Consider the following 57,671-nt stretch of genomic DNA (forward strand, 5'->3'; position numbering starts at 1 on the left):
TCGCTGATCACCCCGACGAGCGCCGCCGGGTCCGCCACAGCTACTTCACCCACAGACATCTCACGTGCGTAAGAAGTCAAGCCGCAACGGCCAGATCAGTAGATGAGGAGGTGAACGCGCGGTGTTCGTCGAAGACCTGCCGGGTCTGCAGGCAGTGGTAGAGCTGGCCGATCATGCGGTTGAGCAGATGCCGCTGGGCCTGGGCGTGCCAGTCCCCGTGTTCCCTGCGCCGGCGGTAGTGTGCGTCGGCTCCGGCCGAGGCCTTGAGCGAGGCGAAGGCCCAGAGGAAGCCCGCGTTGATGAGCCGGTTGTTCTTGATGAACCGGCGTCCGACGAAGCGTTTCTTGCCGGAGGCCCGGGTGATCGGGGCCGAGCCTGCGTAGGCCTTCAGGGCGCGGGCGTCGGCGAACCGGGTCCGGTCGTCGCCGATCTCGGCGAGCACGCGGGCCGCGAGCTGGACGCCCATGCCGGGGAAGCTGAGAAGGATCTCGGCGTCCGGGTGCTCGCGAAAGCTGGCCTCGACCGCCTCGGCGAGCTGGTCGGCCGCCTTGCAAGCACCGTCCAACTGGGCCAGCAGTGCTATGAGTTGGGATCCCATGGCGTCCTCGACCGCCGGGAGGTGACGGCCGTGCTCGGCGCGCAGGACGGTTCTGAGGCGGTCGGCCTCGGTGTCGATGCCGCGCTGGCGTCCGGCTCGCCTGAGGGCGGCCCGCAGCTGGGCCACGGTCAGCCGGGCCGCCTTCGCGGGTGTCGGCGCGGCGGTCAGGACAGCGCGGGCGTCCGGGCGGGCCAGGCCGTGCTGCTTGCCGAGGAAGGCCTCCAGCGCGGCTGGGTAGTACTCGCGCAGCAGCGAGCGGACCTGGTTGACCAGCTGCTGGCGGCTCCAGACCGCATCCTGCTGGGCCCGGGCCAGGACCGCGATGGCCTGGGCGAGTTCGCTGTCCGCGGGCAGCGGCCGGTGGGCGTGCATGTCGGTGCGCAGGATGTTCGCCAGGACGAGGGCGTCGCCGGGGTCGGACTTCTTGCGGCTGACGCCGTGGCGGTCCCGGTATCGGGCGGCGGCCAGTGGGTTGACCGCGAAGATGCGCCGTTTGCCGGTCCGCAGGGCGGCGACCAGCAGGCCGCGGCCGGTCTCGATGGCCACCGGTATCGGGTCGTCGGGGGTGTCGCCGTGCTCGGCGAGCAGATCGAGCAGCAGCCGGTAGCCGGCCGCGTTGTCGCCGATGCGGCGCTTGGCAAGCAAGGTGCCCGCTTCGTCGACCAAGGCGATGTCGTGGTGGGGTCGGCGCGGAGCGCGGTGCTGGGATTCCTCCCAGCCCGTTTCTCCGCGCCGCCCTCCCGAACCGGACGTGCGAGTTGGCCCCGCATCCGGCTCTCCACAAGCCCCGTTGGACAGGTGCTTTCCTCAGATCGTGCTGGGCCAGGGCGACGGAATGGTCGTCCCCCGAGGCCGGTATCGCGTGGTGACTACCGAGCCCGGGTTGAACAGGACGACGTCGCCGTCGTGCGGCCACCATCCGCCGTCGCAGTAGCGGCGGCGGAGTTCCTTCCACCCGGTGCCGAGGTGTTTGCGCCGGAGCCATCCGAAGACCTGACGCCAGACGATCATGCGCAGGTATTGGAAGGCCCGGGCGGACACCCCGGGGCGGAAGTAGGCGGTCCAGCCCCGCAGCACCTGGTTGAGCCAGTGCAGCAGGACTGCCAGCGGCAGGCTGACGTTCATCCGGCAGAGCGCCTTCGTCTTGGCCTTGATGGACCGAAGTGCCTTCTTGGCCGGGTAGTTGTAGACGTACTGCCGGTCGGTTCCTCGCTTCTGGTGGCGCTGGATGCGCCAGCCGAGGAAGTCGAGGCCCTCGTCGATGTGCGTGATCAGTGTCTTCTCTTCCGAGAGCCGCAGGCCGACGGTGGAGAGGACTTCCGCCACTTCTGGAAGCAGTGCCTCGGTGTGGGCTCGGGTGCCCGACACCAGAATGACGAAGTCGTCCGCATACCGGATCAACCGGTAGTTGGGCAGCCCCTTCTGGCGTCGTGTCCACCGTTGCTTCGTCGTGGACTGCGCCCCGCCGGGAGCCTTGACGAAGTGCTCGTCCAGGACCGAGAGGGCCACATTGCTCAGCAATGGCGAAAGAATTCCGCCTTGTGGGGTGCCGGTGACGGTCTCCTTGGAGGTGCCAGCCTCGGTGAGGATGCCCGCCTTCAAGAACGCCTTCACCAGCGCGAGCACGCGCTTGTCTCCGATCCGAGCCCGAACCCGGTCCATCAGGGTCGAGTGCGAGATCTCGTCGAAGCAGGCCGTGATGTCGCCCTCCAGCACCCATTCGTAGGTCTTGGATGCCAGAAAGCGTGTCTCGGCCATCGCGTCATGCGCCCGCCGGTTGGGGCGGAAGCCGTACGAGCACGGCGCAAAGTCCGCCTCGAAAATCGGCTCCAGCACCAGCTTCAAGGACGCCTGGACCACCCGATCGGCCACAGAAGGAATCCCAAGGCGCCGCCGCTTGCGCGGCGACCCCGGCTTGGGGATCATCCGTTCCCTGACCGGCACCGGACGGAAGCTGCGGGACTTCAACTGCTCCCGCAGCTCTGCGAGGAACTGTGCCTCGCCGATCCGTTCCCGGACGAAGGCGGCGGTCATCCCGTCGACTCCGGCCGAGCGTGCGCCCTTGTTCCCCGCAACCCGCTCCCAGGCCATGGCCAGGAACGCGGGATCGCAGACGAGGTTGTAAAGATCGTCGAACCGACGATGAGGATCGTCGTTCGCCCAACGGTGCAGCTTGGTCTGGATCTCCAGTACCCGTCGCTCGCCCCGGAACGAGCCGAGCGGCAGATCACTCGTATTCACCAGTGTCCTCCCGGTCTTCCAGCACTTCCACTACTGACTTGCTGGCTCCCTTGGCCATGCAGCCGGCTTTCCCGGCCTCGGACTACTACGGAGCCTCCGCCCCGCCCGGCGCCAACAGCAGACGACGCGCCTGTCCTTCCGCCGTGCTGGCTGCACGGGGCGAGGACGACACCGGACGGTTCCCACGTTCACTTGAGAGTCGATCGACGGGTGAGGCGCCCAGCTCTACCCCTGCGGCATCGCCACGGCTACGCCGCAGACATTCACCGTGGCCTCCTGGCCACTGATCACATGACGACCAGGAGTTACCCGCTCTCGCACAAGAAGCAGGTACACACCGCGACCAGCCCATATCCGCCAGATTTGAGCTGGTGGGCCGTTAAGGGGCGTCAGACACTGGTTCCTCTCGTACACCTTCCCGTCTCGCTGACCGGACCCGCGCCATCTGGCAGTACTGGCACGTCCCGACGTTGTCAGGGCTGCTCCCACCCTCCCCGGCGTCTCCCGGATCAGGCTGCCCTCAGCTTCACCCAGCCGCTGCGACGGCCAGGAGTCGAAGGTCTCTCACCCCCGCTCGACTTCAAGCGCCTCGTGGCGCACGTGGCTCTCGGCCCAGTCGATGCCGCAGAAGATCTTCAAGCCGTTCTCCTCGATGCTGGTATCTGTGCAGGTGACGAGCCTGTGCGGGCCACGCGGCGACCTAATCCCAGGACTCTTCGGTCCGCCATCTCACTAGCCGTTCGCGGCACCAGCGCGCCGCGCGGGCCCCGGTCTTCGCCAGAGCTCAAGGGCTCGCGGAGTTCGAGAGGGGTCACCGTGCGGCGGGCTCACACCACGACGGTCAACGTCCGGTACAGCCCGGCGGGTTTCGCGATGGCCCGAGGACACCGGACAGCCCCGCTCTGTCGGGAGGCATCAAGTGCCAGGAGACACCAAGGAGTCAGTCCGGTGCCCGCGTGACCACCGCGAAACCCGACCAACCAGCAGCACCGGTCTGTGGGGAGGCCTCCAGGGCCAAGACCATGCCAGGCGTCTGCCGGTCAGTCAGTCCGGAGCTCTCCTCGCGGAGCGATCCGGAACCACTTACACACGGATTAGGACCATGCAGCGTTTGAGGACATCACGCTCCATGACCAGCTCCTTGTTCTCCCTCTTCAGCTGCGCGACCTCCCGGCGCAGCCGGGCGACCTCCTCACTCTCCCCGGCCGTGACCCCGCCCGTTCTGCGGGCCCGGGACATCCAGCTGGCCAGCGTGGTCTCCTTGATCCCCAGGTCCTTCGCCACCTCGGCGAGAGTCCTGCCGGTTTCAGCAACGATCCGCACAGCCCCTTCACGGAACTCGGCATCGAACTTCCGTCTCGTGTTCGCCATGACTCCCAACTTCCCTTGCACTCACGGTCTCTACGCCACGAGGGGAAGGCCACCCGGGAGGACACCAGGACGGCGAAGTTTGGTACCGCGGCCGATGCCACGTTGGAAAGGGTCATCAACGCCATCAACCCGAGGATCAGGAGCCTGCGGTCCAGTGCGCCGACGAGTACCGGCACCACTGGTGCCGCGACCGCGGCGACCAGGCTGGGCACCGTCACCATAAGCCCAGCTGTTCCTTCGGAGACCGACAGTGCCGACCCCACGGAGGTGAGCAGGCCGATCGGCAGTTGCTCGGCGGTCACCAGCAGGAACGTTCCAAGGCCACTGCGCTGATCGCCAGCCAGTGATCCTCTTTTGGTGTCTGCGGGGCGCCAGCCAGGGCGGTGCACTGTTCTGCGGTCGTCACCGGTGTCTCCTCCATTTATTCGGGAGCGATCGCTCCACAAGTTCGGTAGACTCAGGGCATGGCACGCCCCAGACAGTTCGACGAGCAGGACGCGGTCGTCAGAGCGACCGAGCTGTTCTGGCGACGCGGTTATCACGCCACGTCGGTGCGTGATCTGGGTGACGAGCTCAAGCTCACGCCCAGCAGCATGTACCGGACGTTCACCGACAAGCACACGCTGTTCCTGCGCGCGCTCGACCACTACCGGGCCACGGAGTCCGCTCAGGCGGAGCGATTGCTCGGCACCGACAGCCGGCCGATCCGGCAAGTGCTGCGGGACTGGATGCTGTGGCTGGTCACCTGCCCGCCCGGCGGCGAGCCCGGCCGAGGCTGCTTCGTGGTCAACACCGCCACCGAACTCGGCACCAGCGACGACCAGGTCAGCCAGCGGACCGAGGCCGCCTTCGAGGTCACCCGGCAGGCACTGCGCTCGTTGCTGCTTCAGGGGCGGCGCAAGGGCGAACTGCCCGCCGACCTCGGCGTCGACGCCGCCGTGGAACTGCTGTTCACCACGGTCCTCGGGCTGCGGGTACGGGAACGCGCCAGCCACGACCCCGAACGTCTGGCCACCGCGATCGACGTCGCGATCCGTGTGTTGGGGCCCACGCCGACGACACCTTCCTGACCACCACGGCATTACCTCCACCGGACCACTGGCGACTGGTCAGAAGTGCAGACCACGGCCATGGGCTGTCGTCCCCGCAGACCCTGCGGGACGAGTTCGGCAAGCTCCCGACCAGCGAGGGGCGGACACCGCCCGACGTGCTCGTCGAGGTAATGCACGACTGGGTCGACAAGCGGCGCAGAGCGCCTGACGCCAAGAGAAGGCGACCCGTACCCACCAGATCGTGCAACCGCGCGCTCTCCCGTGCCCGTGCCCAGGGTCGATCCCGATGGACGACTGGAACGCCCCGCCGAGCGGCTGAGACTCCTCGCCGACCGCATCTCGGCCGGCCACAGCCCGGCGCTGGTCCTCGGGCCGGAAGTCGGGGCCGGGGGACGAGTCCTGGGACGCCTGGTGTCTTCTCCGGTACTGCGAAGGATTTGAGGGTCGGGTATGCGTGGTTGCGCATGACCACGTAGATGATCGGTGGTTGGTGCCGGGGCGCTGTCCGGATGCCCTGGACGGGGTACTGGGCCGAAGGCCGGGCCCGGCGAGGGTTCCCAGGCCGGAAAAGGCCCGAGCAGTGACGATCAGCACCCGTCGGCGGCGATCCCGGCGGCGCCGGTTGTTCCGCAGGCCCGGCATCACCTCCGCCAACGGGCTTGGTCCGGACCGGTCATGGGCCGCCCGGCCCGGCGAGCCAGGCGCTGATCTCTCCGGCGGTGGTACGGGCGTCCTCCCCGATGACGCTCCAGTGGTCGCCGGGGACATCGGCGGTCGTGCACGGAGCGGGCCAGGAGGGCTGCCGCCAGCCCCCGCCCGGGGACGGCGGCCGGGTGGCGCGAACCAGCAGGGTGGGAACCGGCAGGGGTTCCGGGGTCCAGCCGCGGGCCAGACGGCTGTAGGCGCCCAGGGCCGCCAGGGAGGTGTCGTCCACCGCGGCGTCGAACCGCTCGCCGAGTTCGAGGGCCGGGCGGGCGGGCATGGCCAGCAGCCACGGCAGGTCCTCGTCGCCCGGGGTGACGTGGTAGGTGTCGACGAGGACGAGACCGGCCGGCGGGGTCGCGGTGTCCGCCAGCCGGGCGGCCACGGAGTGGGCCGCACAGCCGCCCATCGAGTGGCCGACGAGGACGTAAGGGCGGTCGCCGAGGTGCTCCCGCACGGTGGCGGCGTGGAGTTCCGTGAGGGTGTCCCAGGTACGGGGGACGACTTCTCCCCGGTCGAGTGCCGGGTGCCGGAGCTCGAGGACGTCCCGTTCGCCGCGGAAGAAGGAGGCCAAGGTGGCGAAACAAGGGCGGCCGAGGCCGGGGGTGAAGGCCGGGAAGCACACCAGCGCGGGAGCGCCGTCCGTGCCCTCGGCCAGTCGGAGCGGGGCGAGCGAGTGGTGGGCAGCCTCGGCAGGGCCGAAGGAGGGCAGCGCGAGGGAGGCCGTGACAAGCAGGTGCATGGCCGAGACGACGTCGCCGGTCTCGCACACGCGCCGGTGGAGGGAGGCGAGCGTCCGGGGCGGGCGGGGCCCGGCCTGCTCCGGCCCCGGCTCTCCCGGCATTGCCTCGTACAGGTGGTCGGCGAGTTCCTGCGCGCTCGGCCGGTCGAGGACGACGGCCGCTCCCAGGGACAGGCCGGTACGAGCGCTGAGCCGGTTGCGCAGCAGGACCCCGGCCAGGGAATCGAGGCCCAGCTCGGTGAGGGGGCGGTCGGGTGGCACGGCGGAGGCGTCGGGGTGGGCGAGGACCTCGGCGATTTCCTGGCGGACCAGTTCCAGCAGCGCGGCGCGCCGGTCGGTGTCCGGCAGTGCGTCGAGCCGTTGCCGCCCGGACGCGGGCGCCGCGCTCCCGGAGTGCGCGGTCGGGCGGGCCGGAGGGAGCAGGGTACTCAGGAGCGGCGAGGTGCCGCCGGGAGGGGCGGTGGGCCGGGGCGGGGCGATCAGCAGCGGGGCGAGCACCGGGGCGTCCGTGCCCAGGGCGGCGTCGAACAGGGCCAGCGCGTGGTCGGGGGGCATCGCTCGTAGAACGCCGTCGTCCGCCGGGCCGGGGCGGTCCGGGCGGGCCGCCGCCATCCCGTCCGGTCCGCCCCAGGGTCCCCAGGCGAGGGAGAGAGCGGGCAGGCCCAGGGCGGCGCGATGCCGGGCGAGGGCGTCCAGGAAGGCATTGGCGGCGGCGTAGCTGGCCTGGCCCGGATTGCCCAGCAGTCCGGCCGCTGAGGAGAACAGGACGAAGTGCGACAGGGGCAGGCCCTCGGTCGCCTCGTGCAGGTTCCAGGCCGCGTCCGCCTTCGGCCGCAGTACGGCGTCCAGCCGTTCGGGCGTGAGGGCCTCCAGGATGCCGTCGTCGAGGACTCCGGCAGCGTGCACCACGGCGGTGAGGGTGGACGCGTACCGCGCGACCGTGTCCGTCAGCCGGGCACGGTCGGCGGCATCGCAGGCGAGCACGTCCGCACGGGCCCCGGAGCGTTCCAGCGCGGACCGCAGCCGGGTGGCCCCTGCCGCCCGCGGGCCGCGTCGGCTGAGCAGGACCAGGTGCCGGACCCCGTGCCGGGTGACCAGGTGCCGGGCGAGGAGCGCGCCGAGGCCCCCGGTGCCGCCGGTGATCAGCACGGTGCCGCCGTCCAGGACACCGCTGCGGGCAGGTTCCCGCGTCGCGGGCGTGAGTCGGGGGACGCGTACGGCGCCTTCGTGCAGGGCGAGTTGTGGCTCGCCGGTGGCGACGGCGGCGGGCAGCAGCAGGGGGGATGAGGGGTGGTCGTCGAGGTCGACCACGGTGAGCCGTCCGGGGTGCTCCGACTGCGCCGAGCGCACCAGGCCCCACACGGCGGCGGCCGGCAGGTCCGGGGCGCCGCGGAAGGCGCCGCGGGTCACCACGACCAGTCGCCCGCCATGGTCCGCCGGGCGGGACAGATGCTCCCGCAGCACCCGCAGGGCGCGTGCGGTGAGGGCGCGCGTGGCCTCGGCGGGGTTCTCCACCTCGGCCGCCGGTGGGGCGGTCAGGGAGACGACGGCCGGCCCGGGGTCCGTACCGGCCTCGGAGAGCGCTGTCCGGAGTCCCAGGTCGTCGGGTTGCGTCACGGTGAGCGCCGGTCCGTCGCCGTGGGCCGGAACGCCGACCCAGTGCGGGCAGTACAGGGCCCCGGCTCCGTCCTCGGGGAGGGGCGTCGGCAGCGGACGCGTGGTCACGGACCCCACTTCGGCCACCGGCGCGTTCGCAGGATCGGTGAGACGCACGCTGAACTCGTCCGCACCGGCGGTGCGGACGCAGACGCGCAGGGCCGTGGCGCCGACGGCGTGAACGGCCGTGTCGCACAAGGCGAAAGGGACGCGGGTGGGGCCGACGGAGCCTGCGGCGAGCAGGGGCACGTGCAACGCCGCGTCCAGCAGGGCGGGATGGATGACACAGCGTCGCGCTTCGGCGTGCAGCTCGGCAGGCAGTCGCACGTCGGCGAACAACTCCCCCGAACTCGGCTTCCGCCAGAGGGCCGTGACGCCCCGGAACGCCGTCCCATAGGTGTGTCCCGCCGCGGCCGGCCGCTCATAGGCACCGGTGAGGTCGACGGGCACGGCCCCCTCGGGCGGCCAGGCCATGCCGTCACCCCCGTGCCCCCGGGCCTCCGGTACGGGGCCGAGCCGCCCTGTCGCATGGTGGGTCCAGCCGCCGAGCGGGCCCGTCGCCCGGGGGCGGGAGTGGATGTCCACCGTGCGGCGGCCGGCGGCGTCCGGTTCGCCGAGCGCCACCTGCAGCTGTATCCGCCCGCCCGCGTCGGGCAGGACGAGCGGGGACGGCAGCACCAGATCCTCCAGTCCGCCGAGTCCGCATGCTTCGCCCGCGTGGAGCGCCGTCTCGACGAACACCGCCGCGGGGACGAGTGTGCGCCCGGCGACGACATGGTCGTGGAGCCACGGCTGGTCCGTACCGGACAGATTGCCGGTGCACAGCAGGCGCTGGGTACCGGGCAGCGTGACGGTCTCGGTCAGCAGTGGATGGCCGCGGTCGTCCGTGCGGGGTGCGGACGGGGCGGTGCTGCCGGGCAGCCAGTGGCGCAGGCGCTGGAACGGGTACGTCGGCAGGTCCACCCGCCGGGCGCCACGGCCCTCGTACACCCGGTGCCAGTCGACCGGGACTCCCTCCACATGCAGCCGGGCCACGGCGGACAGCAGCGCGACGGGTTCCGGAGCACCGCCCCGCGCGGTGGCCACGAACACGGGTGCGCGGCCGTCCTCTTGGGCGGGCCCGGCGGTGGCCGCCGCGGTGAGCTGCGCTCCTGGGCCCAACTCTGCGCAGACGGTGACACGTTCGTCGTGCGTCAGCCGGTGCACGACATCGGCGAAGCGCACGGTGGCACGGGCGTGCCGCGTCCAGTACTCGGCCGAGCGCAGGTCGTCCCCTTCGGCCATGCGACCGGTCAGGGCGGACATCACCGGGATGCGCGGCGCATGGGAGTTCAGGGCGGCGGCGGCTCGTTCGAAGGCGGCCAGGGCCGGTTCCATCAGCGGGGAGTGGAAGGCGTGGGCGACTCGCAGCCGGGTGACTCGCCGCCCGCGGGCGGCGAAGCGGTCCGCGACGGCGAGTACGGCTTCCTTCTCCCCGGAGACGACGACCGAGCGCCGGGCGTTCACGGCGGCGACGGCCGCGCGGTCCTCGATCGCGCGCAGTTCCGTGAGGGCCTCCTCTTCGGAGGCTTCCAGGGCCACCATGGCTCCGCCGCCGGGGAGTTGTTGCATGAGGCGTCCGCGTGCGGCGACGAGGGCGACGGCGTCCGGCTCCGTCAGGATGCCCGCGACATGGGCCGCGACGATCTCGCCCAGGGAGTGCCCGGCCAGAACGTCGGGCCGGATCCCCCAGGATTCCAGCAGCCGGAAGAGGGCCACTTCGAAGGCGAACAGACCCGCCTGGGCGAGGTCCGTCCGGTTGCGGACGGCCGCGGCGTCCGCGGTGTCCTCGGGAGCCCACAGCACCTCCTTCAGCGGAGGGAGGCCGTCGCCGAAGGCCGCGTCGAAACGGGCGCACAGGGCGTCGAAGGCCGTTGCGAAGGCCGGGAATACGCCGTGCAAGGCGCGTCCCATGCCGGGGTGTTGTGCCCCCTGGCCGGTGAAGAGCACGGCGAGACGGGCCGTGGGCGCGGCGGTGGTCCGGACCGCGGCGCCGGCCCGGGTCGTGGGGCCGTCCGCCGCCAGGCCGTCCAGGGCGTTCAGCAAAGCGGCACGGTCACCGGCGGGCACGGCGGCGCGGCAGGAGAGCGCGGCACGGGTGGTGGCCAGGGAGAAGGCGACGTCCAGCGGAGACAACTCCGGCTCCACGCACAGCAGTTCGGCGATCCGCCGGCCCTGGTCGCGGAGCGCGCCCGCGTCCGCGCCCGACAGGAGCAGCGGGGGCGGCGCGGGGTCCGCGGGGCGGTCAGGCCATCCGGCAGAGGTTTCGGGGGCGGCTTCTTCCAGGATGAGGTGGGCGTTGGTCCCGCCGATCCCGAATGCCGACACCCCGGCGCGGCGGGGCCGTCCGTCGGCCGTCGGCCATTCCCGGTCCTCCGTCAACGGCCGTACGCCGCCCGCGTCCCAGTCCACCTGTGGTGTGGGCCGCTCGCAGTGCAGGATGCGCGGCAGCCGCCCGTGGCGCATGGCCATGACGGTCTTGATGACACCGCCGACGCCCGCCGCGGCCTGGGTGTGCCCGGTGACGGACTTCAGCGCGCCCAGCCACAGCGGGCGGTCCGCCGGGCGGTCCTGCCCGTAGGCGGCCTGGAGCGCCCGGGCCTCGACGGGGTCGCCGAGCGCGGTGCCGGTGCCGTGTGTCTCCACGGTGTCGATGTCCGCCGGAGTCAGCCCGGCGTCGGCCAACGCCCGCCGGATGACGTCCTGTTGGGCCGGGCCGCTGGGGGCGGTGAGTCCGTTGGAGGCGCCGTCGGAGGCGACGGCCGAGCCGCGCAGCACTGCCAGCACGGGGTGGCCGTTGTGCCGGGCGTCGGACAGCCGCTCCAGCAGGACCAGGCCCGCGCCCTCGCCCCAGCCGGTGCCGTCCGCTGCCGCGGAGAAGGGCTTGCAGCGGCCGTCCGGCGCCAGGGCGCGCAGCCTGCTGAAGGCAACGAACGGCACCGGTGTGGCCATCACGGTGACTCCCCCGGCGACGGCCAGCGCGCACTCGCCGGAGCGCAGCGCCCGCGCCGCCCAGTGCAGGGCCACGAGCGAGGACGAGCAGGCGGTGTCCACGGTCACGGCGGGCCCGCGGAGCCCCAGGTGGTGGGCGAGGCGGCCGGACGTCACGCTGCCCGCCGACCCCAGTGCGAGGTGCGCCTCCAGCTCGTGGGGCCCGTGGTGCAGGAGGCGTCCGGCGTAGTCGTCGTGCATGACGCCGACGAACACCCCGGTGTCGCTGTCCCGCAGGGTGAGCGGGTCGATGCCGGCCCGCTCCCACAACTCCCAGGAGATCTCCAGCAGCAGCCGCTGCTGCGGGTCGGTGGCCAGGGCCTCGCGGGGGGACATGCCGAAGAAGGCCGCGTCGAAGTCCGTGGCCCCGCGCAGGAATCCACCCCGGCGGGTGACGGAGGCGCCGAGGCGGTCCGGGTCGGGGTCGTGGATACCGGCCGGGTCCCAGCCACGGTCGGCGGGGAAGCCGGACGTCGCGTCGGCTGCGTCCGCGACCAGGCGCCACAGCTCCTCGGGAGAGGTGACGTCGCGGCCGGCTCCCGGGTAGCGGCACGCCATGGCGACCACGGCCAGCGGCTCCCCGGCCGCCCCGGTGCGGGGCGTACGGGCTGCCGCCTTGGTGTCCGGATCGCCGAAGAGGGAGGTGCACAGGCTCCGGGCCACGGCGGCGGGGGTCGGCCGGTCGTACACCAGCGTCGTGGGCAGGGTCAGCCCGGTGACCGCGGTGAGCCGGTCGCGCAGCCGTACTCCCGCGAGGGAGGTGAACCCCAGCCCGGCGAAGGGCCGTTCCGGGTCCACATCCTGTCCCGGCATGTCACCGGCTTCGGCCACGGCTTCGAGGACCAGGCGCAGCACGGCTTCGTGGCGTGCGGACGCGGGCAACGGCCGCAGCCGTTCGAGGAGCCCAGAGGTGGCCGTAGCGCATAACGTGGCGGCCTTCTCTGCTGACTGCCCGGCCAGCGCCCGCCGTTGGACCTTGCCGGAGCGTGTACGGGGCAGCGCGGCCGTCTCGTGGAACTCGTGAGGCACCTTGACCGCCGACAGCCTCGCCCGGCACGCGGCGCGGAGGGTATCGGTGTCCACGCCCTGAGGGCGGGATACGACGAATGCCACGGGCACCTCGCCCAGCACGTCGTGCGGCCTGCCGACGACGGCCGCGTCCGCGACGCCGGGACAGCTCAGCAGTACGTGTTCGACCTCGCCGGGGTTGACGTTCTCACCGCCGCTGATGATCAGTTCCTCGACCCTGCCGGTGACGCGCAGACAGCCGTCGCGGGTGCGGCGGCCGAGGTCTCCGGTGCGGTACCAGCCGCCCTGTACGGCCCGGGCCGTCTCGTCGGGGCGGTGGTGATAGCCGGTCATCAGGTGGGGGCCGCGGACGCGGATCTCCCCTTCGCCTCCGTCGGCGATGTCCTCACCGGTCGTCGGGTCGGTCACCCGCACCTCGACACCGGGCACCGGCACGGGAGGCCTGCCCGGCGTGGCGCCGTCGAACGGGGTGACCGCGATCTTGCCGCAGGTCTCGGTGGAGCCGTAGCCGTCGAGCAGCGGAACGCCCAACTGCCGCTCGACCGCCGAGCGCAGCTCCGGCGGGCAGGGCGCGCCCGCGCTCACGCACCGACGCAGACCCGGCAGCGGCCGCCGGGAGGGGCGGGACAGTTCGTCGAGCAGCAGCCGGTACGTGGCGGGCACGCCGGCGAGGAGGGTGAACGGCCGGTCGGCCAGCGCGTGAGCCGGACGGGCACCGCGGTCCAGGAGGTACGCGCCGGCCCCCACCGTGACCACCCCCAGCAAGCACAACGAGTGGGCATAGGCGTGGGCCATCGGCAGCGGCCAGAGCAGACGGTCCTGCGGCCCCAGCCCCCACAGCGGGACGTAGGCCGCCGCCACCGACCACAATGCGGCGCGCTGAGTGGACACCACGCCCTTGCCCGGACCGGTCGCGCCCGAGGTGTAGAGGATCCAGGCCGGTTCGTCGAGACCGAGGTCGTCGCGCGGCAGGAGTCCGGGGTCGCTGCCCGCCAGTTCTTCAAAGGTGCCCGTGTCCACCGCCAGCGTCCGCGGACCCGGACCGGCACGTCCGACCGCCGGCAACAGAGCGGCTTCCGTGATGACCAGCACCGGTGCGCAATCACCGATCAGATGGGCCAGTTCGGTCTCCGTCGAGCCGGGGTCGAGCAACGCCCCCACGGCTCCCGCACGCAGCACGGCCAGCCAACTCTCCACCAGCTCCACCCGGTTGCCCGTGCAGAGCGCTACCCGGTCGCCGTGCCGTACGCCCATCCGCCGCAGATGACCCGCGAGCCGGGCGGTCCGCCGGGCCAGTTCCCCGTAGGTCAGGCTCCGCCGGGCGTCCTCGTAGGCGATGCGGCCCGGTCCGCGCGCGGCGTGTTCCTTCAACGCGTCGGGCAGGGGACGGATCAGTTCGTCGTGCACCCTGGTCGCATCTTCGCCCATGAGGCCCCCTCCGCCATGGCCGCACCGCGGTCGCCCCGGCCAACATACCCGGCCACTGGGCCGCCCACGGCGCGCCGGACCTGCTTATCGACGGCATCCGGGAGTTCTTCCGGGCACTGGGCGGTAAGTCCGGTGGCGTGGACGGCGGCCGCGGTCAGTGGCCACCGGCGGGGCGGGAGGGAATCATGGATTCCCTTTCGCCATCGAGTCCTGGCCGGCCGCCTCGCTCCTGGCCCAGAGGGAGCGGACATGGCCCAGGTGCCGGGCCGTGCATTTCTCCGCGCCCTTGGCGTCGCCCGCCAGCATCAGATCGAGGAGTTCCAGGTGTTCCTCGGCGGACGGGATCAGTTCGCCGCGCTGGTCGAGCGCGGTGAGTCCATAGAGGCGGGAGCGCTTGCGCAGGTCGCCGACTGTCTCCACCAGGCGTTCGTTTCCGGAGAGTGCCAGCAGGGAGAGGTGGAACTGGCGGTCGGATTCCAGATAGCCGATGAGGTCGTGTTCACGCGCCGCTTCGACGATCTTCTCGGCGACCGGGCGGAGGGTTTCCAGGTCCTCGTGGGTGGCGGTGCGGGTCACCCGGCCGACGGTGGGGATCTCGATCAGGGCGCGGATCTCGGTGTACTGGTCGAGGTCGCTTTCGTTGACCTCGGTGACCCGGAAGCCCTTGTTGCGGACGGGCTCGACCAGCCCTTCACGGGCCAGGTCGAGCATTGCCTCGCGCACCGGCGTGGCCGAGATCCCGAAGTCCTCGGCCAGCACCGGCGCCGAGTACACCTCGCCGGGTCGCAGCTCACCGGAGATCAACGCGGCCCTCAGGGCATGGGCGACCTGGTCGCGCAGCCTCTCCCGGGTGGCGTTGAGGTCGCGCTGCGTCAGGTGCCCCATGGCGATGGTGATCCCTTCATGCCGGAGTGAATCAGCCGGAGTGGATCACCAGAGTACAATGTCACGTTTTTTGGCGTCACGCCGTTCCGGCTGGTGACAGGGTGTAGGTGCGGCCGGCGGTGTAGAACTCCAGTGCCGCACGGCCCTGTTCGCGCGGACCGTGGCCGGATGCCTTGGCACCGCCGAACGGCAGGTGGAAGTCGACGCCGGTGGACGGGGCATTGATCCGGATCATTCCGGTGTCGAGTTGGTCAAGGCCGTACAGGGCCGCGTCCAGCTCCGTGGTGTGGACCGAGGTGACCAGGCCGTACGGGGCGGAGTTGGTGATCCGTACCGCCTGGTCCAGGTCGTCGGCGGGCAGCAGTGCGGCAACCGGGCCGAACACCTCCTCGGTCAGCAGCCGGTGGCCCGGGGGCACCTTCTCCACCAGGGTCGGTGCCGCATACCAGCCGGGACGGGCGGGCATGCCACCGCCGGCCAGCACCGAGAGTCCGCCCCAGGCCGCGCCGACCTCCTCCCGGGCGTGTTCGCTGATGAGCGGGCCGCAGACGGTGGCCGGGTCCGCCGGGTCGCCCACCGGGACGGCCCGCAGCGCCTCCGAGAGGGCTTCGCGCAGCGGGTCGACGGCGGCACCCACGGCGATGACCCGGCTGGTGGCGGTGCACTTCTGTCCGGCGTACCCGGCGATCGCGGCGGCGATATGGGCGGCGGCCCGGCCGATGTCGGCGTCGGGGAGGACGATCGCCGCGTTGAGCCCGCCCATTTCGGCCTGGGCCGGGATGCCTCGGGCCGTGGCGGTGCGTACCACCGCGTTGCCGGCGGCGGTGGAGCCGGTGAAGGAGACCACATCGGCGGCGGAGACCAGGGCCTCGCCTTCGACCGCGCCGCCGGGGAGCACAGTGAACACCCCGTCCGGCAATGCCTGTTGGGCCAGGGCGGCGAGTCGTTGGGCGCAGGCCGTGGCCTCGGGGGCGGGCTTGAGGACGACCGCGTTGCCGACCGCAAGCGCCGGTGCCGCCTTCCAGGCCGGGATGGCGAGGGGGAAGTTCCACGGGGTGACGAGCCCGGCGACGCCATGGGGGCGGCGCCGGGTGAACAGCAGCCCCGGCCCGGCCGCCGGCTCGTGGACGGCGCCGGTGGGTTCATAGGGTGCCTGGGCGTAGTAGCGCCAGATCGCGGCAGTACGGGCGACTTCGGCCCGTGCCTCGGTGAGCGGCTTGCCCACCTCGCGTACGGCCAGCGCGGCCAGTTCCTCCGCGGCGGCCTCGACGGCGGTGGCGATCGCGCCGAGCGCCGCCGAGCGGTTGGCCGCGCCCGTCGTCAGCCACTCGGGCTGGGCCGCCCGCGCCCGTGCGGCGGCGTCCCCGGCGGCACCGGCGCCGGGCGCCGGGATCCGCACCAGGACATCGGATGGATCCGCCGGATTGCGCGAGATGACGGTCATAGCAGGAAACCTCCGGGAAAGGGGTCGTCCGGGTCGAGGAAGTACTGGGCGGTGCCGGTGATCCAGGCGCGTCCGGTGATGGTCGGTACGACCGCGGGCAGTCCGCCGACCTGCGTGTCGGCGACCAGTCGTCCGGTGAAGCGGGTCCCGATGAAGGATTCGTTGACGAAGTCCCGGCCGAGGGGGAGTTCACCGCGGGCGTGGAGCTGGGCCATCCGGGCAGAGGTGCCGGTCCCGCATGGCGAGCGGTCGAACCAGCCGGGATGGATGGCCATGGCGTGCCGTGAGTGGTGTGCGTCGGAGCCGGGAGCCGCGAGATAGACGTGCTTGACTCCGGCGATCTCCGGCTGCTCCGGGTGGACGGGGCGGTCCGGTGAGGCGTTGACCGCATCCATGATGGCGAGCCCGGCAGCCAGCAGCTCGTCCTTGCGGGCCCGGTCGAACGACAACCCGAGCGCGCCGAGTTCGACGAAGGCATAGAAGTTGCCGCCGAAGGCCAGGTCAAAGGTCACCGTCCCGAGGCCCGGCACCCGGACCTTGCGGTCCAGGCCGACGCAGTACGCGGGCACATTGGTGAAGGTGACGGATTTCGCCGCGCCGCCCTCCACCCGTACGTCGACGGCGACCAGCCCGGCCGGGGTGTCCAGCCGCACCGTGGTGGCCGGCTCCCGCACCGCCACCATGCCCGTCTCCACCAGCACGGTGGCGACCCCGATGGTGCCATGGCCGCACATCGGCAGCAGCCCGGAGACCTCTATATAGAGGACGCCGTAGTCGGCGTCGGGGCGGGTCGGCGGCTGGAGGACGGCGCCGCTCATGGCCGCATGGCCCCGTGGCTCGTACATCAGCAGGGTACGGAGATGATCGAGGTGCTCGATGAAGTGCAGCCTGCGCTCGGCCATGGTGGCGCCGGGGACCACTCCGACGCCACCGGTGATCACCCGGGTGGGCATGCCCTCGGTGTGCGAGTCGACTGCGTGGAAGACATGGCGAGTACGCACCGGCGAGCTCCTAGCGGTGACCGTGGGCGATGGCCTGCTCGGTGGCCGCCCGCACCGCGGCCTCGGTCTCCCCGGTGAGCGGGAAGCGCGGCGGGCGGACGGGTCCGCCCCGGCGGCCCCCGATGTCCATGGAGAGTTTGATGGCCTGGACGAACTCCGTCTTGGAGTCCCAGCGCAGCAGCGAGTGCAGCGACTTGTAGAGCGGCAGGGCCACCTCCAGGTCACCGGCGACGGCCGCGTGGTACAGCTCGGCGCAGCTGGCCGGGAAGGCATTGGGATATCCGGCGACCCAGCCGACCGCACCGGCCATGGCCAGTTCCAGGAGTACGTCGTCGGCGCCGGTCAACAGGTCGAGTCCGGGCGCCAGTTCGGCCGTCTCATAGGCGCGTCGTACGTCGCCGCTGAACTCCTTCACCGCGATGATGCTGCCGTCCCGGTGCAGCCGGGCCAGCAGTGCGGGGCTCAGATCGACCTTGGTGTCGATGGGGTTGTTGTAGGCGACCACCGGCACACCGGCCCGGGCGGCCTCGGCGTAGTGGGCGCATACGGCCCGCTCGTCGGCGCGGAAGGCGTTCGGGGGGAGGAGCAGGACGGAGCCACAGCCGGCCTCGCCGGCCTGCTCGGCCCAGCGGCGGGCCTCGGCGCTGCCATAGGCGGCGACCCCGGGCATCACCCTGGCTCCGTCGCCCGCCGCCTCGACGGCGGTCCGGACGACCCGGGCGCGCTCCTCGTCGGTGAGGGTCTGGTACTCCCCCAGGGAGCCGTTGGGCACCACTCCGTCACAGCCGTTGTCGATCAGCCAGCGGACGTGCTCGGCGTAGGCGTCGTAGTCGACGGACAGGTCATCGCGCAGCGGGAGCGCGGTGGCGACCATGATGCCGCGCCAGGGGTGGGTGGTGTTCCAGGTGGTGGCGGTCATGCGGGTGAGCCTTTCGTGGTTGTGTCAGGCTTGAGCGAGCTGAGCGCCGAGAGGGGAACGGGCAGGGCGAACGGGCGGCGTTCCGCGGCCGGTTGCACGGCACCGCCACCCGCGGCGAGACAGGCCACCGCGGCGCCGCACATCCGCCCCTGGCACCAGCCCATCCCGGCCCTGGTGAACAGCTTGACGGTACGGGCGTCACGCGCCCCGAGCTCGTCGACCGCGCTATGGATACGGCCCGCGGTCACCTCCTCGCAGCGGCACACCTCGGTGTCCTCGGTGAGCCACCGGGACCAGCCGGGGCCCGGTGTGTGGGCGGCCACCATGACCTCGGCGAAGGCCCGCATCCGGTCCCGGCGGCGGCGCAACTCCGCTACCCGGCCGGGCCGTCCGGGGCGGCCCCGCACCCGGGCGGCGGCCGCGATCCCGGCCAGCTCGCCCTCGGTACGGGCCAGTTGGGCACCTCCGATGCCACCGGTCTCGCCCGCCGCCCACAGTCCGCGGGCCGAGGTCTCCTGGAGTCCGTCCAGGACCAGGGCCGTGGTGCCGTCGGGCAGCGGGCGGGTAGCGCAGCCCAGGGTGGTGGCCAGCTCGATCTGCGGGACCAGGCCATGGCTCACGGCCAGCGCATCGCACTCGATCACCCGGCCCGACCCCCGGATGGGCCGCCAGTCGCGGTCGAGGCGGGTGACGGTGACGGCCTCCACCCGGTCGCCGCCGTGCGCCTCGGTGACCGCGCTATGGGTGCACAGCCGCACCCGGTGCCGGAGCAGTGCGGAGCCATGGACCACCGCCTCGGCCAGTTTGCGCGGGTTGGTGGCGAGTGGCCGGGGGTGACGGGCGTACCGCAGATATCCGGAAGCTTCCACCACGGCCGGGACCTCGGCACCGGCGGCGGCCAGCGAGGCGGCCACCGCCGGCAGCAGCGGCCCGCTGCCCGCCACCACGATCCGTCTTCCGGGCAGCACCAGCTGGGACTTGAGCATCGCCTGTGCCCCGCCCGCGGCCACCACTCCGGGCAAGGTCCAGCCGGGAAAGGGCAGTTGGCGCTCGTAGGCGCCGGTCGCGAGCAGCACCGTCCGCGTGCGCAGGCGCACCGGCTCCGCGTCGCCGTCGGCGCCGGTGGTGGCATGCACCGTCCAAAGATCGTCATCGCCCTTGGCCACGGTCCATACATGATGTCCGGTGAGCCGAGTGATGTCGCTCGCCGCCAGGCGGGCGCGCAGGGCGGTGAAGGCGGACCAGTCGTGGTGCAGGGCCTCGGGCCGCCTGGCCCCCGCCTCGGGTGCCGGGTGCCGGTAGAACTGGCCGCCGGGCTGGGCGGAGCCGTCCAGCAGGGCGACCCGGAGGCCGAGTTCGGCCGCCACGACCGCGCCCGCCAGACCGGCGGGGCCCGCGCCGATCACCGCCAGGTCATAGCGCATGGCCGTGTCCCTCCTGGGTGGTGATGGCATCGCCGGGACGGGCGGGCAGCAGGCAGGCCCTGCGGTTGGGCTCGCCGTTGACGGTGGCCAGGCAGTCGTAGCACTGGCCGATGCCACAGAAGGCGCCCCGCGGGCGGCCGCCGATGCGGGTGGTGCGCCAGGCGAGGATCCCCGCGCCCCAGAGGGCGGCGGCGATGGACTGGCCTGGCCGGGCGGTGACCGGGCGGCCGTCCAGGGTGATCTCGAACGACGGCTCGGGCTGCGCCCCGACCAGTTCGGTGGGGGTACGGGCCACAGCGGGCCTCCTCTCAGGGTGCTCGGCGGTCTCAGGTGGCTCAGGTGACTCAGGGAGCTCGGAGGGTGAAGCGTCCGGGGTTGAACGGTCCGATGTCCAGAGGTGGTTCACCGCCGGTCAGGCAGCGGGCGATCAGCAGCCCGGTGGCCGGGGCGAGGCCGATTCCGGCGCCTTCGTGCCCGGCGGCGTGCAGCAGTCCGGGGGCGCGGGGGTCGGGGCCGATCGCGGGCAGGTGGTCCGGGAGGTAGGGGCGGAACCCGGCGTAGCCGCGCATCGCACGAACCCGTGCCAGGACCGGGAAGAGCGCCGTGGCCTGGGCCGCGAGGCGGCCCAGGGCCTGGGTCGACAAGGTCCGGTCGAAGCCGACCCGTTCCCGGCTGGCGCCGATCAGCACCGGCCCGGCCGGAGTGCCCTCGACCACCGCCGAGGTCTGCAAGGCGGCCGAATCGCTGGCCACATCGGCCACATAGTCCGCGGCGTACACCTTGTGCCGCACCACTCGCGGCAGCGGTTCGGTGACCAGGACAAAGCCCCGGCGGGGCAGCAGGGGCAGCTCCACACCCGCCAGCCGGGCGAGTTCACCGCCCCAGGTACCGCCGGCGTTGACGACACACGGCGCATGGATCGCACCGGCCGCCGTCCGTACCCCGCGCACCTCCCCGCCCGCTCCGGTGATCACGCCGGTGACCTCCTCCCCCAGTCTCAGACGCACCCGGCCGCCGCCCACGCGCAGCAGATGTGCCGCTGCCAGCGCGGGCATCACCTGGGCGTCCTGTGGATAGTGGAAGGCACCGGCCAGGCCGGGGGTCAGGTGGGGCTCAAGGTCGTGCAGCCGGTCCGCCGGGATCTCCTCGGCGGTGACGCCCGCCTTCTGCTGTCCTGCCGCGAGGGCGCGCAGGGCACGCATTCCGGGCTCGCCGGAGGCGACGACCAGGCCGCCCTTGGGCTCGTACTCGATCTGTGGCGGGAGCAGTTCGGCCAGCTCCCGCCACAATCCGGTGGACAGCAGGGCGAGTTCGAGTTCGGGGCCGGGCTCCTTGTCGGAGACCAGGAGGTTTCCCTCACCGGCGCCCGTGGTGCCGCCGGCGACGGGGCCGCGGTCGATCACGGTGACGGAGAGGCCGGCCAGGGCGGCGTAGTAGGCGCAGGCCGCGCCGACCACGCCCGCCCCGATGACGATGACATCCGGCGAGTTGCTCGTGGACACCTCAGTAACATTTCACATTGCACTGGATGCTGCCAAGAGCTTCACCGTTCCATCAGGGAACCCATCCACTCCTCGATCGCGTCCGGGGTGCGCGGCAGCGCCCCGGACATCAGCCGGGCCCCTTCCGCGGTGATCACCAGGTCGTCCTCGATGCGCACCCCGATGCCGCGCAGTTCGGGCGGCAGGGTCTCGTCGTCGCCCTGGAGGTAGAGCCCCGGCTCCACGGTCAGCACCTGCCCCTCCTCCAGCACCCCGTCCGGATACGCCGCGGCCCGCGCCCGGGCGCAGTCATGGACGTCCAGGCCGAGCATGTGCCCGCTGCTGCACAGGGTGTAGCGGCGGTGGAGGTCACCCTCCGCGCTCTTCAGCACGCCCCACTCGACGAGCCCCTCGGCGATCACCCGCATGCAGGCCCGGTGGAAGTCGCGGAAGCCGGCGCCCGGCTTCAGTGCGGCGATGCCCGCCTCCTGGGCGGCCAGCACCAGTTCATAGACCTGCCGCTGCACCGGCGAGAAGCGCCCGGAGAGCGGCAGGGTGCGGGTGATGTCGGCGGTGTAGAGGCTGTCGGTCTCCACGCCCGCGTCCAGCAGCAGCAACTCCCGGGCGTCCAGCGGCCCGTCATTGCGTATCCAGTGCAGTACGCAGGCGTGTGCACCGGAGGCCGCGATGGTCTCGTAGCCGGTGCCATTGCCCTCGGCGCGGGCCCGCAGGCCAAAGACGCCCTCGATCCAGCGCTCGCCGCGCGGATGGGCGAGGGCCCGCGGCAGGGCCCGTACGACATCCTCGAAGCCGCTTGCCGTATGGTCCACCGCGAGCTGGAGCTGGCCGACCTCCCAGGCATCCTTGACCAGCCGCAATTCGCTCAGCGCGGTGGCCAGTTCGGGGTCCTGGGCCGCATTGCGGCCCGGCGGGAGCCGGTCGTACGAGTCCAGGTGCACGCACCGGATTCCGGTCATCCGCTCCGCCTCCGCGAGGTCGGGGCGGCGGCCCACCCAGAACTCGCCATAGCGGCGGTCCCGGTAGAACTCCCCGCCCGAGCGCGGTGAGCGCGGACGGACATGGAGCACCGCCTGATGACCACAGGGCCCGTCCGGCTCCAGGACCAGGACATGCCCCGCCTGCTCCTCACCGGCCAGACCGGTCAGCCAGGTGTAGGCGCTGTGTGGACGGAAGCGGTGGTCGCAGTCGTTGGAGCGGACCCGCAACTCCCCGGCCGGGACGATCAGTCGCTCGCCCGGGAAGCGGGCCGACAGCCGGGTGCGGCGGCCGAGGGCCAGGTCGGCGACGGACAGCCGGATGTCCTGGGGCAGTGGGGTGGCCGCCCAGCCACTGACCATGGAGCGCTCAAGTTCGAGTGAAACGGGCAGATCGTGGCTGACTGTGCGCAGTTTTGCGGTCGTTGACTCATTCATGGAGCCCCTCCCTTGGACACAGGCGAGTAACGGAGTTGCCGGCACCTTGGCTGTGCAATTTCACATTACTATGTCACCGGTCACATTCCAGCCGCGCACGTTCCGGTGGTTCGCCGGCAGAGGACGCCTTGCCGTCAGCCCGTCCCGGGCCCGAAGCGACGCCGGTACGCCGACGGAGTGATGCCCGTCTCCCGACGCATCAACGCACGCAGATTGGCGCCGGTGCCGAGCCCGCTGCGCTGCGCGACGACTTCGAAGCGGGACTCACCTCGCTCGATCAACCGGCAGGCCAGGGCAAGTCGTTCCCCCGTGAGCCACGCCAACGGCGTCGTGCCCAGCTGTGCCTGGAAGCGGCGATGCAGCGTCGCCGGGCTGACCGCCGCGCGCGCCGCCAGGTCGGACACCGTGAGCGGTGCGTCCAACCGCTCCTGGGCCCAGGTCAGGACAGGAGCCAGCGACTCGTCCGGCGGGTCGGGCATGGGGCGCTCCACGAACTGCCGCTGCCCACCGTCCCGGTGTGCCGCGAAAACCAGCCGCCGGCTCACCGAGTTGGCGATCTCCGCACCGTAGTCGCGGCGCACCACATGCAGCCCGAGGTCGAGCGCGGCCGCGCTCCCCGCGGCGGTGAGGATGTCGCCGTCATCGACGAACAGCACGTCCGATTCGAGTCGGACAGCGGGGAAGCGGGCCCGGAAGGAGTCCGCCCACTGCCAGTGCGCGGTGGCCCGCCGCCCGTCCAGGACTCCGGCCTCGGCCAGGGTGAAGGCGCCGCTGCAGAAGCCGACCAGGCGGGCACCGCGCGCGTGCGCCCGCCGGATCGCATCGAGCACGGCCCGGCGGCGGGGCACCTCGACGTCGGGACGGTTGGGGACGATCAAGGTGTCCGCCGCGTCGGCCGCTTCCAGACCGGCGACTCCCGTGAGCGTGAAGAATCCGTCCCGCATCAGGGTGTGGGGCTCGGGTGAGCAGAGCCTGAAGTCGTAGAGATCACGGCCGAGCTCGGGCCTGCGCAGGCCGAAGATCTCGGTCGCACAGCCGAGCTCGAAGGGGTTCGAGTTCTCGTCCACGATCACGACGACCCGGGGTACGCCCGGCCCATGAGCCGCGTGCGAGGATTCTTTGGCCATATGCAATTCCTAGCACTCACGCCGGCCGCACGAGAACCGCCGGACAGTGCTCAGGGCCGTACAGTCCTCAGGTACCCGGCCGTTCCTGGTACCACGTGGCCAGCGAGGCCAGCACCGCCTGCAGGACACCTTGCTCCACCGCCTGCCCGATCGTGCCGTCGCACAGCCGCTCCCCCCGAACGATGGCCGTCGCCAGGCGCACCCCGTCGGCGGGGGAAAGCCCCGCGGCACCCGTCGGCATCGCAGGCAGCGGCTGCTGCATCCACGGGTACGCCGGTGTGATCGCCCCGATCTCGACCAGTGCCCGGCGGGCCTGCTCCACCCGCGTCCCGTAGACCGGATAGCCACCCACCACTTCACCGTCGGCCCGCCGTTCCAGCCGTCTCCAGCCGAAGTCGTCCTCGGCATGTGGCAGGTCCGCGAACTCCTGCGCCACCGCCAGCAGCCGGGCCCATCCCCCGGCCCGCTCGGCGGCACTCTCCAACTGCGCCAGGAGCATGGCGTCACCGGGGCTGTCGGTCTCGCTCATCGCAGAACTGTAACCCCGGCATTCGCGCGCTCGCGAATGGCCCGGACGGCCGCTGCACAGCCGGCCGGGCCCGGTCCGCGACGCCACGGCCCACCAGCAGCAAACACGGTGGCCGGCGCCGCTGTCCTCAGCGTCGCGGCAGCAGTGCCCCCGCGCCCAGCGCCGCGGCCGCCAGCAGGCAGGCGGCGAGCAGCAGGCTCTCCCGCATCCCCGCCGCGAAGTCCCCGGCGAGGAGCGCGCCGAAGACGGCGACGCTGAGCGCTCCGCCCGTCTGACGGCCGGTGTTGAGCAGCGCCGCCGCCGTGCCGGCCCGCTCGGCGGCGACACTGTCGAGCACCAGGGAGGTCAGCGCCGGCACGGCGAGGGAGCCGCCGACGCCCAGCGGAACCATCAGCAGGGCGGTCACCCACGCGAGCGTGCCGGTGTCGACGGCGAGCAGCCCGCCGCAGCCCAGCGCGCCGATCAGCAGCCCCACGACGACCACCGTCCGCGGGCCGAAGCGGGAAACCGCGCGCGGCGAGAGGTAGTTGACGCCGGCAGTGATCGCCGCCATCGGCACAAACATCAGCCCGGCGGAGAGCGCCGACTGCCCCCGCTGCTCCTGGAAGAACAGGCTCAGCACGAACACCCCGCCGTAGAAGGCGGCGTTGAGGGCGAAACCCGCGAGGACCGGCACGGTGACCCCGCGCCGCCGGAACAGCTCCAGCGGCAGCATCGGCGTGCGCCGCCGTGCCTCGACGGCCACGAAACCGGCCCCGGACAACACCGCGGCCCCGGCCGCGGCCAGTACGGTGCCGGTGAACCCGTTGTGCCCGCCCTCGATCACGGCGAAGGTCAGCGAGGCCAGCGCCAGTACCGCCGTCAGCTGCCCCGGCAGGTCGAACGCGACCGGGTGGCGCGGGGAGCGCGCCGCCCGCAGCAGGGCCATAAAACCGACGAGCCCGGCAGGCGCGTTGAGGAAGAACACGGCGCGCCAGCTCCACACCGTGGTGAGCAGCCCGCCCAGGACGGGCCCCGCGGCGATGGCCACCGCGCCGCCGACCGTCCACAGGGCGACGGCCCGCGCCCGCCCGCCCGAGTCGGGGAACGCCTGCCGGATCAGCGCCAGCGAGGCGGGCATCATCACCGCCGCCGCGCTTCCCTGCACCACGCGCGCCGCCGTCAGCGCCCCGAGCGTCGGAGCCGCCCCGCAGGCCAGCGAGGCGAGGGTGAAGACACCGAGCCCCCAGGCGTAGGCGCGCCGCGCGCCCACTGCGTCCGAGAGCGCACCGGCGGAGAGCATCAGCGCCGCGAACATCAGGGTGTAGCTGTCGACGACCCACTGGAGCCCGGACATCGAGCCGCCGAGTTCTCCCCGCAGGGCGGGCAGCGCCACATTGAGCCCGGAGACGTCGACTGTGATCATGAAGAAGCCGAGGACGGCGGCGGTCAGCGCCGCGACGGCGGAGCCCGGCCGCCCCGGCTCGCCCCGGGTGCCTGCCCTCGCCCCGACTCCCGTGCCTGCCGCGGACTGCGTCGCGCTCATCGTTGCACTGCTCCTCACTGTGCCGTCCCCGTCGGATACGGAAGACAGCCTGCTCGGCGGGTGCGGGCCCCGGCAGACCGGGCCGTGCGGGGGAGCGCGGTGCCTGGCCCTGGTACGGCCTCCCTGGCCGGACGGCCCTTTGCGACAATGGCCGGATGAGTGAAGGTACGGAACTGGGCCGCTTTCTCCGCGCCCGCCGCGGGCAGGTCCGCCCGCAGGACGTGGGCCTGCCCGTCGGCACCGGCATCCGCCGCACCCCGGGACTGCGCCGCGAGGAGCTGGCGACGCTGGCCGGGGTCAGCGTCGACTACTACACGCGATTGGAACGCGGCCGCGAGACCCGGCCCTCGCCCGCCGTCGTCGCCGCCCTCGGCGAGGTGCTCCAGCTCTCCGCCGACGCGTTGCGCCGGCTGCACGAGCTGGTGGCGCTCGCCGCGGGCCAGGCGTCGGCGCCGTGCCCGGGCCCGGCGCGTGCGGTGCGGGAGTCGGTCCGCATCCTGCTGGAGACGCTGCGCCCCGCGCCGGCGTATGTGGTCAGCCGCACCAACGACCTGCTGGCCGCCAACCGGCCCGGCCTGCGCCTGTTCCCCGGCATCACGGACTGGCCGCGGGAGCGCCGCAACATCACCCGCTATATGTTCCTGCACCCCATGGGCCGCAGGCTGTACCACGACTGGGAGAAGGTGGCAGCGCACAGCGCGGCCCACCTGCGCGCGATGGCGGGCGCCGACCCGGACATGCCGGAGCTGGCCCAGCTCGTCGGTGAACTCGTGGTGAAGAGCCCGGAGTTCGCCCGGCTGTGGGAGCGGTACGACGTGCACGCGCGCAGCGGCGGCCAGAAGCACTTCCGGCACCCGGAGGTCGGCTCGATGTGCCTCACCTTCGAGGTGATGGCGATCTACCGCACGGACGGCCAGCGCCTCGTCACCTACCAGGCGCCGCCCGGCACCCCGGACCACGACGCGATGCTGCTGCTGGACATGGCCAGCCCCGAGGAGGCGGCGCTCCCCGAGAGGGCCGGGCGGTAGCGACCGGCAACTACCCGCGTCCTGGACTCCGATCAGCAGCTCCCAACCCGTCACCCACACGGATGAATCCAGCGCGACCGTCAACTGACTGTCGGGACATACCGCTTCCATGGATCCGTCGATGAGAGGCTGCGCGCACCAGGGGGAGATGTGGACCGCCGCACATTTCACAGTCGGCTGCTCGCCCTGGGCGGCCTGACCGTGGCCGGGGCGCTGGCCGGGCCGCCGGAGGGAGCGGCGGCCGGTCCGGGGAGCAAGGGGGTGCCGGGTCGGTGGTCGGTGGTGGAGTACGAGCTGCCGTTCGCCGAAGAGACGCATGAGATCGTCAAAATGCCGGGCAGGCCGATGGCGTTGGTGTCCCAGATGTCCGACAGCCGTCTGGTGAAGCTGCGGCTTGACCCGCGTACCGAGCGGGTGACGGGCATCAAGGCGTTTCCTCTCGGGCCGTCGGGCGCGCTGTTGCACGGGCTGGCGGTCTCGGCGCGGCATCCCGGGAGGATCTGGGCCACGCACGAGGGCGGGAACCGGTTGCTTCTGGTGGATCCGGGGGCGGATGCGCTCGATGCCGCGCCACGCGTGGAGCGGGAGATCGGCATTCCCGGCGGCGGCCGAGGGCCGCACTACGTCCATGAGTACGGCGACGTGCTGTGGGTGACGTTGAAGGAGAGCAACCAGGTGCTGGCCCTGGACCCTGAGCGTCCGGCCCGCCACCGGCTCTTCGAGGCGAGGTCCCAGCCCATTTTCGCCGGCCGGCACCCGGTCAGCGGGGACTTCTACGTCAGCCAGGACAGCGCGAGCTCGTTGCTGCGGATCGACCCGCGAAGCGGGCGTACGTCGCAGATCCCGGTCCCGGCCGAGCGAGGCAGGACACCGGTGGGGCTGATCAGCGGGCCTGGTGGCATCTGGGTGGTGCTGCTCGGCACGGCGGAGGCGGGAACCGGCACATTCGGCCGGATCGACGAGAGCGGGCGGATCGACTGGCACCGGCTGCGCAGTCCGCAGGGGCGTTCGGCGGGGCTGCTGCACCTGGCCTTCGATCCGCCGGGCACCGGGCGCGGGCCCGGTCTGTGGCTGCTGGGATCGTCGATCGTCTCCGGCACAGCGCAGGACCTCGTGGTCCGGGTGCGGTTCGACTCGTCCTGGAAGCAGGTCGTCGGGGAGGGGTACGCGGCACTGCCGACGCAGCGTTGCAAGGCGCATCGTCTGCTGCCGTTGCAGCGCAGTGTCCTTGCGACCGAGCTGACGACCGCCAGGGTGGCACAGCTGACCGTTCCCGGGGACCGCCGCTGAGCCGCGAAACCGAGGCCCTGCGGCGCCGGCCCGGACCAGGACCGGGTTCGGTCCGATGAGCCGTGCATGAGCCGTGCATGACCCATCGGACACGCCTCGGGCATCGTGGTCCTGGTCGAACCCGGTCCGGCTGATGCGGCGGTTCGTTCGCGGCGCCAACGGCGCCTAGGCTGCGGTCCGTTCCTCGAGACGGCTGCCCTGCGCCATGACGACGGCCATGATGTCGCTGGGGACATCCAGCTCGATGCGGTGCCATCGCCCGCGCGGCACGATGACCGCGGTGCCGGCCGCCAGCTTGATCTCCTCCTCGTCTTCTCCCGGCTGCTCCGGACGGAAGTAGAGGCGTATCCCGCCGGTGAGGCAGGACACGACTTCTTCCGCGTCGGGGTGGACTTCCCAATAGTCGGCGTGAACGTCGGCGTTGGTCTCCACATGGAAGGTCATCAACTGCCAGCCGTCCCGCCCGGCGTCGAACACCGGCTGTTCGGCCTGCGCCTGGCCGTCTTGGTGAAAGCGGACAAAGGACTCGAAGAGATCGATCGGGGTGACAGTCATGCCGAGACGTCCTTCCTGCGGTGATCTTTCATCTGATGGGCTGTGGCATGGAGGGTGGCCGGTCCGGCCGGCCGCGGCCGCGTCACTCGGCCAGGGCGCGGCGCAAAACTGCGCCGAGTTCGGCGAGTTGCCGCTGGGACACCTCGGCGGACAGGATCGCCTGCGACCCGTGGAACGTGCCCGGCCACTGGTGCAGCTCGACCGGTACGCCCGCCTGCAGCAGGCGCACCGCGTAGTCGATGTCCTCGTCGCGGTTGGGGCAGAACTCCGCGGTGGCCACGTAGGCGGGTGGCAGGCCGGCCAGATCGGTGGCCCGCGCCGGGGCGGCGTACGGCGAGGCGGGCGTGAAGCCCAGGTAGTGCCGCCATAGTTGGGTGACCTTGTCGCGGTTCATCCAGGGCGTGTTGGTGAACTGCTGCGCCGACCACGCCGTCTGCCGGTCGTCGAGCCCGGGCTGGTTGAGGAGTTGGAAGCGGATCGGCGGCCCCTGCTGGTCACGCGCCCGCAGCGCCAGTGCGGCCGCGAGCCCCCCGCCGGCGCTGTGGCCGCCGACCGCGATCCGTCCCGGGTCGATGCCGAGCTCGAGTGCGCGCTCGGCCGTCCAGGTCAGTACGGCGTAGACGTCGTCCAGTGCGGCCGGGAACGGGTTCTCAGGAGCCAGGCGGTAGTTCACCGAGATCACCACCGCGCCGGAGCCGTCGGCGAGCCGGGCGGCCCACGGGTGTTCGGTGTCCAGGTTGCCCATGACGAATCCGCCGCCGTGCAGCCAGACGATGGCGCCCTGTGCCCGGTGCGGGCGGTAGATCCGCACCGCCACCTCCGGGTCGGCGGGCACGGTGCGGTCCTCCATCTCCAGTTTGGTGATGTCCGGTGCCGGTACCGCGGCGGCCAGTTTGGCGAAGTTCTTGCGCTCGGTGAGCGGGTCGGCCAGGTCGGCCGGGGGGAACAAGGCGATGAATGCCTCGAGTTCGGGATCCATGCGACCATCCTCACAGTCGCCACCCCCGGAGTTCGCCCGCCGACCGTCGGGCATCCAGCCCGGATCTCGCGCCGATCGGCGCCTATCCTTCTGCCATGGAGGCACTGGCCCTGCGCCTGTCGGGACTCGATCCGTACGTCGACGGCGCGATCCGCATCATCGCGTTCTACGACACCCTGATGCGCCGGCGGGTGGACCTTCCGGCGCTCGCCCGGGCGTCGGCGGGCCTGGCCGAGTGCGTGGCCGGGATCCGGCTCCACGGCACGGGGCGGGCGATCCGCTTCTCGCCCGACGGCAGGGAAGCATCCGTCCCGCCGCACCTCGCGTCCCCCACGGCGCCGATCGCGCTCGACGAGGAGGAGATCGGCACGGTGTGGCTGGAACGCCCCGGCTCGCCCAACCCGCTCGACGAAGTGCTCCTCGACCGGCTCGCCATCGCCGTCGCGGCGGTCGTCGAGAGGTATGGGCCGGCCCGTACCACCATGGCCGACCCCGCCCTCGTCGAACTGGTGATCAGTACCGACGGCGACGAGGCGGCCAGGGCCCGGGCGCTACGGCTCCTGGGTTTCGCCGCGGATCTGCCGGTCCGCGTCGTCGCCGTACGGTCGCGGCTTCCGCTCGACCGGGTCGGCGGCCTGGTCTGCCCGGCGCGCCCGGTGAAGGCGGCGCCGCTCGCCGACGTGGGCGTCATCCTGGCCACCACGGTGGACGCGGACCGGATTCCGGCAGGTGTACGTGCAGGCATCGGCGCCGCCGGAGACCCCGGCCGGTCCTGGTGGGAGGCCCGCACCGCGCTCCGCTTCAGCACCCCGCGCCAACCGGTCGTCCACTATGCCGGTCTGGGGGCGTTGGCGCTGCTCGCGCAGGTGCCCGAGGGCGCCGCGCGGGAGAACGCCGACGTGACCGCGATCGCCCGGCTGGCCGAAAGCCCGGAGGATCTGGAGACGCTGGACGCCTATTGCGCCGCCGGCTCGCTGCGCCGGGCCGCGGACCTGCTCCACCTGCATCACAGCAGCGTCTCGCGCCGGCTCGACCAGATCGGGAAGACCCTGGGCATCGAACTCACCGAGCCCACCGGGCTGATACGGGCCAGACTCGCCCTCATCACCTGGCGGTTACTCGGCTGACGGGTGACCGCCCGGCCGGGGCCCGGTGGAGTCGGTACCGGAGGCCCCCGGGGTCACACCGCGCGGCCCAGCCAGGCCGCCAGCCGGCCGTACGCGTCCGCACCCTCCGGAGCGGGTCGTACCGGCGCGGTCGGCCGCGGCTCTTCCGCGCGGACCGAGTCGCCTCCGTGACCGTCAGCGGAGCGGCCGTGCACCGCCGGGCAAGCGTCGAACTGGCGGACGTGTGGGCGGTGCTGCGCCGCGAGGTCGAACAGCGGCCGACGGACGTCCTCGTGACGGCACGGGTGCGCCGTTCCCGCCTCGACATGCTGCTGCGGCTGCGGGGCCGCCGACCGGAGGTGACCCGGCGACCGTCGAGTTCGCGTTCCCCGCGCCCAGCGCGGCACGAGCGCTGCTGGGGTACGGCCGGGACGTGGAGGCCATCGCCCCGGACGAGATCCGCGAGGACCTGGCCCGGGTGGCGGCGGAGGCGGCGGCACTGTACGGCGACGCCCGTCGGTGCGCGCATGGGCATGCTTTCGCGGATGGCGGTATCACGCGGCAGTCTCCCGCCACGTGATACCGCGCGCTCGTCACCTCATACGAGCCTGATGGCGATCGCCCAGGCCACGATCGATGCCGCATCAGGTGTGTCGTGGTCCTTGGAAGAGGCGGTCACATACTGCTGGGTGTCGTTGACGACCGGCTGCAGATTCCACAGCAAGTTGCCATCGGCGTGGTAGAAGACCCGCGCACCGATACCGGTCAGCGACCACCCGTCGTCCACCTGCGCCGTGGCGGTGGGGTGTTGTGCCGCGGCGCCCGACCCGGAGAAGGCGTGGGAGAGCACGGTGCCGACCGGCAGCGACTTCGGAATACCCATCACATAGCTGGTGATCCTGGCGAAATCATCGACCATGTGATCCTTTGAACGCACCGTCCAGGTGGAACCGGAGGAAGAGGACGACGCCATGGCGGGGTACGAGGCGGTGGCGATGTTGCCCTTCCCCGTCCAATCCACCTTGAACCCGCCACCGATCATCACGCACCGGTCGGAATTGATACTGGCGCTGGCCTGGGGGTAATGTGCCGGAGCACCGCTGGGCCGGGAACTGCTGCACGAGTTGACCCAGGCGCGCAACTGCTCCCTGTCCACACCCTCTATCTTCAGGCCGATCGCGTAGCCGTTGAGCTCGTGCGCCTGGCGGCTGCCGTTGTGGTCCTTCGAGGACACAATCCACGACGAGAGGTCGTTGCTCGGATAGGAAGCGGTCAGGTACGCGCCGTAGGGGTACTCCGCTCCCGTCGCGCCCCCGCCGACCGCGATCATCGAGGGGTCGGTGACCTGGACCCGGTGATCGGTCCAGATCTCCTGTGCCGGCTGGGCGAGTTCACTGAAGACCGCCACGGTGATGCGGCCGCTCGCGTCGTGATACCTCGCCACTTCGGTGGGGCGCCCCTGCGCGGATCTCTCCGGAAGGGGCCGATGATCGACCGCCGCTGCCGAGCCGCCCAGCTGAACCCCGAACATGGCCAGCAGGACCCCGAACAACGCGAGTACGAGCTTGGGTCTCCTCGATCTGCGCATGATCTCCTCCTCTGCACGGATACCTGACTGTGGCCCGGCCGCGAATCCTCCGGAAATCCCCAAAGTTGGCGGGGTGGAAGTCGGCCATGGTTGTGGTATGGGCGGCGGAAGACGGGCCGGCCTTCTCTTCTGCCCCTCCGCGCTGCAGAGGCCGACGCGGGCTGGTAACAGGTCACCGTGGTCCGCTCAGTGAACCGGCCCTTTCCGCTTGCCGGTGCCCTCGACATCCTCGGAATCCGGGGACTTTCCAGGAGAGCGAACCCTCGTCGGCGCCGGCCGCGCCCATAAATGATTGTTTCCAGAAGATGGCGGACAGGGGTGAGGACGCTGTTGCGCGGAGATGCATCCCTGGTGGCCCGTTGCCTGGAGGCGGCGACGGGGGAACGGTTCGTCCGGGACGAATTGGCCGAGCTCGTCTCGCGGGCGGTCGGTCCCTGGGTGGCGCATGACGGGCTGCGCCTGTTCGGGATGAACCCGGCCACCGGGACGGTCTCGTTCGGATTCCTGCACGAGTTCAGCCCCGATCTTGTCCGGGAACAGTTGCTTGAGTCCTATCTGGGTGCGGACTCCTTCAGTCCGGTCGACATCGCCCGGCTGCCCGACCTTGTAGGGCTGATCGGTGGTGACAACCGCTCCTTGCCAGGGCAGCGACGCGCCCTGGAGACCTTGACGGCACACGGTGCCGGGTCCGAGCTGCGGTTACTGCTGCGTGACGGCCGGGGCTTATGGGGTCTTCTGGCTCTGCTGCGGGAGGAGGGCGGCAGAGCATTCGGCCCCGATGACGCCGATCGGCTTGCCTGTATCGCCTCACCGCTGGTCACCTTGTTGCGGCGATATGCCGCCGGCGATGACGACCACGGCCGGCCGTACCTGCCGGCCGGGGTCGTCATCGTCGGTGCCGACCACGAGGTGCGTTCCCTCACTCCAGAAGCGCAGGCATGGCTGCGGGAGATCGATCCCGCCCGGGGCCGGGCGCCGCATTGGATGCCGAGCGTGTCAATGCGTGAGATCACCCTCGCCGCGCGTCGCCACCTGATGGACCCGAGTGCTCCACGCCCGGTCGCCTGCAGCCCCACCGCGTTCCTCGGCCGCCGGGTAGCCGTGCACGCCCAGCCCCTCGACGCGGACGGCAACGGCGATATCGCCGTGATCCTCCAGGAAGCCACCGGAGACCTGCTGCTGCCTACGTACTCGGCCTGGCACGGCCTCACCGACCGCGAACGCCAAATCGTCGAGCGTCTGCACTCCGGTGCGGCACCCAAACAGATCGCGCGCGGCCTGAACGTGTCGCTGCACACCGTCAACACCCACGTGAAGGCGATATTCCGCAAGACCGGCGTCAGCAGTCGCGACGAATTGCTCGCCGCACTCGGCTCCTGAACGCGCTCCCACAGGGCGTGAAGGGCAGCTGTGGCCGCGCTTAAGAAATCCTCGATGGACCAGGCGGCCGGCGTAGGGAAGGCTTCCTACTCCGAGACGGGAAGCCAGGGGCTCCCGGGACGTCACAGCACTCTGATGCGCGGGAGCCTTACGTTGAAGGCATTGGTCAAGCAGAAGGCGGAGCCCGGTCTGTGGCTCACCGATATTCCGGAACCGGCCATCGGCCCGGGAGACGTCCTGATCAAGGTGCTGCGCACCGGCATCTGTGGGACGGACCTCCACATCCGGGCGTGGGACGGCTGGGCTCGGCAAGCCATCACCACCCCGCTGACCGTCGGTCACGAGTTCGTCGGTGAGGTCGCGCAGACCGGCCGCGACGTCGCCGACATCAAGGAAGGCGACCTGGTCAGCGGCGAGGGCCATCTGGTGTGCGGGAAGTGCCGCAACTGCCTGGCCGGCCGCCGTCACCTCTGTCGCGCCACGGTCGGCCTCGGCGTCGGCCGGGACGGCGCGTTCGCCGAGTATGTGGCGCTGCCCGCCACCAATGTGTGGGTGCACCGGGTGCCCGTCGACCTCGATGTCGCCGCCGTCTTCGACCCGTTCGGCAACGCCGTGCACACCGCGCTGTCCTTTCCGCTGGTCGGCGAGGACGTGCTGATCACCGGCGCCGGACCGATCGGGATCATGGCCGCGGCCGTCGCACGGCACGCCGGCGCCCGCCATGTGGTGATCACCGATGTCAGTGAGGCGCGTCTTGAGCTGGCCCGGAAGGTGGGTGTCAGCCTCACCCTCAACGTCGCCGAGACCTCGATCGCGGAGGGCCAGCGCCGGATGGGCCTGCGCGAGGGCTTCGATGTCGGCCTGGAGATGTCCGGTCGGCCCGAGGCGATGCGCGACATGATCGCCAATATGACGCACGGCGGCCGGATCGCGATGCTCGGCCTGCCCACTCAGGAGTTCCCCGTCGACTGGGCCCGGATCGTCACCTCGATGATCACGGTCAAGGGCATCTACGGCCGGGAGATGTTCGAGACCTGGTATGCGATGTCCGTGCTGCTGGAGGGTGGTCTCGACCTCGCTCCGGTGATCACCGGCCGGTACCCGTACCGGGACTTCGAGGCCGCCTTCGAGGACGCCGCGAGCGGCCTCGGCGGCAAGGTCATCCTCGACTGGACCTGCTGAGCCCCGCACCCGCCCGCCCCTCCCCCGCTTTTGGAGACGCCCCTCATGTTCGACTCCCTACGTGACGAGCTGCGCAGCACCCTCGATGAGATCCGCGCCGCGGGACTGCACAAGCCCGAGCGTGTGATCGGCACCCCGCAGTCCGCCACCGTCGCGGTCACCGCGGGCGGCCGTCCCGGCGAGGTCCTCAACTTCTGCGCCAACAACTACCTGGGCCTCGCCGACCACCCCGAGGTCGTCGCCGCCGCCCACGACGCGCTCGACCGCTGGGGCTACGGGCTCGCCTCGGTCCGCTTCATCTGCGGTACGCAGGAGGTCCACAAGGAACTGGAGCGGCGGATCTCCGGCTTCCTCGGCCAGGAGGACACCATCCTCTACTCCTCCTGCTTCGACGCCAACGGAGGCGTCTTCGAGACGCTGCTCGGCCCGGACGACGCGGTCATCTCCGACGCCCTCAACCACGCCTCCATCATCGACGGCATCCGGCTCTCCAAGGCCCGCCGCTTCCGGTACGCCAACCGCGACATGGCGGACCTGGAGCGGCAGCTGAAGGAGGCGGAAGGGGCCGGCCGCAAGCTCATCGTCACCGACGGAGTCTTCTCCATGGATGGCTACCTCGCCCCGCTGCGCGAGATCTGCGACCTGGCCGACCGCCATGGCGCCATGGTGATGGTCGACGACTCGCATGCCGTCGGCTTCGTCGGCCCCGGCGGCCGCGGCACCCCCGAACTGCACGGCGTGATGGACCGCGTCGACATCATCACCGGCACCCTCGGCAAGGCCCTCGGCGGCGCCTCCGGCGGCTACGTCGCCGCCCGCGCCGAAATCGTCGCCCTGCTGCGCCAGCGCTCGCGCCCCTATCTCTTTTCCAATTCGCTCGCCCCGGTGATCGCGGCCGCCTCGCTGAAGGTGCTCGACCTGCTGGAGTCGGCGGGAGACCTGCGCGAGCGCCTCAACGCCAACACCGCGCTGTTCCGCTCCCGGATGACCGAGGAGGGCTTCGCCGTGCTTCCCGGCGACCACGCCATCGCGCCGGTGATGATCGGTGATGCGGCGGAGGCGGCGCGCATGGCAGAACTGCTGCTGGAGCGCGGCGTGTACGTCATCGGTTTCTCCTACCCGGTGGTCCCGCAGGGCCAGGCCCGGATCCGCGTACAGCTGTCGGCGGCGCACTCCACCGGGGACGTCAACCGCGCGGTGGACGCGTTCATCGATGCGAGGGCCGTCATGCGAGACTGAGGCCATGATCGAAGCGCGGCGGCTGCACATCCTGCGCGCGGTGGCGGATCACCGCACCGTCACTGCCGCGGCCGCCGCGCTCCACCTCACGCCTTCGGCGGTCTCCCAGCAACTGGCCGCCCTGGAACAGGAGACCGGCCACCGCCTGGTGGAGCGCAGCACCCGCGGTGTACGGCTGACCGCCGCCGGCGAGATCCTGCTCACCCACGCCAACACCGTACTGGCCCAGTTGGAACGGGCCGAGTCGGAGCTGGCCGCGTACGGCGCGGGTGAGGCAGGCACGGTGACCGTCGCGGCCTTCGCGACCGGTATTGCGCTCGTCGTCTCACCCGCGATCACGGCGCTGGCCGCGTCCTCGCCCGGCATTCGGGTCCGCGTCCGGGACGCCGAGGGCGACGCCAGCCTGCTGATGGTCCTCGACCGGCAGGTGGATGTGGCGGTGGCCGTCGAGTACCGGGGCGCCCCGGGCGAGGACGACCCGCGGCTGACCCGGGTTCCCCTCTATGCCGAGCCGTTCGATGCCGTGCTCCCCTTCGGCCATCGGCTCGCCGGCGCACCGCGCGTGGCGGTGGCCGACCTCGCCGAGGACACCTGGATCGGCCCCTACCCCGGCAACCCCTGCCACGACGTGGTGGTGTTGGCCTGCGAGTACGCCGGCTTCGAGCCGCGCCTGGAGCACTCCTCCGACGACTTCCGCGCTGTGGTCGCCCTCGCCTCGGCAGCGGCGGGAGTGGCGCTCGTCCCCCGCTCGGCGCTGCGTGACATGGACCTCACGGGCGTGGTGGTCCGCCCGGTCGACGAGACGGCACCCACTCGCCGGGTCTTCGCGGCGGTGCGCCGCGGCGCCGAGGCCCACCCGCTGCTCCACCCGGTGCTGTCCGCTCTCGAGGCGGCGGCCGCCCCGCAGGAGTGAGGCCCGGTGCGGGGCCGTCGCAGCGGCGGCTCAGGGGGCGGCGGGCACGTCCCTGGCCTGGCGGTAGGCCGAAGACGTCCGACAGCAGCTCACCGGCGGCACAGCTCTGAAGAGGCGTTCACCGCATCGTTCTTCGGTAACGACCGGCGAGTTGAGATATCCGCGATTGCCGCGAGGGCCGCGAACTGCAGTCGGGCCGTCGGATGCCATCAGGCGGCCCCTGTCAGATGATCCATGGGTCGCGCCTCTCCCAGAAAGGGAGTTCCTCGTCCGGTCGCCTGCACAGGCAGGTCGGGTATTCCGCACATGGGTTGGCGCCATGGCACGGCGCGTGCCCGCAGGCCCCGCATCCCAGTACGTCCGGTTCGTGCTCGGCCTCTCCCTTCGGCCGGAACTGCGCGCAGTCACAGGCGGGTTCACCGGCCGAGGCTCCCAGGCACCGCCTGAGGGACATCGCGTGGAGTCCGCGCGGGTGGCCGCACCCTGCGCAGCGCCGTGCCGCCATCCCCGCCATCCGGTCAGCCGACCGGCGCGGGACGGATCATGCGGCGGGTACGGCTGTGGCGCGGCCACGCGCAGGAGGACCGAGACGGCTGGCGCATACATGCCAGGATGCCCGAACCGGCAGCGTCATGGCGAGGGTTCGACGACCCGATCCGGCACCACCATGTCCCCGTTCGCCGGCGCTCGCCCGGCGGAGGGGGCTCCGACTCGGCCGGGGGTGCCGAGGATCGCTTCCAGGAGGCCGGGGAAGCGGTCCTCCATCTCTTCGCGGCGGACTCGGACCACCCGCTTGCGGCCGTCCACGACCGTCCTCGTCAGGCCCGCCTCGCGCAGGACCCGGTAGTGGTGGGAGATGGTCGGGTTGCTCAGGCCCAGGTCCACCCGTTCCACCAGGACCGCGCAGTCGATCGGATCGACGGCCCGGTAGAGCGCGCTCATCAGCGTGCGTCTTCCCGGATCGGCGAGCGCGCTCAGGATGACCGTGAGATCGAACGAGTCGGCGGACGGCTCGGGCAGTGTGCGCGGCACCCGTTGGCTCCTCTCCATTCTTTGATCGTTGTCGAATCATAGACTAACCTCCGCCGTATGACGATTCCACAATCATCGAATTCACTGCCCACCTGGCGGTTCGCCATCCTGGCCATGGGCACGTTTGTGCTCGGGGTCGACGGATTCGTATTGCCCGGGCTGCTCCCAGAGATCTCCTCGGACCTGTCGGTGAGCACGACCACCGCAGGTCAGCTCACCACCGCCTTCGCCATCGCATACGCGATCGGGTCGCCGGTCATCGCGACAGTGACCGGTCGGCTGGATCGGCGCGTCGTCATCGGCGCGGGCATGATCGCCTTCCTCATCGGGATGGTGCTGCAGGCCGCGGGCCCGGTCTATGAGGTCGTGTTGGTGGGCCGGGTCGTCTCGGCGCTGGGCGCGGCGGCGTTCCAGGCCAACGCCTTCGCCGTGGCCGGGGTGCTGGCCCCGCCCGAACAGCGGTCGCGGGCCTTCGCGATGATCGGCGCGGGGTCGGGCCTCGCCTCGGTTCTCGGCGTGCCCTTCGGGCTGCTGATCGGCCAGCTCTGGGGCTGGCGCGGCACCCTGTGGACGATCGTCGTGCTGGCCGCGGTGGCCGCGGTCCTCGCGGGCATCGGAGTGCCCTCGATGACACTGCCCGCGACGACGATGCGCACCAGGTTCGCGGTGCTGGTGAACCCGCGCATGCTCGTGCTGCTCGCGGTGAGCGCCCTGGTGCTCGCGCCGATGTTCCTGATCACCTCCTACTCCGCGGCCGTTGTCGGGGTGAGCACACCGGGCAGCGACAACGCGATCCTGGTGGCGCTGCTGATCTACGGCGCGGGCTTCTTCCTGGGCAACCGGCTGATCGGGAAGTTCGCGGACCGGTACAGCTCGCTGACCGTGCTCACCGCGGGGCTGGGTGTCGTCATCGTCGCGTCGGCCCTGCTGGCCGCGGTCCAGCACTGGTTCGTGCCCACCCTGGCGGCACTGTTCATCCTCGGCCTGATGGGGTCCTCGCTGTTCATCCCCCAGCAGAACCGGGTGTTCGTCGCGGGCGGCGATGTGGCCGCCATCGCGCTGAGTCTCAACGGGTCGATGAACTACCTCGGCACGGCGATCGGCGCCGGCCTCGGCGGTGCCGTGCTGTCCCTGGCGGGTGTGCTCCGGCTCGCCCCGGCCGCCGCCGTTCTCGCCGCCGTGGTGGCGGGCATCGCCCTGCTCACCGCGCCCGAGCGCACGGCGAAGAGGGCACCCGCCGAGACCGAACAGGCCGAGCTCACCACGAACAGCGCCTGACCGGAGGCTGCCGGGCCGCAGCGCGATCCAGCGCCGGGCGTCTGCTGCCCGAAGCTGTGGCGGGTTCGGCACGCGGACCAGTCACAGGCTCCGGGCGTCATCAGCCTCGGCGCCCGGCGTCAGCAGGCGCCGAGACATCTGGTGGTGAAGGCCGGGCGGCCGTTCACCGTGGCGGTGAAGTCTCCGCTGGTGACGCCCTGGCCGTGCTCGTCGTTCCGGGCATCGGTGATCGTCCCGTAGAGCCGGACGTCGTCATCGCCGGGTGTTCTGGCCCTGCAGTCAACGGCGGCCCAGCCCGTGTGCTCGACCGTGGGGTCGGCCCGGCAGGTGAGTTTCCCCTGGAGTCTGATTCCCATGCGGCCGAGGGTGACATCTCCGACGCCTTCGCCGGCGAGGTTCTGCATGAGTCCATTGACCCTGCTGGCGGTGGTCGAACACGCCCCGGAAAGAACCGTGACAAGAGCGGTTCCGGCGATGATTCCGGCGAGACGGCAACGAGGTCGCATGTACTGCCCTTCCTGGTGACCGGCGGTGAACCCTTTTGGCCTTTCGGCTATTTGAGACCGAGGTCGTAGAGAAGCTGATAGCGGACCGGGACATGCGGAAGTACCCAGTGGAAGCCGACCTCGAAGAAAACCGACAGGACATTGGCGGCGACCACCACGAAGAACAGGGCGAGAACAGCCGTCGTGAGCGGCCCGCGGGCCACCCGGGGCGGCGGGGTCAGCTCGACCGCCAGCAGCATGTTGACACCGGCCCACAGGATGACGACGGCGAAACTGACGAAGGCCCAGGTATAGGCGTGCAGGCCCAGCACGGCCGTGCCATAGCCCGGGTCGAGCGCGGCACCCCGGTTGGTGACCTGCCGCAGCGACATCAGCATCCCGACCACCGCGCCGATCAGCGTGAAACCGTATCCCCGGGCGAAGTTGGTGACTGACATCTCGCCGTGCAAGGCCCGGCTGATGATGTAGACCGGTCCCAGACAGGTGAGCATCATCGCCATCCGCTGGAGTATGCACAGCACACACGGGAGCTCCGACATTCCGAACTGGAGGCCGAACGCACTGAGCAGGACGACGCTGTAGGCCAGGACAACCAGGTTCGCACCCCAGTAGCCGACCAATGCCAGATCCCGCTCCACCGAACGCACGGGACGGCTCACAGTGAAACCTCCGTCACGCCTGGCGTAAAGACCTCGTGGATCATCCACCAGCCCACGACGAGCACCAGGGAAAGCCCCCAGAAATACCAGATATGCGGGTCACTCGGCTTCCGTACAAAAAAAATCCAGGTCACCAGAAGCAGCGCGATGATCAAGGTATCCATGACACCTCCACCGTTTGAACACCACCGGTCCGCCCGACCAGGGATTGTGCCAGAAGGGCATCATCTGGGACCGCTTAGATATTCGGCGGGTCGGCGGGCGTCCCCTCACGCCGGTGGGTGTCGGCGCTGCTCGCTTCGGAATCCGCGATGCCGTCGCGGCTCCGGATCGTTGCAGCCGCCCGGCGCAGTTCGGTGAGCACCGTCCGTACGGCCCTTCGTGCGGCGCGTTCGGGGCGATGGAGCACATCGATGTGCCGGCGGGCGTGTACGCCGCTGAGGGGTCTGAGGACCAGTGCCGGATGTGCGCGTGTGGTCCAGCGAGGCATCAGGGCCAGGCCTCCCCCGGCGGCGACCACCTCGGCGACCACCGTGAACTCATTGATGCGATGGGCGATTTCGAGCCGTCGGTTCGCGGCGGTCGCAATGGCGTCGATCGTGGCCATCAGCGGGAAGCCGTCGTGCACGGTGATCCATGGCTGATCGGCGACGTCCCGCGGGGTGAGGTGTCGTTTGGCGGCCAAGGGGTGGTTGGCCGGCATGGCGATGTCGAGCGGTTCACGCAGCAGCGTGGTGGCGGTGACGGCGCGCGGCCACGGAGGCGCCTGGCCCAGATGGTGGGCGAGCACCAGGTCGTAGTCGCGGGTCAGCCGCGGGAAGTGGTCTTGTGCCACGTCCTCGTCGGCGAGCGAGAGCTGCGGGCCTCCGAGGCCGGACCGGCCGCGCAGCAGAAGCGGGAAGAATGCCGAGGCCGCGCTGTGGAAGGCCGACACCGACACGCTTCCGTCCGGCCGGTCGACGAAGTCGTCGATGGCGTGCCGCGCCCGGGCCAGCGCGCTCTCCACCTCGATCGCCACGTCGGCCAGGGCCTGACCGGCCTCGGTGAGCACCAGCCGCCGTCCGTCGCGTTCGGTGAGCGGGACGGGGCTCGAGCGCTGCAGCAGCCGTAGTTGCTGTGAGATCGCCGAGGGAGTCATCAGCAGTGCCTCGGCGACGGCGGTGACGCTTCCCAGCTCACCGAGCTCCCGCAGGATCCGCAACTGGCGTTCGTTCACCCTCGTAATGTAGCAAAACTTAAGGGTCACTGAAGAGGCTCACACTTGGCTTCATGGTGACGGTGATGCAGGGTGGGTGCGTGTTCCAAGCCCGCCGCACCGACGCGATACTTCTCCTGGTCGCCATCGTCTGGGGCTCCAGTTACCTGGCCGCCAAGTCGGCCACCCAGATCCTCCCGGTCCTGGTCGTGCTGTTCGCGCGCTATGCGCTCTCCGCGATCGCCTGCCTCGCCCTGGTCGGCGCCCGCCGCCGGTCCGGGCGCGTCACCCGGGACGAGGTGCGTGCCGGGGCGGTGCTGGGGGTCACCCAGGCGGCTGTCCTGGTCCTGGAGACGTACGGTGTCGCGCACACCGGCGCGGCCAACGCCGGATTGATCATCAGTCTCACCATCGTGCTCACCCCGCTGCTGGACCGCACGGCCGGACACGGTGGGCTGCCCCCGCGCTTCTTCGCCGCCACGGGCCTGTGCCTGCTGGCCGTCGGGCTGCTGATGTCCGGCAGCGGCTTCCACGCTCCCCGGGCGGGTGACCTGCTGATGCTCGCCGCCGCGCTGGTACGCGCGGCACACGTCGCGCTGGTGGGACGGCTCACCAAGCGCCGCGCCGTGCGGCCACTGCAGCTCACGGCCGTCCAGACGGTGGCCGGATCCGTGCTGTTCGCGGTGCCCGCCGCGAGCGTCCTGCCGACGGCGGGCCGGATCGATGCCACGGTCTGGGCCCAACTCGTCTATCTCGCCCTGTTCTGCAGCGTGTTCGCCTTCCTCGCCCAGACCTGGGCGGTGCAGCACAGCTCCGCCAGCCGGGCCAGTCTGCTGCTGGGCACCGAACCGGTCTGGGCCGTCGCGGCCGGCATCGGCTTCGGGGGTGAACGGTTCACCGTCCTCACCGCCCTCGGTGCGGCGCTCATGGTCGCCGGAACGTACTGGGGACAGGCCATCGAACGCACCCACCGCACCATCGAACACGTCGGACACACCGAACACAAGGAGACCCATGCCGGACCACAGCACCTACCAGCGTCTGATCGGCCTGCTCGAGAGCACCGAAACCCCGTACAAACTCCTTGACCATGAGCCGGAGGGCGCCACCGAGAAGGTCAGCGCGCTCCGCGGACACCCGGCGTCGGAGGCCGCGAAGTGCCTCATCCTGATCGTCAAGGTCGACCGGCGGGTCACTCGCCATGTGCTCGCGGTCGTTCCCGGAGACCGGCGGGTGGACCTCGACGCGATCCGCGCGCTGTTCGGCGCCCGCTATGTCGGATTCTGCGACGCGGCCACGGCTGAGCGATTGGCCCATGCCGTACCCGGCACCGTCCTGCCCTTCAGCTTTGACCCCGGACTCGAAGTCATCGCGGACCCGGACGTCGTCACACAGCCGTGCCTCTACTTCAACGCCGCCCGCCTGGACCGCTCGCTGGCCATCTCCGGCGCCGACTACGCCAGGATCGCCCGGCCCCGAGTCGAACCCATCGCCAAGGGGCACCGCCCGGATGCGGCGCCCGGGCCCGCTGCTTCTTCCGCATGCCCTTGAGCATGTCCGCGACGGCGGCCTGGAGGCCCGCCGAGTGCCGGGAATCGGTCTTGGGCGTCTGGGCGGCGTTGCCGCCCTCGACCTTCAACCAGGGCTTTCCGCCGACGGGTTGTCGGCCGTCTTGGGGCCGGTTGCCGTTGCTGACCGGCTCCCGCCATGACGGGCGTCACATGCTGGGCTGCGCGGATCTTGGGCCGCCCTGTGTCCACGATGGGGTCATGCAGATAGGTATCGCCCTGCCCCAGTACGGAAGCCATGCCCGCGCCGAGTCGATCGCCGGGTTCGCCCGGGACGCCGAGGCCGCCGGATTTGACTCATTGTGGGTCGGGGACCGTTCGCTGACCCCCGTCTCCCCCAGTGACATCTATCCGGGGCACACTCCCGAGAATCCGTATCCGCCCGAGTACAGGACCTTCCTCGACCCCCTCACCGTGCTGACCGTCGCCGCCACGGCGACAAGCCGTGCGCGGCTCGGCACCAGCACCCTCAACGCCCCTTGGTATCCGCCCCTGTTGCTCGCCCGGACACTCACCTCGCTCGACCGGGTCAGCCACGGCCGACTGGACGTCGGACTCGGCGTCGGCTGGCTGCGCGACGAATACACCGCGGTCAACGCCGATTTCAGCAGACGGGGTGCTCACCTGGACGAGATCCTCGACATCCTCCAGGGCATCTGGACCGAGGAGACCTTCGGGCACGAGGGGCCGCACTGGACCATTCCGCGCGCCCATGTCGGTCTGCGCCCCGTCCAGCGGCCCCGGCCGCCCGTCTGCCTGGGCGGTTTCACCCGGGCCGCGATGCGCCGCATCGGCCGGCGCGCCGACGGCTGGGTCGGGGTCACTCTGCCGCCCGAGGCCCATGCCGGGCTGTGGGGCATGGCCCGGCGGGCCGCCGAGGAAGCCGGCCGTGATCCGGACGTCCTCCGGCAGCACATCCGCCACAACCCGCGGCCGGACGCCTCCGGCGAGGACATCGCCGCGGTCCTGTCCGGCGTGCGGGACTCCGGCGCGGACAGCTGCTTCATCGACCTGCAGCAGTCGGTACGGGAGCCGGATGAAGCGCTGGACCTCGGGATCAAGGTGCTCGACCGGGTCCGCGCGGGCTGAGCCCACCGCCCGGTACCCGTACGGCCGTCCCAGGACTGGCAGCCGTATTCCGGCCCGAGGATGCTTGAGCGTGTTGCACGAGGCCAAGGAGCGGGAGCGGGTACGTGAGGGCACCGGGCGCAGGGCGCACCGCCGTGAAGCGCTGGTGCCTGCGCCGCCTTCAGCTGCTGCCCGTCCTCCTGCTCGCCGGAGGCGCCCTCCTCGACTACCTCACCTCTCCGCATTTCAGTGCCGAGGCCTTCTACACCGCCGCTCCGATGACGGCCGCCGCACTGCTGTCGCTGCGCGCGACGGTCCTGGCGGGCGTCGGCGCCTGTGCGGCCGATTTCGCGCTGCTCGCTCACTTCGGCTTCGTGGGGGATACCGGTGGGTGGAGCGAGCTGGCGGCGGTGGCGACCGTCTCGGCCTTTGCCGTCGTCGTCAACCGCCTCATGTACTACAGCGATGTACGGCTGCGGTCGGCGCGCAGAGTCGCCCTCGCCGTGCAGCGCGCCGTGCTGCCGCAGCCGCCCGCCTCGATCGGGTCGTTGCGGATCGCCGTGCGCTACCAGTCGGCCGTGGCGGACGCGCAGATCGGCGGTGATCTCTATGGCGTGCAGGACACTCCGTACGGTGTGCGGTGCCTGGTCGGCGACGTACGGGGCAAGGGGATGGAGGCGGTCAAGGCGGTGGATGTGACGCTGGGGGCGTTCCGGGAGGCCGCCGAGGAAGAACCCACCCTGGGCCGGATCGCGGCCAGGCTGGAGCGGGCGCTGTTGCGGGAGGCGGCCCGGTGGGCGGGCCCCGAGCAGGCCGAAGGGTTCGTCACCGGAGTGCTCGCCGAGATCTCGCCCGCCGGCGACGAGCTGCGGCTGGTCAACCGCGGCCACCCGGCGCCGCTGCTGCTGCACGGCGGTGAAGTGCACAGCGCGGAGCCCTCCGAGCCGGCCCTCCCGCTGGCCCTGGCGGAGCCGGGCTCCGGTGAGGACCGGGCCGACACCGTGCCCTTCCCTCCGGGAGCGACTCTCCTTCTGTACACCGACGGCCTCACCGAGGCCCGCGACCGTGCCGGGGCCTTCTACGACCCCGAACCCAGGCTGGCCGGGCGTGACTTCCGCGGACCGGATGCGCTGCTGGACGCTCTGCTCACCGATGTGGAACACCACACCGGCGGCTGCATCACCGATGACATGGCGCTGCTCGCGGTCACCCGGGCCGACGGCCGATGAGCGCCATTTGAGTGATCACCACCGAGATCCAAGCTGTTAAGGTAAGCCTTACCTGCTTTGAAGCCTGATCCAGACATCCGGTGGGGGTCTCCGTGACGACCGCAGTTGCCGCTCCCGAGGTGGTCCGTATTCCCGAGGCCGCGGCCTATGCGGACCTCCTCCAGGACACCTACGCCCCGCTGACCGAGGCGATCCGCCCCCTGGTCCGTCTGGAAGCGGGCTCGGTGAGCCCGCGCCCGGGCGGTGAGCAGATCACCGGGCGCCGCCTGGTCCGCGATCCGGCGCTCCGGGAATGGCTCGTCGAACTGTCCGGCAAACGAATACGGGACGCCCATGGGGTGACGCCCCGGCGTGATGTGGCGGCCCTGGACGTGCTGCACGAGTATGCGTTCCTCGCCACGGTGGCCATGAGCGGGCCCTGGCTTCTCACCGGGCGGGTGCCCAGAGTCGCCCTGGACGGGCTGGGCCAGGACGAGGTTTCCGGCGCGCTCACCGTGTCCCCCTCGGGCATCGCCTGCCTGCCGGGCGATCCGGCCTCGGGCCTTCCCGGGGTGCATGTGGTGGCCGACGCGGAAGAGCTGCGCGGGGAGCTGCGGAGTGCGGTGGCCGACCACCTCGGACCGGTCCTGGACGTCTTCCGGCCGCTGCTGCGCCGGGGTGAGCGGGTCATGTGGGGTCTGGCCACGGACGAACTCACCGAGGGCATCTGGTACCTGGGCCGGGTCACCGGCCAGGAACGCCGGGCGGCCGCGGCGGCGGACGCCCTGCTGCCGGGCGGGACCGCGCCGTTCGCGGGTGCGGCCGGCTTCCGGGCCTGCGAGGGCCCGGGCCCGGGTGCGGCCGGTGGGCCCACCCGCACCCGGATCAACTGCTGCCTGTGGTACACGCTCACTCCGCAGAAACTGTGCGCGACCTGTCCGCGTCGTGCGGCGTAGGCCCGCGGCCGTAGCGGCAAGCACACGGAAGGGCCCGGGAGTTCCCGGGCCCTTCTCGTCGGCTCACCCCGGCTCGGTGTCCGGCAGCGGTGATTCAGGCACGCGCGGCGTCGACCCCGTAGGTCTTGGCGACGTCGTCCAGAACGGAGTTGGCGCCGTAGAGGCCGACGGCGAGCATCCAGGTGACGTCGTCGACCTCATGGACCTTGCCCTTGAGCTGCTTCCAGAGCGGGTTCGCCCGGAACTTCTCCTGGCTCTTCCGCGAGGCCCCCTTGGGGTCGGGGAACGCGGTGGTGAAGATGTCGTCGGCGTCGACCTTCTTGATCTGTTCCTCGGAGACATCGGCGTTGAAGCCGGTGCCCCGGGCGTCCTTGGGCTTGTCGAAGCCGAGGTCCTTCACGATGACACCGACGTAGGTGTCCTCCTTGTACAGGCGCGTCGGTCCGTCCACGAACCGGACGACGGACACGGAGGGGTTGGCGCCCTTCTTCTTGCGGACGCTGTCACCCACCGTCTTGGCGCGCTTGTCATAAGCGGCGATCTTCTGGTCGGCCAGCTTCTCCTTGCCGAGCGCCCTGCCGACCAGCTTGAGGTTGTCCTTCCAGGTCGCACCCGTGTCCTCGGTGAACACGGTGGGCGCTATGCCGGACAGCTGCTTGTACAGCTTCTCGTGGCGGACCTTGGCGGAGAGGATCAAGTCGGGCTTCAGGGCGATGATTTTCTCCAGGCTGGGCTCGTCCAGCATGCCGACCGGAGTCGCCTTGGCTCCGTACGTGGCCGCGTCCGCGCCGAAGTACGCGGGCAGCTTCTCGTCCGGGGCGGAGAATGTGGTGTATCCCACGACATTGGTCTGCAGCGCCAATGTGGCGTCCACAAAGGTCATGTCGAGAGCCACCACACGCTGGGGAGCCTTCTTGATCTCCGTCTTTCCCATGGCGTGCTCGACCGTGCGCGGGAAGGCGGCGCCGACGGCTGACGAAGCATCACTGCCCTTGCCATCCGTATCCTTGTCCGAGCTGCCGCCGCAAGCGGCAGTGGCGAGCAGTCCTGCGGTCACAGCGACAGCTCCTACGGAGCGGCAAAAACGGCTGAGCCAACGGGCTCTCATCAGCGGGGTCCCTTCTCGGTCCACATAGTGCGTAATAAGGATAGGCTAGCCTAAGTGGCCAGAATTCGCTGTGGAGGGGTCCGTGACCGAAACGCTACCTGCACCACCCCGCGAGGGGGGAATCCGGCAGGTTGTGGCGCAAAGAGCCAGAACTCGGTGGATATGGCTGGGAGTTCTGGTGGGCCTCCTGGCCCTGGCCGTGCTGCTGAGCATCGCACTGGGCGCCGAGCCCCTGACTCCCGCACAGGTCTGGCACGGACTGTGGAGCCCCGCGGGCAGGGAAGGGGACGTCATCGTCCGCTCGCTGCGCCTGCCGCGCACCGCCACGGCGCTCGTCGCCGGTCTTGCGCTGGGTGCCGCCGGGGCCCTGATGCAGGGTCATACCCGCAACCCCATTGCCGACCCGGTGGTCCTCGGGATCAGCGCCGGCGCGGGCATGGGCGTCGTGGCCTCGCTCTTCCTCCTCGGCGTCAGCAGTCTCTACGGCTATGTCTGGTTCGGTTTCCTCGGCGCCGCAATCGCCGGCACCCTCGTCTACACGGTGGGGGCGCTGGCCCGGGGCGGTGCCACCCCGGTGACCCTCGCGCTGGCCGGTGCCGCGGCGCACGCGCTGTTCACGGCGCTCACGGCGGGCATGGTGCTCTTTGACCGTCAGGCCCTGGAGACCTACCGTTTCTGGACCGTCGGCTCGGTCAGCGGCAGACCCGCCGACCTCACCCTCCAGGCACTGCCGTTCATCGCGGCCGGACTGCTGCTGGCCGCGCTCAACACCCCCGGCCTGAACGCCCTTTCCCTCGGCGAGGACGTGGCGCGGATGCTGGGCGTGCGGATCGGACTGACCCGGGCGACCGGCATGGCCGCGATCACGCTGCTGACCGGCACGGCGGTCGCCGTGTGCGGTCCGATCGGCTTCGTCGGGCTGGTGGGCACGCACATCGCCCGGCACCTGGCGGGCCCCGACTACCGCTGGATCGTCACCAAGGCGGCACTGGCCGGCGCCATCCTCATGCTCACCGCGGACACCCTGGGCCGGCTGGTGGCCCGCCCCGGGGAACTCCAGGTGGGCATCATGCTGGCGCTCATCGGGGCGCCGGTCTTCATCCAACTCGTGCGCCGCCGCCAGGCGGTGAGGATATGAGCAGGCCGACCGCGCCCGTCGTCCCGGGGCGTTCACCGGTACGGGCCGGGCCGGTCTCCGCGGTGTGGCGGCCGCGCACGGTGCTGGTGCCGCTGCTGGCCCTGGGTGCCCTCTTCGCCGCCGTCCTCGTCAACTGCGGGCGGGGGGACATCCCGATCCCGGTGAGCGAGGTGGCCGACGTCCTGTTCGGCGGCGGGTCCCCGGCCGACCGGCTGGTGGTGCTGGACCTGCGCCTGCCCCGGTCGGTGACCGGTGCCCTGGTCGGTGCCTCGCTCGCGCTGGCCGGGGCCATCGTCCAGGGGCTGGCCCGCAACCCGCTGGCGAGTCCCGACATCCTGGGCATCACGGCGGGTTCGGGCGTGGGCGCGGTGACGGTCATCGTCTTCGGCGGCGCGAACGGAGGCGTCGGCGGATCGCTGGCGAGCGTCGGCATTCCGGGCGCCGCGGTGGCCGGTGGGATCTTCACGGCCGTGCTGGTCCACCTGCTCGCCGTGCGGCGCGGCCTGTCGGGCTACCGGGTGCTGCTGGTGGGCGTCGGTGTCAACGCCGTGCTGACCAGTGTGCTCTCCTGGCTGCTCATCAAGGCGGACATCGTCGACGCCGGCCGGGCCCTGCTCTGGCTCAACGGCAGCCTCAACGGCGCCTCGTGGGACACCGTACGGCCGGCCGTATGGGCCCTGGCGGTGCTCATGCCGCTGGCCCTGATCCTCTCCTTCCCCTTCGGCGCGCTGGTCTTCGACGAGGACACCGCGCGCGGCCTCGGCGTCCGCATGACCGGGACCCGGGCGGCGCTGCTGCTCACCGCCGTCCTGCTGACCGCGGTGGCGACCGCCACCGCGGGCCCGGTCGCCTTCGTGGCCCTGGCCTGCCCGCAGCTCGCCCTCCGGCTGCTGCGTACGGGCACCCCGCCGCTGCTCGCCTCCGCGCTGACCGGAGCGGCGGTGACGGTCTGGGCCGATGTGCTCGGCCGGACCGCCTTCGGCGGCCTGGAACTGCCCGTCGGCATCCTCACCGCCGCACTGGGCGCCCCCTACCTGCTGTACTTGCTCATTCGGAGCGGAAGGGCCCGCACATCATGACCGAGACCATCGACACCCCGTCGGCGGAACGGGCGGAGTCCGGCACCGCCCGCCCGGGGGTGCGGCTGCGCGCGGAGGCACTGACGCTGTCCTACGGGGACCGGCCGGTCGTCCATGCACTGGATCTGGACATCCAGGACGGGACGGTCACGGCCGTCATCGGGCCGAACGGATGCGGGAAGTCCACGCTGCTACGGGCGTTCGGACGGCTGATGAAGCCCGCCGGCGGGAGCGTCCTGCTGGACGGCAGGCCCGTGCACCGCATCCCCACCCGCGAGGTGGCCGCGCTCGTGGGGCTGCTCCCTCAGTCGCCGGCCGCCCCGGAAGGGCTGAGCGTCGCCGACCTGGTGGCGCGCGGCCGCCATCCCCATCAGAGCTGGTACCGGCGCTGGTCCTCGGAGGACGAAGCGGCCGTCGAACAGGCCCTGCGCAGCACCGGCATGTACGAGCTGGCGGAACGGACACTGGACGAACTCTCCGGCGGCCAGCGGCAGCGTGCCTGGATCGCGATGGCGCTGGCGCAGCAGACCGAGCTGCTGCTGCTGGACGAGCCGACCAACCACCTCGATCTGGCGCACCAGATAGAGGTGCTGGACCTGGTCAGGGAGCTGCACCGCAGCACGGGGCGCACCGTGGTGGTGGTGCTGCACGACCTGTCGTTGGCGGCCCGGTACGCCGACCGGCTGGTGACGATGAAGGACGGCCGGATCGTCGCCCAGGGCCCGCCGTCGGAGGTGCTCACCGAGGAACTGGTGCGGGAGGTCTTCGGGCTCAACGCCCGGGTCCGGTACGACGAGGAGACCGGTGCCCCGCTGGTGATCCCGCTGAGCCGCCATATGGCACGGGCTACTGACGGAGCGTAGGGGCGGCCGGGGATGTGCGGTGCTGTGGTGGGGAGTTGCACCAGCCATGCGATAGGTTAGGCTTACCTAAGTAGGACGAAATCGCTCTCGTCCCTTCCCTGCCGCACCCCTCGCCCCCCACTCGTGACCGAAGGATCCCACCATGCTGCGTGCTCGCCTCCTCGACCGACAGGCGCAACGTGAGTCCGCCGCCCGCACCTACGCCCGGACCATCCCGGTGGCGCCCGTCAGCGCGGCCGGCGCCCAGGTGACCGGAGCGGACGGCAAGACCTACCTCGACTGCCTCTCCGGTGCGGGAACGCTGGCCCTCGGCCACAACCACCCGGAGGTGACCGCCGCGTTGCAGGCCGTGCTCGGTTCCGGCGCCCCGCTGCACGCCCTGGACATGATCACCCCGCAGAAGGACTCCTTCAGCGAGGAACTGCTCAAGAGACTGCCGGGGACGCTCAACAACCAGGCCAAGCTGCACTTCTGCAGCCCCGCCGGCACCGATGCCGTGGAGGCCGCGCTCAAACTGGCCCGCAGCGCCACCGGCCGCCAGGGCATCTTCGCCTTCACCGGCGCCTATCACGGCATGACGCTCGGCGCCTCCTCCGTCTCCGGACCCGGCCGGATGCGGCACGGCGCCGCCGAGTTCGGACCGGCCGAGGCCCAGCCCGTGACCCGGCTCCCCTATCCCTACGGCTACCGCTGCCCGTTCGGCGTCGGCGCGGAACAGGCGGGCGAGCTCTCCGCCCGGCTGATGGAGAGCTTCATCACCGACCCCAGCAGCGGCGTCGCCAAGCCCGCCGCCGTCATCCTCGAGGTGATCCAGGGCGAGGGAGGCGTCGTGGCCGGCCCCGACGCCTGGTTGCGCGAGATGCGCCGGATCACCGCCGAGCACGATGTGCTGCTGATCATCGACGAGGTGCAGACGGGCATCGGACGCACCGGTGACTTCTGGGCCTGCGAACGCGCGGGCGTCACCCCCGACGTCCTGGTCACCTCCAAGGCCGTGGGCGGCGGGCTCCCGCTGGCCCTCATCGCCTACCGGCCCGATCTGGACACCTGGCAGCCCGGCGACCACACCGGAACATTCCGGGGCAACACCCTGGCCATGGTCGCCGGTGAGACCACCCTGCGGACCATCGCCGAGCAGCAACTGGCCGAGCGCGCCCGGAAGCTGGGCGAGCGCATCGGCACCGGCCTGCGCGAACTGGCCCTCGGCCACCCGCAGATCGCCGAGGTGCGCGGCCGGGGCCTGATGATCGGCGCCGAGCTGGTCGACCCCGCCGCCCGGCCCGACCGGCTCGGATCCCGCCCCGGCGACCCGGAGTTCGCCCGCACCCTGCAGGCCGCCTGCCTGGACCGCGGCCTCATCCTCGAACTCGGCGGACGCGGTGACAATGTGCTGCGCCTGCTGCCCCCGCTGGTGCTCACCGATGAGCAGGCCGACTCCGTGCTGGACCGCATCGCCGACGCCCTGTCCGCCATAGCCGTGGGGCGTGCCGCATGAGCAACGCCCTCTGCCCGGCCGACGCCGTCGCCGGGCCCGCGGATCCGCACGCCCTGCGGCGGCTGACCTCCATCGCCCTCGACGGGCTCGCCGACGGTGCCGCCGCCCGGAGCGGGCCGCTGCCCGAGGGCGGCCCGCAGGCGGTCGCCGCACGCACCCGTGAACTGTGCTCCCCGGTCCTGCCCGATGCGGGCGTGGGCGCGGAGGACGCCGTGTACAACGTGGCGCGGGCCGCCGCCGCGGGTGCCGCCGACCCTTCGGACCCCTACTGCGTGGCCCATCTGCACTGTCCGCCGCTGGCCGTCGCCGCCGCGGCGGACCTGGTCGCCTCCGCGCTCAACCCCTCGATGGACTCCTGGGACCAGGCGCCCGCCGCCGCGGTCATCGAGGAGGAGGTCACCGCCGCGCTCGCCCGGCTCGTCTACCCGCACCGCCCGGCCCCGGACGCCGTCATCACCAGCGGCGGCACCGAGTCGAACCTGGTCGCGCTGCTGCTCGCCAGGGAGCGGGCCCGGGCCGCCGGCGCCCGCACGGTACAGGTGCTGACCGGGGCCAACGCCCACCACAGCGTGCGCCGGGCCGCATGGCTGCTCGGCCTCCCGGCCCCGCTGGTCGTCGACTGCCCGGGCGGCCGGATGAGCCCGGCGGCACTGGACCGGGCGCTGATCGAATGCCCCGCGGTACCCGCCCTGGTGGTCGCCACGGCCGGCACCACCGACGAGGGGCTGATCGATCCGCTGCCCGAACTCGCCGACGTGGCCCGCACCTACGGTGCCCAGCTCCATGTGGACGCGGCCTATGGCGGTCCCCTGCTGTTCAGCGAGCGGCTCGCCCCCCGGCTGAGCGGCATCGAGCACGCGGTGTCCGTCACCTACGACCTGCACAAGCTGGGCTGGCAGCCGGTCGCGGCCGGTGTGCTGGCCGTCGCCGAACCGGCCACGCTGGAGCCGCTGTCGCTGACCGCCGACTACCTCAACGCCGACGACGACACCGAAGCCGGGCTGCCCGACCTGCTCGGCCGCTCGATCCGCACCTCGCGCCGCCCCGACGTACTGAAGATCGCGGCAACGCTGCGCGCGCTCGGGCGCCGGGGTCTGGGCGGCATCGTGGAGCACTGCGTCGAGGCGGCGGCCGGGCTGGCCCGGGCCGTCGATGAGCACCCCGCGCTGCGCCGCCGGGCCGGAGAGCCGGGCATCAGCACCGTCCTCTTCCGGCCGGTGGCCGCCGACGGACTGCCCGGCGAGGAGGGCGACGAGCTGGTCGCGGCCATCAGGCGGGAGCTGCTCGCCGAGGGCCGCGCGGTGCTCGGCCGGGCCGTGGCCGAGGACCCGGACGGCCGCCGACGGCTGTGGCTGAAGGCGACCCTGCTGCACCCGCGCACCACCGCGGCGGATCTGGACGGGCTCCTCAAGCTCGTGGCCGAGCGGGCCGAGAGCGCCGCGGAAAGAGCGGGCCGATGACCGCCCTCCCCGCCACCGGCGCCGCAACGGCCCTGGCCGGTCTGCGCATCGAGCGCTTCGACGGCCCCGCGGCCAGGGCACGGCTGGCCCGGTGGGCCCGTGCCTATGAGGACGTCTACGCCGATGCGCTGGATCTCGGCGACCACAGTGACCCACCGATCGCCGAACGGCTGGCACGACACTGCGCACGGCCCGGCTTCGAGCTCGTCGCGGCCTTCAACGGCGACGAGGTCGCCGGATATCTCTACGGCTACCGCCTGCCGGAGGACTCCCTCTGGTGGGAAGGGCTGAGCCCGGCGCCGGAACCGGAGTTCACCCGCGAGCACCCCGGACGGACGGTGGGCCTGTGCGAACTCCTCGTCGGCGTCCGCTGGCGCCGCGGCAGCGTCGGGCGGACGCTCGTCGAGGCCTTCCTCTCGCGGCGGGCCGAAGAACGGGCCGCCGCCCTGATCGCCGATGGCAACAGCGTCGTCCTGGACCGGTACGCCGCCTATGGATTCACCCCGGTCGGCACCATGGAGCCCTACCCCGGCTGGCGCCCGCACACCATGGTCGTACGCCCGCTGCGCCGGGACTGACCTCGACTCCGCGCCGAACAACCCCTTCCCTCTTCATCCTCAGCAAGGCAGCCGACGTGTCCATCGAACTCCCGCCGTCCGCGGCGCCCCGCTCCGCCCACCCGCAGGACGTCCTGCCCGCGCGGGTGCAGCGCTACCTTCTCGAACTCGCCGGGACCACCACCCCGGTGGCGGCCTATCTCTACGACGGCGGCATAGCCGCCGGCCGCGCCCGCGAGCTGCGCACCGCCCTGCCCGGCTGGGCAGCGGTCTACTACGCCGTCAAGGCCAACTCCTTCCCCGGCATCGTGCACGCCCTCGCCCCGCATGTCGACGGCTTCGAGGTCGCCTCGCTCTCCGAACTCGCCCTCGCCACCACCGCGAAGCCGGCCGCCTCCGGACCGGCACCGGTCGTCGCCGCCGGACCGGCCAAGTCCGTTCCCGTGCTGACCGGTCTGGTCGAGGCGGGCGTCGAGGCCATCAACGCCGAGAGCCCCCTCGAACTGCACCGCATCAGTCGCATCGCCCGGGAACGCGGCACCACCGCCCGGGTCGCGCTGCGCGTCAACCCGGCCGCGATCCCGGTCACCGGGTCGCTCCGGATGGGCGGCGAGCCCTCACAGTTCGGCGTCGCCGAGCCGGATGTCGCCGAAGCGGTGCGCATCGCCCGGCGGCTGCCGGGGATCGACCTCATCGGCTTCCATATCCACGCGGCCTCCAACAACCTCGACGCCGAGACCCACGCGGCATATCTGCGCTGGTGCGTGGAGTGGAGCGGGACCACCGCCGCCGAACACGGCATCGACCTGCGCCATATCGACGTCGGAGGCGGCATCGGGGTCGCCTTCGAGGGCGAGAAACCCTTCGACGTGGCCCGCTTCGGTGAGCTGGTGGCCGCCGTCGAGCCCCCGGCCGGAGTGAAGGTGGCTCTGGAGCCCGGGCGTTTCCTCGTCGCCGACTGCGGCTGGTACGCGGCCGAGGTCACGGACGTCAAGCACTCCTACGGGCAGTCGTTCGTGGCACTGCGCGGCGGCATCAACCACTTCCAGCTCCCCACGTCCTGGGACATCGTGCACAACGTCGCGGTACTGCCCGTCGAGCACTGGCCGGAGGACTGCCCACGCCCCTCCGCCGCCGGCACCCGCGTCACCTTCGTCGGCGAGCTGTGCACCCCCGAGGACACCCTGCTGCGGGATGTGCGCATCGACCGGGTGCGCGCCGGTGACATTGCCGTCTTCCCCTGCGCGGGCTCCTACGGCTGGGAGTTCGCCATGCACTCCTTCCTCGGCCACCCCGTCGCCGACCGCGTCCTGCTCTGAGCCCGACCTCGCACCGGAGTCCCCGATGACCCTCACCCCCGACCCGCCCGCGCCGACCGGGCCGGACCCTCTGGACCACCCCGACCCGGCGCGGGCCGCCGACTCGGCCGCCACCGAGACCCTGCTGCGCGCCTATGTCCGGGAGACGGCCACCGACGTCCCGCACAGCGGCCGGGAGTTGACGCTCGAGCTGCCCGCCAGCGGGCTGCGGCTCAGCGTTCCGGTGCGCTACCGCTCCGCCACCGGCCGGCACCGTTTCGGCGATCCGGCCGTCCTCGGTACCGGCCGGGCCGTCCCGCCGCCCGCCGATGTCACGCTGGTGGCCTCGGCGGCGATCCGGGAGTCCACCACCGGCCGTGGCCACCCGGCCCATCTGGGCTCGGACGCCGCCGGCCGGGTCCTCAACTCCGCCGCCCGCATCGCCGCCCATCTGACCGCGCGCCGCACCGAGCCCCCGGGCTCCGCGGGAGCGACTCCCTTCCTCGACGCCGAGCAGGCCCTCCTGCTGGGCCACCCCTTCCACCCGGCGCCCAAGAGCCGGGAGGAGGCCACCGAGTCCGAACTGGCGGCATACTCACCGGAGTTGCGCGGCTCCTTCCCGCTGCACTGGTTCGCCGCCCACCCCGGCATCGTGGCCGGGGAGAGCTGGAACGGCCGACCGGTCACCGAGCTGCTGGGCCCGCTGGCCGAGGGCGTCGACCGGCCGGCCGGAACCGTTCCGCTGCCGGCCCACCCCTGGCAGGCCCGGGAGGTCCTCAACCGGCCGGAGGTCCGAAAGCTGGTCGACGACGGGCTGCTGATTCCCCTCGGCCCCGGCGGCGCCCCCTGGCACCCGACGTCCTCGGTGCGCACCGTGCACCGCCCGGACGCCGAGGTGATGCTGAAGCTGTCGCTCGGCATGCGCATCACCAACTCCCGGCGCAACAACCTGCGCGGCGAGCTGCGCCTGGGCCTGGGCGCCGCCCGGCTGCTCGCCGCCGGACCGGCCGACTGGCTGCGCGCCGAGCACCCTCGCTTCACGGTCCTGCGGGACTTCGCCTGGGTCTCCGCCGGAACCTCCGGCGCGGAAACCGGACTTGAGACCGCCATCCGCGACAACCCGTTCCGTGGCGGCGCCCGCGAAGGACTGTGCGTGGCCGGCCTGCTGGCCGAGCGCACCGGCCCCGGCGACGGAACCGCCCCGCGCCACCGCTCGCTGCTCGCCGAGGCCGTGGCACGCGCCGCCCGCTCGCACGGCGTGACCGTCGCCGAAGCGGCCGCCCGCTGGCTGGAGCGCTACCTCGAGGTCCTCGCGGTACCCCTCATCCGGCTCCAGGCACGCTATGGCATCGCGCTCGAACCGCACCACCAGAACACCCTGGTCGCCCTCGGCGAGGACGGCCTGCCGCTGGCCGGCTGGTACCGCGACAGCCAGGGCTACTACCTCGCCCGGTCCCGGGCCGCCGAGATCGAGCGGCTGCTGCCCGGGGTCACGGACGGCGTGGAACTCGTCTTCGACGACGCCTTCGTCGACGAACGGGTCGGCTACTACCTCGGGATCGGCAACCTGTTCGGCCTCATCGGTTCGATGGGCGCCCAGGGGCTGGCCGAGGAGCACGCCCTGCTGCGCGTCCTCGGCGCCCGGCTGGAGCGGCTGCGCGCCACCGAGCCCGGCGCCAGGACGCTGCTGGACCTGCTCCTGGACGCACCGGTGCTGCGCTGCAAGGGCAACTACCTCACCTGCGTGGACGGGCTCGACGAACTCGTCGGCGACGTACACACCCAGTCCGTCTACATCGACCTTCCCAATCCCCTCGCGGAGGCCCGGCGTTGAACGCGCACACCCCCTATGACCTCGTCGGTGTCGGCGTCGGCCCGTTCAACCTGTCGCTGGCCGCCCTCGCGGACGGCGTGCCGGACCTGAACGCCCTGTTCCTGGACGCCAAGCCGGCCTTCTCCTGGCATCCCGGTCTGCTCATGGAGGGCACCACCCTCCAAGTGCCCTTCCTCGCCGACCTGGTGACCATGGCCGACCCCACCAGCCCCTGGTCATATCTGAACTACCTGCGGTCCCACGACCGGATGTTCCCCTTCTTCTTCTCCGAGCGCTTCCTCATCCCGCGCCGCGAGTACGACCACTACTGCCGCTGGGTCGCCGAACGGCTTCCCTCCTGCCGGTTCGACGCCGAGGTCACCACCGTCGACTGGGACCGGGCGTCCGGTGCCTTCGCGGTGAGCCACCGCGGTGCCGACGGCACCGCAACCCGGGTGCTGGCCCGCCAGGTCGTCCTCGGCGTCGGCACCAACCCCGTGGTGCCCGAACCGC

48 protein-coding genes (1 of these 48 running past the window's edge) are annotated in these 57,671 nt (G+C 71.7%); 24 read left to right on the forward strand and 24 right to left on the reverse strand.

Features of this window, described 5'->3' with window-relative positions:
• Positions 1 to 76: 76 nt before the first annotated feature.
• The 3 genes from ABCR83_RS15195 to ABCR83_RS15205 form a co-directional block, all read right to left on the reverse strand.
• Positions 77 to 1,270: an IS110 family RNA-guided transposase gene (locus ABCR83_RS15195; RefSeq protein ID WP_462695589.1), complete on the reverse strand. Its 1,194-nt coding sequence runs from the start codon at positions 1,268 to 1,270 to the stop codon at positions 77 to 79.
• 135 nt (positions 1,271 to 1,405) lie between these two features.
• A complete protein-coding gene (gene ltrA, locus ABCR83_RS15200) occupies positions 1,406 to 2,839 on the reverse strand; it encodes a group II intron reverse transcriptase/maturase (protein ID WP_462695520.1) in 1,434 nt (477 codons plus the stop codon).
• A gap of 1,083 nt (positions 2,840 to 3,922) precedes the next feature.
• A complete protein-coding gene (locus tag ABCR83_RS15205) occupies positions 3,923 to 4,210 on the reverse strand; it encodes a transposase (protein WP_462695521.1) in 288 nt (95 codons plus the stop codon).
• Between the two features lie 464 nt (positions 4,211 to 4,674).
• Between ABCR83_RS15205 and ABCR83_RS15210 the strand changes: the two genes are divergently transcribed.
• Complete coding sequence (locus ABCR83_RS15210) at positions 4,675 to 5,280, forward strand: TetR/AcrR family transcriptional regulator (RefSeq protein ID WP_462695522.1); 606 nt, start codon at positions 4,675 to 4,677, stop codon at positions 5,278 to 5,280.
• Positions 5,281 to 5,935: 655 nt separating this feature from the next.
• Here the strand turns inward: ABCR83_RS15210 and ABCR83_RS15215 are convergent.
• From ABCR83_RS15215 to ABCR83_RS15270, 12 genes are all read right to left on the reverse strand, one after another.
• Positions 5,936 to 13,849, reverse strand: coding sequence for an SDR family NAD(P)-dependent oxidoreductase (locus tag ABCR83_RS15215; RefSeq protein ID WP_462695523.1), 7,914 nt, complete (start codon positions 13,847 to 13,849; stop codon positions 5,936 to 5,938).
• A gap of 183 nt (positions 13,850 to 14,032) precedes the next feature.
• A complete protein-coding gene (locus ABCR83_RS15220; protein ID WP_462695524.1) occupies positions 14,033 to 14,734 on the reverse strand; it encodes a GntR family transcriptional regulator in 702 nt (233 codons plus the stop codon).
• 76 nt (positions 14,735 to 14,810) lie between these two features.
• Positions 14,811 to 16,178 carry an aldehyde dehydrogenase family protein gene (locus ABCR83_RS15225; protein ID WP_462695525.1) on the reverse strand — a complete coding sequence of 456 codons (1,368 nt, stop codon included), beginning with the start codon at positions 16,176 to 16,178 and terminating at the stop codon, positions 14,811 to 14,813.
• Positions 16,175 to 17,179, reverse strand: a complete 1,005-nt coding sequence (locus ABCR83_RS15230) for a proline racemase family protein (RefSeq protein ID WP_462695526.1) — start codon at positions 17,177 to 17,179, stop codon at positions 16,175 to 16,177. The genes ABCR83_RS15225 and ABCR83_RS15230 overlap by 4 nt, the downstream gene beginning before the upstream one ends.
• 10 nt (positions 17,180 to 17,189) lie before the next feature.
• Positions 17,190 to 18,098, reverse strand: a complete 909-nt coding sequence (locus ABCR83_RS15235) for a dihydrodipicolinate synthase family protein (RefSeq protein ID WP_462695528.1) — start codon at positions 18,096 to 18,098, stop codon at positions 17,190 to 17,192.
• Positions 18,095 to 19,522, reverse strand: a complete 1,428-nt coding sequence (locus ABCR83_RS15240; protein WP_462695529.1) for an FAD-dependent oxidoreductase — start codon at positions 19,520 to 19,522, stop codon at positions 18,095 to 18,097. Before ABCR83_RS15240 ends, ABCR83_RS15235 begins: the two co-directional genes overlap by 4 nt.
• Positions 19,512 to 19,817: a (2Fe-2S)-binding protein gene (locus ABCR83_RS15245; protein WP_462695530.1), complete on the reverse strand. Its 306-nt coding sequence runs from the start codon at positions 19,815 to 19,817 to the stop codon at positions 19,512 to 19,514. Before ABCR83_RS15245 ends, ABCR83_RS15240 begins: the two co-directional genes overlap by 11 nt.
• Positions 19,818 to 19,866: 49 nt before the next feature.
• Positions 19,867 to 21,024 carry an NAD(P)/FAD-dependent oxidoreductase gene (locus ABCR83_RS15250; protein ID WP_462695531.1) on the reverse strand — a complete coding sequence of 386 codons (1,158 nt, stop codon included), beginning with the start codon at positions 21,022 to 21,024 and terminating at the stop codon, positions 19,867 to 19,869.
• 41 nt (positions 21,025 to 21,065) lie between these two features.
• A complete protein-coding gene (locus ABCR83_RS15255; protein WP_462695532.1) occupies positions 21,066 to 22,436 on the reverse strand; it encodes an aminopeptidase P family protein in 1,371 nt (456 codons plus the stop codon).
• Between the two features lie 134 nt (positions 22,437 to 22,570).
• Positions 22,571 to 23,563, reverse strand: a complete 993-nt coding sequence (locus ABCR83_RS15260) for a helix-turn-helix domain-containing protein (RefSeq protein WP_462695533.1) — start codon at positions 23,561 to 23,563, stop codon at positions 22,571 to 22,573.
• 67 nt (positions 23,564 to 23,630) lie between these two features.
• The gene (locus tag ABCR83_RS15265) at positions 23,631 to 24,092 is read right to left on the reverse strand and encodes a DUF6508 domain-containing protein (RefSeq protein WP_462695534.1); all 462 of its coding nucleotides are present in this window, start codon (positions 24,090 to 24,092) and stop codon (positions 23,631 to 23,633) included.
• A gap of 127 nt (positions 24,093 to 24,219) precedes the next feature.
• Positions 24,220 to 25,617 (reverse strand): MFS transporter, encoded by a 1,398-nt coding sequence (locus ABCR83_RS15270; protein WP_462695535.1) that lies wholly within the window; start codon positions 25,615 to 25,617, stop codon positions 24,220 to 24,222.
• A 155-nt stretch (positions 25,618 to 25,772) separates the two neighbouring features.
• On the opposite strand from ABCR83_RS15270, the gene ABCR83_RS15275 reads away from it, so the two are divergent.
• Positions 25,773 to 26,645 (forward strand): helix-turn-helix transcriptional regulator, encoded by an 873-nt coding sequence (locus tag ABCR83_RS15275; protein ID WP_462695536.1) that lies wholly within the window; start codon positions 25,773 to 25,775, stop codon positions 26,643 to 26,645.
• Positions 26,646 to 26,795: 150 nt separating this feature from the next.
• Positions 26,796 to 27,935: an NHL repeat-containing protein gene (locus ABCR83_RS15280; RefSeq protein WP_462695537.1), complete on the forward strand. Its 1,140-nt coding sequence runs from the start codon at positions 26,796 to 26,798 to the stop codon at positions 27,933 to 27,935.
• Between the two features lie 165 nt (positions 27,936 to 28,100).
• Here the strand turns inward: ABCR83_RS15280 and ABCR83_RS15285 are convergent, their stop codons facing one another.
• Together ABCR83_RS15285 and ABCR83_RS15290 are read right to left on the reverse strand one after the other, a co-directional pair.
• Positions 28,101 to 28,490 (reverse strand): cupin domain-containing protein, encoded by a 390-nt coding sequence (locus ABCR83_RS15285; protein WP_462695538.1) that lies wholly within the window; start codon positions 28,488 to 28,490, stop codon positions 28,101 to 28,103.
• A gap of 82 nt (positions 28,491 to 28,572) precedes the next feature.
• Positions 28,573 to 29,469 (reverse strand): alpha/beta hydrolase, encoded by an 897-nt coding sequence (locus tag ABCR83_RS15290; protein WP_462695539.1) that lies wholly within the window; start codon positions 29,467 to 29,469, stop codon positions 28,573 to 28,575.
• Positions 29,470 to 29,564: 95 nt separating this feature from the next.
• Between ABCR83_RS15290 and ABCR83_RS15295 the strand changes: the two genes are divergently transcribed.
• Both ABCR83_RS15295 and ABCR83_RS15300 read left to right on the forward strand, forming a co-directional pair.
• Entirely contained in the window at positions 29,565 to 30,596 is a 1,032-nt protein-coding gene (locus ABCR83_RS15295; RefSeq protein ID WP_462695540.1) for a helix-turn-helix domain-containing protein, read from the forward strand.
• Positions 30,597 to 30,819: 223 nt separating this feature from the next.
• Positions 30,820 to 31,155, forward strand: a complete 336-nt coding sequence (locus ABCR83_RS15300) for a WCX domain-containing protein (RefSeq protein ID WP_462695541.1) — start codon at positions 30,820 to 30,822, stop codon at positions 31,153 to 31,155.
• Positions 31,156 to 31,173: 18 nt separating this feature from the next.
• On the opposite strand, the gene ABCR83_RS15305 is transcribed toward ABCR83_RS15300, so the two are convergent.
• A complete protein-coding gene (locus ABCR83_RS15305) occupies positions 31,174 to 32,127 on the reverse strand; it encodes a hypothetical protein (protein ID WP_462695542.1) in 954 nt (317 codons plus the stop codon).
• A gap of 366 nt (positions 32,128 to 32,493) precedes the next feature.
• Here ABCR83_RS15305 and ABCR83_RS15310 point away from each other — a divergent pair, with 366 nt between their 5' ends.
• The 4 genes from ABCR83_RS15310 to ABCR83_RS15325 all read left to right on the forward strand — a co-directional run bounded on the left by ABCR83_RS15310 (position 32,494) and on the right by ABCR83_RS15325 (position 36,877).
• Positions 32,494 to 33,543 carry a helix-turn-helix transcriptional regulator gene (locus tag ABCR83_RS15310; protein ID WP_462695543.1) on the forward strand — a complete coding sequence of 350 codons (1,050 nt, stop codon included), beginning with the start codon at positions 32,494 to 32,496 and terminating at the stop codon, positions 33,541 to 33,543.
• Positions 33,544 to 33,696: 153 nt separating this feature from the next.
• Positions 33,697 to 34,725 carry an L-threonine 3-dehydrogenase gene (gene tdh / locus ABCR83_RS15315; RefSeq protein WP_462695544.1) on the forward strand — a complete coding sequence of 343 codons (1,029 nt, stop codon included), beginning with the start codon at positions 33,697 to 33,699 and terminating at the stop codon, positions 34,723 to 34,725.
• Between the two features lie 45 nt (positions 34,726 to 34,770).
• A complete protein-coding gene (locus ABCR83_RS15320; RefSeq protein WP_462695545.1) occupies positions 34,771 to 35,964 on the forward strand; it encodes a glycine C-acetyltransferase in 1,194 nt (397 codons plus the stop codon).
• A gap of 4 nt (positions 35,965 to 35,968) precedes the next feature.
• Positions 35,969 to 36,877: a LysR family transcriptional regulator gene (locus ABCR83_RS15325; protein WP_462695546.1), complete on the forward strand. Its 909-nt coding sequence runs from the start codon at positions 35,969 to 35,971 to the stop codon at positions 36,875 to 36,877.
• Positions 36,878 to 37,507: 630 nt separating this feature from the next.
• Here ABCR83_RS15325 and ABCR83_RS15330 read toward each other — a convergent pair.
• Positions 37,508 to 37,909 (reverse strand): ArsR/SmtB family transcription factor, encoded by a 402-nt coding sequence (locus tag ABCR83_RS15330; protein ID WP_462695547.1) that lies wholly within the window; start codon positions 37,907 to 37,909, stop codon positions 37,508 to 37,510.
• A gap of 57 nt (positions 37,910 to 37,966) precedes the next feature.
• Between ABCR83_RS15330 and ABCR83_RS15335 the strand changes: the two genes are divergently transcribed.
• A complete protein-coding gene (locus ABCR83_RS15335) occupies positions 37,967 to 39,187 on the forward strand; it encodes an MFS transporter (protein WP_462695548.1) in 1,221 nt (406 codons plus the stop codon).
• A 119-nt stretch (positions 39,188 to 39,306) separates the two neighbouring features.
• On the opposite strand, the gene ABCR83_RS15340 is transcribed toward ABCR83_RS15335, so the two are convergent.
• The 4 genes from ABCR83_RS15340 to ABCR83_RS15355 all read right to left on the reverse strand — a co-directional run bounded on the left by ABCR83_RS15340 (position 39,307) and on the right by ABCR83_RS15355 (position 41,568).
• A complete protein-coding gene (locus ABCR83_RS15340; protein WP_462695549.1) occupies positions 39,307 to 39,543 on the reverse strand; it encodes a hypothetical protein in 237 nt (78 codons plus the stop codon).
• 197 nt (positions 39,544 to 39,740) lie between these two features.
• Positions 39,741 to 40,352 carry a disulfide bond formation protein B gene (locus tag ABCR83_RS15345; protein WP_462695550.1) on the reverse strand — a complete coding sequence of 204 codons (612 nt, stop codon included), beginning with the start codon at positions 40,350 to 40,352 and terminating at the stop codon, positions 39,741 to 39,743.
• Entirely contained in the window at positions 40,349 to 40,516 is a 168-nt protein-coding gene (locus ABCR83_RS15350) for a hypothetical protein (RefSeq protein ID WP_462695551.1), read from the reverse strand. Before ABCR83_RS15350 ends, ABCR83_RS15345 begins: the two co-directional genes overlap by 4 nt.
• Positions 40,517 to 40,590: 74 nt before the next feature.
• Positions 40,591 to 41,568 carry a LysR family transcriptional regulator gene (locus ABCR83_RS15355; protein WP_462695552.1) on the reverse strand — a complete coding sequence of 326 codons (978 nt, stop codon included), beginning with the start codon at positions 41,566 to 41,568 and terminating at the stop codon, positions 40,591 to 40,593.
• A gap of 65 nt (positions 41,569 to 41,633) precedes the next feature.
• Between ABCR83_RS15355 and ABCR83_RS15360 the strand changes: the two genes are divergently transcribed.
• The 5 genes from ABCR83_RS15360 (at position 41,634) to ABCR83_RS15380 (ending at position 46,347) form a co-directional block, all read left to right on the forward strand.
• On the forward strand, positions 41,634 to 42,635 hold the full coding sequence (locus tag ABCR83_RS15360; RefSeq protein WP_462695590.1) for a DMT family transporter: 1,002 nt from the start codon (positions 41,634 to 41,636) through the stop codon (positions 42,633 to 42,635).
• The gene (locus tag ABCR83_RS15365; protein WP_462695553.1) at positions 42,562 to 43,098 is read left to right on the forward strand and encodes a YbaK/EbsC family protein; all 537 of its coding nucleotides are present in this window, start codon (positions 42,562 to 42,564) and stop codon (positions 43,096 to 43,098) included. The genes ABCR83_RS15360 and ABCR83_RS15365 overlap by 74 nt, the downstream gene beginning before the upstream one ends.
• A gap of 218 nt (positions 43,099 to 43,316) precedes the next feature.
• Entirely contained in the window at positions 43,317 to 44,204 is an 888-nt protein-coding gene (locus ABCR83_RS15370) for a TIGR03619 family F420-dependent LLM class oxidoreductase (RefSeq protein ID WP_462695554.1), read from the forward strand.
• Positions 44,205 to 44,308: 104 nt separating this feature from the next.
• Complete coding sequence (locus tag ABCR83_RS15375; protein WP_462695555.1) at positions 44,309 to 45,412, forward strand: PP2C family protein-serine/threonine phosphatase; 1,104 nt, start codon at positions 44,309 to 44,311, stop codon at positions 45,410 to 45,412.
• Between the two features lie 92 nt (positions 45,413 to 45,504).
• Positions 45,505 to 46,347 carry a (2Fe-2S)-binding protein gene (locus tag ABCR83_RS15380; RefSeq protein ID WP_462695556.1) on the forward strand — a complete coding sequence of 281 codons (843 nt, stop codon included), beginning with the start codon at positions 45,505 to 45,507 and terminating at the stop codon, positions 46,345 to 46,347.
• A 94-nt stretch (positions 46,348 to 46,441) separates the two neighbouring features.
• On the opposite strand, the gene ABCR83_RS15385 is transcribed toward ABCR83_RS15380, so the two are convergent.
• Entirely contained in the window at positions 46,442 to 47,404 is a 963-nt protein-coding gene (locus ABCR83_RS15385) for an ABC transporter substrate-binding protein (protein ID WP_462695557.1), read from the reverse strand.
• Positions 47,405 to 47,633: 229 nt separating this feature from the next.
• Here ABCR83_RS15385 and ABCR83_RS15390 point away from each other — a divergent pair, with 229 nt between their 5' ends.
• The 9 genes from ABCR83_RS15390 to ABCR83_RS15430 form a co-directional block, all read left to right on the forward strand.
• Positions 47,634 to 48,593, forward strand: a complete 960-nt coding sequence (locus ABCR83_RS15390; RefSeq protein WP_462695558.1) for a FecCD family ABC transporter permease — start codon at positions 47,634 to 47,636, stop codon at positions 48,591 to 48,593.
• Positions 48,590 to 49,672 carry a FecCD family ABC transporter permease gene (locus ABCR83_RS15395; RefSeq protein ID WP_462695559.1) on the forward strand — a complete coding sequence of 361 codons (1,083 nt, stop codon included), beginning with the start codon at positions 48,590 to 48,592 and terminating at the stop codon, positions 49,670 to 49,672. Before ABCR83_RS15390 ends, ABCR83_RS15395 begins: the two co-directional genes overlap by 4 nt.
• The gene (locus ABCR83_RS15400) at positions 49,669 to 50,535 is read left to right on the forward strand and encodes an ABC transporter ATP-binding protein (RefSeq protein WP_462695560.1); all 867 of its coding nucleotides are present in this window, start codon (positions 49,669 to 49,671) and stop codon (positions 50,533 to 50,535) included. The genes ABCR83_RS15395 and ABCR83_RS15400 overlap by 4 nt, the downstream gene beginning before the upstream one ends.
• Before the next feature lie 142 nt (positions 50,536 to 50,677).
• Positions 50,678 to 52,030 (forward strand): diaminobutyrate--2-oxoglutarate transaminase family protein, encoded by a 1,353-nt coding sequence (locus ABCR83_RS15405; RefSeq protein WP_462695561.1) that lies wholly within the window; start codon positions 50,678 to 50,680, stop codon positions 52,028 to 52,030.
• Positions 52,027 to 53,490 carry a pyridoxal phosphate-dependent decarboxylase family protein gene (locus ABCR83_RS15410; RefSeq protein WP_462695562.1) on the forward strand — a complete coding sequence of 488 codons (1,464 nt, stop codon included), beginning with the start codon at positions 52,027 to 52,029 and terminating at the stop codon, positions 53,488 to 53,490. Before ABCR83_RS15405 ends, ABCR83_RS15410 begins: the two co-directional genes overlap by 4 nt.
• Positions 53,487 to 54,068 carry a GNAT family N-acetyltransferase gene (locus ABCR83_RS15415; protein WP_462695563.1) on the forward strand — a complete coding sequence of 194 codons (582 nt, stop codon included), beginning with the start codon at positions 53,487 to 53,489 and terminating at the stop codon, positions 54,066 to 54,068. The genes ABCR83_RS15410 and ABCR83_RS15415 overlap by 4 nt, the downstream gene beginning before the upstream one ends.
• A gap of 56 nt (positions 54,069 to 54,124) precedes the next feature.
• Positions 54,125 to 55,366, forward strand: a complete 1,242-nt coding sequence (locus ABCR83_RS15420) for an alanine racemase (protein WP_462695564.1) — start codon at positions 54,125 to 54,127, stop codon at positions 55,364 to 55,366.
• A gap of 25 nt (positions 55,367 to 55,391) precedes the next feature.
• The gene (locus tag ABCR83_RS15425) at positions 55,392 to 57,179 is read left to right on the forward strand and encodes an IucA/IucC family protein (RefSeq protein ID WP_462695565.1); all 1,788 of its coding nucleotides are present in this window, start codon (positions 55,392 to 55,394) and stop codon (positions 57,177 to 57,179) included.
• Positions 57,176 to 57,671, forward strand: the 5' end (the start) of a protein-coding gene (locus ABCR83_RS15430) for a lysine N(6)-hydroxylase/L-ornithine N(5)-oxygenase family protein (protein WP_462695566.1). 881 nt of this gene lie beyond the right edge of the window; 496 of the gene's 1,377 nt are visible here — the first part of the coding sequence; the start codon lies at positions 57,176 to 57,178; its stop codon lies beyond the right edge, outside the window. Before ABCR83_RS15425 ends, ABCR83_RS15430 begins: the two co-directional genes overlap by 4 nt.

This window comes from Streptomyces xingningensis (genome assembly GCF_054957865.1).

Coding starts and splice junctions, on each gene's coding strand:
- ABCR83_RS15205 (WP_462695521.1), bottom strand. CDS start 4,210: ATGGCGAACACGAGACGGAAGTTCGATGCCGAGTTCCGTGAAGGGGCT.
- ABCR83_RS15210 (WP_462695522.1), top strand. CDS start 4,675: ATGGCACGCCCCAGACAGTTCGACGAGCAGGACGCGGTCGTCAGAGCG.
- ABCR83_RS15215 (WP_462695523.1), bottom strand. CDS start 13,849: ATGGGCGAAGATGCGACCAGGGTGCACGACGAACTGATCCGTCCCCTG.
- ABCR83_RS15220 (WP_462695524.1), bottom strand. CDS start 14,734: ATGGGGCACCTGACGCAGCGCGACCTCAACGCCACCCGGGAGAGGCTG.
- ABCR83_RS15225 (WP_462695525.1), bottom strand. CDS start 16,178: ATGACCGTCATCTCGCGCAATCCGGCGGATCCATCCGATGTCCTGGTG.
- ABCR83_RS15235 (WP_462695528.1), bottom strand. CDS start 18,098: ATGACCGCCACCACCTGGAACACCACCCACCCCTGGCGCGGCATCATG.
- ABCR83_RS15240 (WP_462695529.1), bottom strand. CDS start 19,522: ATGCGCTATGACCTGGCGGTGATCGGCGCGGGCCCCGCCGGTCTGGCG.
- ABCR83_RS15255 (WP_462695532.1), bottom strand. CDS start 22,436: ATGAATGAGTCAACGACCGCAAAACTGCGCACAGTCAGCCACGATCTG.
- ABCR83_RS15260 (WP_462695533.1), bottom strand. CDS start 23,563: ATGGCCAAAGAATCCTCGCACGCGGCTCATGGGCCGGGCGTACCCCGG.
- ABCR83_RS15265 (WP_462695534.1), bottom strand. CDS start 24,092: ATGAGCGAGACCGACAGCCCCGGTGACGCCATGCTCCTGGCGCAGTTG.
- ABCR83_RS15270 (WP_462695535.1), bottom strand. CDS start 25,617: ATGAGCGCGACGCAGTCCGCGGCAGGCACGGGAGTCGGGGCGAGGGCA.
- ABCR83_RS15275 (WP_462695536.1), top strand. CDS start 25,773: ATGAGTGAAGGTACGGAACTGGGCCGCTTTCTCCGCGCCCGCCGCGGG.
- ABCR83_RS15285 (WP_462695538.1), bottom strand. CDS start 28,490: ATGACTGTCACCCCGATCGATCTCTTCGAGTCCTTTGTCCGCTTTCAC.
- ABCR83_RS15290 (WP_462695539.1), bottom strand. CDS start 29,469: ATGGATCCCGAACTCGAGGCATTCATCGCCTTGTTCCCCCCGGCCGAC.
- ABCR83_RS15295 (WP_462695540.1), top strand. CDS start 29,565: ATGGAGGCACTGGCCCTGCGCCTGTCGGGACTCGATCCGTACGTCGAC.
- ABCR83_RS15320 (WP_462695545.1), top strand. CDS start 34,771: ATGTTCGACTCCCTACGTGACGAGCTGCGCAGCACCCTCGATGAGATC.
- ABCR83_RS15325 (WP_462695546.1), top strand. CDS start 35,969: ATGATCGAAGCGCGGCGGCTGCACATCCTGCGCGCGGTGGCGGATCAC.
- ABCR83_RS15335 (WP_462695548.1), top strand. CDS start 37,967: ATGACGATTCCACAATCATCGAATTCACTGCCCACCTGGCGGTTCGCC.
- ABCR83_RS15340 (WP_462695549.1), bottom strand. CDS start 39,543: ATGGGAATCAGACTCCAGGGGAAACTCACCTGCCGGGCCGACCCCACG.
- ABCR83_RS15350 (WP_462695551.1), bottom strand. CDS start 40,516: ATGGATACCTTGATCATCGCGCTGCTTCTGGTGACCTGGATTTTTTTT.
- ABCR83_RS15360 (WP_462695590.1), top strand. CDS start 41,634: ATGCAGGGTGGGTGCGTGTTCCAAGCCCGCCGCACCGACGCGATACTT.
- ABCR83_RS15365 (WP_462695553.1), top strand. CDS start 42,562: ATGCCGGACCACAGCACCTACCAGCGTCTGATCGGCCTGCTCGAGAGC.
- ABCR83_RS15370 (WP_462695554.1), top strand. CDS start 43,317: ATGCAGATAGGTATCGCCCTGCCCCAGTACGGAAGCCATGCCCGCGCC.
- ABCR83_RS15395 (WP_462695559.1), top strand. CDS start 48,590: ATGAGCAGGCCGACCGCGCCCGTCGTCCCGGGGCGTTCACCGGTACGG.
- ABCR83_RS15400 (WP_462695560.1), top strand. CDS start 49,669: ATGACCGAGACCATCGACACCCCGTCGGCGGAACGGGCGGAGTCCGGC.
- ABCR83_RS15405 (WP_462695561.1), top strand. CDS start 50,678: ATGCTGCGTGCTCGCCTCCTCGACCGACAGGCGCAACGTGAGTCCGCC.
- ABCR83_RS15410 (WP_462695562.1), top strand. CDS start 52,027: ATGAGCAACGCCCTCTGCCCGGCCGACGCCGTCGCCGGGCCCGCGGAT.
- ABCR83_RS15415 (WP_462695563.1), top strand. CDS start 53,487: ATGACCGCCCTCCCCGCCACCGGCGCCGCAACGGCCCTGGCCGGTCTG.
- ABCR83_RS15425 (WP_462695565.1), top strand. CDS start 55,392: ATGACCCTCACCCCCGACCCGCCCGCGCCGACCGGGCCGGACCCTCTG.